The sequence below is a fragment of the Neobacillus terrisolis genome (genome assembly GCF_051233475.1).
Taxonomy (GTDB): Bacteria; Bacillota; Bacilli; order Bacillales; family Cytobacillaceae; genus Bacillus_BU.
In genome coordinates this window covers 115344-172882 of sequence record NZ_JBKFGH010000022.1, presented here as the reverse complement: position 1 = coordinate 172882, position 57539 = coordinate 115344, and the positions used below count along the sequence as shown (strand labels likewise).

At 39.6% G+C, this 57539-nt stretch carries 61 protein-coding genes and 1 riboswitch (1 of these 62 only partly in view); of the genes, 51 read left to right on the top strand and 10 right to left on the bottom strand.

Going from position 1 to position 57539, the window contains the following annotated elements; all coding sequences use genetic code 11:
- Positions 1 to 156: 156 nt before the first annotated feature.
- Positions 157 to 258: riboswitch (purine riboswitch) on the top strand.
- Positions 259 to 591: 333 nt separating this feature from the next.
- The 10 genes from ACI48O_RS15015 (at position 592) to ACI48O_RS14970 (ending at position 14040) form a co-directional block, all read left to right on the top strand.
- Positions 592 to 1185: a xanthine phosphoribosyltransferase gene (locus ACI48O_RS15015; protein ID WP_435562640.1), complete on the top strand. Its 594-nt coding sequence runs from the start codon at positions 592 to 594 to the stop codon at positions 1183 to 1185.
- Positions 1185 to 2495 carry a nucleobase:cation symporter-2 family protein gene (locus ACI48O_RS15010; RefSeq protein ID WP_435562639.1) on the top strand — a complete coding sequence of 437 codons (1311 nt, stop codon included), beginning with the start codon at positions 1185 to 1187 and terminating at the stop codon, positions 2493 to 2495. Before ACI48O_RS15015 ends, ACI48O_RS15010 begins: the two co-directional genes overlap by 1 nt.
- 740 nt (positions 2496 to 3235) lie before the next feature.
- The gene (locus ACI48O_RS15005) at positions 3236 to 4321 is read left to right on the top strand and encodes a type III polyketide synthase (RefSeq protein ID WP_435562638.1); all 1086 of its coding nucleotides are present in this window, start codon (positions 3236 to 3238) and stop codon (positions 4319 to 4321) included.
- Positions 4321 to 4863, top strand: a complete 543-nt coding sequence (locus tag ACI48O_RS15000; RefSeq protein WP_435562637.1) for an isoprenylcysteine carboxyl methyltransferase family protein — start codon at positions 4321 to 4323, stop codon at positions 4861 to 4863. Before ACI48O_RS15005 ends, ACI48O_RS15000 begins: the two co-directional genes overlap by 1 nt.
- A 341-nt stretch (positions 4864 to 5204) precedes the next feature.
- A complete protein-coding gene (locus ACI48O_RS14995; RefSeq protein ID WP_435562636.1) occupies positions 5205 to 8861 on the top strand; it encodes a dynamin family protein in 3657 nt (1218 codons plus the stop codon).
- A 44-nt stretch (positions 8862 to 8905) separates the two neighbouring features.
- Positions 8906 to 9103, top strand: coding sequence for a hypothetical protein (locus tag ACI48O_RS14990; protein ID WP_435562635.1), 198 nt, complete (start codon positions 8906 to 8908; stop codon positions 9101 to 9103).
- On the top strand, positions 9100 to 9936 hold the full coding sequence (locus ACI48O_RS14985) for a sulfurtransferase (RefSeq protein ID WP_435562634.1): 837 nt from the start codon (positions 9100 to 9102) through the stop codon (positions 9934 to 9936). Before ACI48O_RS14990 ends, ACI48O_RS14985 begins: the two co-directional genes overlap by 4 nt.
- A gap of 432 nt (positions 9937 to 10368) precedes the next feature.
- A complete protein-coding gene (locus ACI48O_RS14980; RefSeq protein ID WP_435562633.1) occupies positions 10369 to 11757 on the top strand; it encodes an aminotransferase-like domain-containing protein in 1389 nt (462 codons plus the stop codon).
- 126 nt (positions 11758 to 11883) lie between these two features.
- Positions 11884 to 13089 (top strand): aminotransferase-like domain-containing protein, encoded by a 1206-nt coding sequence (locus ACI48O_RS14975; RefSeq protein WP_435562632.1) that lies wholly within the window; start codon positions 11884 to 11886, stop codon positions 13087 to 13089.
- A 57-nt stretch (positions 13090 to 13146) separates the two neighbouring features.
- Complete coding sequence (locus tag ACI48O_RS14970) at positions 13147 to 14040, top strand: 5'-3' exonuclease (RefSeq protein WP_435562631.1); 894 nt, start codon at positions 13147 to 13149, stop codon at positions 14038 to 14040.
- A gap of 38 nt (positions 14041 to 14078) precedes the next feature.
- Here ACI48O_RS14970 and sspL read toward each other — a convergent pair whose 3' ends face one another.
- Positions 14079 to 14210 carry a small, acid-soluble spore protein L gene (gene sspL / locus ACI48O_RS14965; RefSeq protein WP_435562630.1) on the bottom strand — a complete coding sequence of 44 codons (132 nt, stop codon included), beginning with the start codon at positions 14208 to 14210 and terminating at the stop codon, positions 14079 to 14081.
- Between the two features lie 116 nt (positions 14211 to 14326).
- On the opposite strand from sspL, the gene ACI48O_RS14960 reads away from it, so the two are divergent.
- A complete protein-coding gene (locus ACI48O_RS14960; protein WP_435562629.1) occupies positions 14327 to 14818 on the top strand; it encodes a divergent PAP2 family protein in 492 nt (163 codons plus the stop codon).
- Between the two features lie 35 nt (positions 14819 to 14853).
- Positions 14854 to 15123, top strand: coding sequence for a DUF6123 family protein (locus ACI48O_RS14955; RefSeq protein WP_435562628.1), 270 nt, complete (start codon positions 14854 to 14856; stop codon positions 15121 to 15123).
- Between the two features lie 42 nt (positions 15124 to 15165).
- Here the strand turns inward: ACI48O_RS14955 and ACI48O_RS14950 are convergent, their stop codons facing one another.
- The gene (locus tag ACI48O_RS14950) at positions 15166 to 16095 is read right to left on the bottom strand and encodes a DMT family transporter (protein ID WP_435562627.1); all 930 of its coding nucleotides are present in this window, start codon (positions 16093 to 16095) and stop codon (positions 15166 to 15168) included.
- A gap of 23 nt (positions 16096 to 16118) precedes the next feature.
- A complete protein-coding gene (locus ACI48O_RS14945; protein WP_435562626.1) occupies positions 16119 to 16508 on the bottom strand; it encodes a reverse transcriptase-like protein in 390 nt (129 codons plus the stop codon).
- Positions 16509 to 16611: 103 nt separating this feature from the next.
- On the opposite strand from ACI48O_RS14945, the gene ACI48O_RS14940 reads away from it, so the two are divergent.
- Both ACI48O_RS14940 and ACI48O_RS14935 read left to right on the top strand, forming a co-directional pair.
- Positions 16612 to 17268: a reverse transcriptase-like protein gene (locus ACI48O_RS14940; RefSeq protein ID WP_435562625.1), complete on the top strand. Its 657-nt coding sequence runs from the start codon at positions 16612 to 16614 to the stop codon at positions 17266 to 17268.
- A 26-nt stretch (positions 17269 to 17294) separates the two neighbouring features.
- Complete coding sequence (locus ACI48O_RS14935) at positions 17295 to 17471, top strand: zinc-finger domain-containing protein (protein WP_435562624.1); 177 nt, start codon at positions 17295 to 17297, stop codon at positions 17469 to 17471.
- A gap of 98 nt (positions 17472 to 17569) precedes the next feature.
- On the opposite strand, the gene cspD is transcribed toward ACI48O_RS14935, so the two are convergent.
- A complete protein-coding gene (gene cspD / locus ACI48O_RS14930) occupies positions 17570 to 17770 on the bottom strand; it encodes a cold-shock protein CspD (RefSeq protein ID WP_435562623.1) in 201 nt (66 codons plus the stop codon).
- A gap of 381 nt (positions 17771 to 18151) precedes the next feature.
- Here cspD and ACI48O_RS14925 point away from each other — a divergent pair, with 381 nt between their 5' ends.
- The 6 genes from ACI48O_RS14925 to mntR all read left to right on the top strand — a co-directional run bounded on the left by ACI48O_RS14925 (position 18152) and on the right by mntR (position 24011).
- Positions 18152 to 18451: a hypothetical protein gene (locus tag ACI48O_RS14925; RefSeq protein ID WP_435562622.1), complete on the top strand. Its 300-nt coding sequence runs from the start codon at positions 18152 to 18154 to the stop codon at positions 18449 to 18451.
- 327 nt (positions 18452 to 18778) lie between these two features.
- Positions 18779 to 19033 carry a FeoA family protein gene (locus ACI48O_RS14920; protein ID WP_435562621.1) on the top strand — a complete coding sequence of 85 codons (255 nt, stop codon included), beginning with the start codon at positions 18779 to 18781 and terminating at the stop codon, positions 19031 to 19033.
- Entirely contained in the window at positions 19023 to 19739 is a 717-nt protein-coding gene (locus tag ACI48O_RS14915; protein WP_435562620.1) for a FeoB small GTPase domain-containing protein, read from the top strand. Before ACI48O_RS14920 ends, ACI48O_RS14915 begins: the two co-directional genes overlap by 11 nt.
- Positions 19720 to 21123, top strand: coding sequence for a nucleoside recognition domain-containing protein (locus ACI48O_RS14910; RefSeq protein ID WP_435562619.1), 1404 nt, complete (start codon positions 19720 to 19722; stop codon positions 21121 to 21123). Before ACI48O_RS14915 ends, ACI48O_RS14910 begins: the two co-directional genes overlap by 20 nt.
- A gap of 161 nt (positions 21124 to 21284) precedes the next feature.
- Positions 21285 to 23480, top strand: coding sequence for a DNA topoisomerase III (locus tag ACI48O_RS14905; protein WP_435562618.1), 2196 nt, complete (start codon positions 21285 to 21287; stop codon positions 23478 to 23480).
- 105 nt (positions 23481 to 23585) lie between these two features.
- Complete coding sequence (mntR, locus tag ACI48O_RS14900; RefSeq protein WP_435562617.1) at positions 23586 to 24011, top strand: transcriptional regulator MntR; 426 nt, start codon at positions 23586 to 23588, stop codon at positions 24009 to 24011.
- A 413-nt stretch (positions 24012 to 24424) separates the two neighbouring features.
- On the opposite strand, the gene ACI48O_RS14895 is transcribed toward mntR, so the two are convergent.
- Positions 24425 to 24643, bottom strand: a complete 219-nt coding sequence (locus ACI48O_RS14895; RefSeq protein WP_435562616.1) for a DUF3892 domain-containing protein — start codon at positions 24641 to 24643, stop codon at positions 24425 to 24427.
- Between the two features lie 130 nt (positions 24644 to 24773).
- On the opposite strand from ACI48O_RS14895, the gene ACI48O_RS14890 reads away from it, so the two are divergent.
- A complete protein-coding gene (locus ACI48O_RS14890) occupies positions 24774 to 25460 on the top strand; it encodes a class I SAM-dependent methyltransferase (protein WP_435562615.1) in 687 nt (228 codons plus the stop codon).
- Positions 25461 to 25501: 41 nt separating this feature from the next.
- Here ACI48O_RS14890 and metA read toward each other — a convergent pair whose 3' ends face one another.
- Positions 25502 to 26410: a homoserine O-acetyltransferase MetA gene (gene metA, locus ACI48O_RS14885; RefSeq protein WP_435562614.1), complete on the bottom strand. Its 909-nt coding sequence runs from the start codon at positions 26408 to 26410 to the stop codon at positions 25502 to 25504.
- Positions 26411 to 26585: 175 nt separating this feature from the next.
- Here metA and ACI48O_RS14880 point away from each other — a divergent pair, with 175 nt between their 5' ends.
- The 10 genes from ACI48O_RS14880 to ACI48O_RS14835 all read left to right on the top strand — a co-directional run bounded on the left by ACI48O_RS14880 (position 26586) and on the right by ACI48O_RS14835 (position 37092).
- Complete coding sequence (locus ACI48O_RS14880) at positions 26586 to 28274, top strand: formate--tetrahydrofolate ligase (RefSeq protein WP_435562613.1); 1689 nt, start codon at positions 26586 to 26588, stop codon at positions 28272 to 28274.
- A gap of 23 nt (positions 28275 to 28297) precedes the next feature.
- Positions 28298 to 28828, top strand: coding sequence for a hypothetical protein (locus tag ACI48O_RS14875; protein ID WP_435562612.1), 531 nt, complete (start codon positions 28298 to 28300; stop codon positions 28826 to 28828).
- A gap of 118 nt (positions 28829 to 28946) precedes the next feature.
- On the top strand, positions 28947 to 29594 hold the full coding sequence (locus ACI48O_RS14870; RefSeq protein WP_435562611.1) for an HD domain-containing protein: 648 nt from the start codon (positions 28947 to 28949) through the stop codon (positions 29592 to 29594).
- A complete protein-coding gene (locus ACI48O_RS14865; RefSeq protein WP_435562610.1) occupies positions 29591 to 31474 on the top strand; it encodes an ABC-F family ATP-binding cassette domain-containing protein in 1884 nt (627 codons plus the stop codon). The genes ACI48O_RS14870 and ACI48O_RS14865 overlap by 4 nt, the downstream gene beginning before the upstream one ends.
- A 165-nt stretch (positions 31475 to 31639) precedes the next feature.
- Positions 31640 to 32788 carry a conserved virulence factor C family protein gene (locus ACI48O_RS14860; protein WP_435562609.1) on the top strand — a complete coding sequence of 383 codons (1149 nt, stop codon included), beginning with the start codon at positions 31640 to 31642 and terminating at the stop codon, positions 32786 to 32788.
- A 138-nt stretch (positions 32789 to 32926) separates the two neighbouring features.
- Positions 32927 to 33361, top strand: a complete 435-nt coding sequence (locus ACI48O_RS14855; protein WP_435562608.1) for a BrxA/BrxB family bacilliredoxin — start codon at positions 32927 to 32929, stop codon at positions 33359 to 33361.
- A gap of 149 nt (positions 33362 to 33510) precedes the next feature.
- Positions 33511 to 34287 (top strand): class I SAM-dependent methyltransferase, encoded by a 777-nt coding sequence (locus tag ACI48O_RS14850; RefSeq protein ID WP_435562607.1) that lies wholly within the window; start codon positions 33511 to 33513, stop codon positions 34285 to 34287.
- A gap of 83 nt (positions 34288 to 34370) precedes the next feature.
- Entirely contained in the window at positions 34371 to 35546 is a 1176-nt protein-coding gene (locus ACI48O_RS14845) for an LL-diaminopimelate aminotransferase (protein WP_435562606.1), read from the top strand.
- Between the two features lie 17 nt (positions 35547 to 35563).
- On the top strand, positions 35564 to 36196 hold the full coding sequence (locus ACI48O_RS14840; protein ID WP_435562605.1) for a YpjP family protein: 633 nt from the start codon (positions 35564 to 35566) through the stop codon (positions 36194 to 36196).
- Between the two features lie 137 nt (positions 36197 to 36333).
- Positions 36334 to 37092 (top strand): TerC family protein, encoded by a 759-nt coding sequence (locus ACI48O_RS14835; protein WP_435562604.1) that lies wholly within the window; start codon positions 36334 to 36336, stop codon positions 37090 to 37092.
- 206 nt (positions 37093 to 37298) lie between these two features.
- Here the strand turns inward: ACI48O_RS14835 and ACI48O_RS14830 are convergent, their stop codons facing one another.
- Positions 37299 to 37541, bottom strand: a complete 243-nt coding sequence (locus tag ACI48O_RS14830) for a hypothetical protein (protein ID WP_435562603.1) — start codon at positions 37539 to 37541, stop codon at positions 37299 to 37301.
- A 147-nt stretch (positions 37542 to 37688) separates the two neighbouring features.
- Positions 37689 to 38057, bottom strand: coding sequence for a GIY-YIG nuclease family protein (locus ACI48O_RS14825; RefSeq protein ID WP_435562602.1), 369 nt, complete (start codon positions 38055 to 38057; stop codon positions 37689 to 37691).
- Between the two features lie 36 nt (positions 38058 to 38093).
- Here ACI48O_RS14825 and ACI48O_RS14820 point away from each other — a divergent pair, with 36 nt between their 5' ends.
- From ACI48O_RS14820 to ACI48O_RS14805, 4 genes are all read left to right on the top strand, one after another.
- Positions 38094 to 38795 carry an anthrax toxin lethal factor-related metalloendopeptidase gene (locus ACI48O_RS14820; protein ID WP_435562601.1) on the top strand — a complete coding sequence of 234 codons (702 nt, stop codon included), beginning with the start codon at positions 38094 to 38096 and terminating at the stop codon, positions 38793 to 38795.
- A 64-nt stretch (positions 38796 to 38859) separates the two neighbouring features.
- Positions 38860 to 39654, top strand: coding sequence for a thymidylate synthase (locus ACI48O_RS14815; protein ID WP_435562600.1), 795 nt, complete (start codon positions 38860 to 38862; stop codon positions 39652 to 39654).
- Positions 39651 to 40136: a dihydrofolate reductase gene (locus ACI48O_RS14810; RefSeq protein WP_435562599.1), complete on the top strand. Its 486-nt coding sequence runs from the start codon at positions 39651 to 39653 to the stop codon at positions 40134 to 40136. Before ACI48O_RS14815 ends, ACI48O_RS14810 begins: the two co-directional genes overlap by 4 nt.
- A 929-nt stretch (positions 40137 to 41065) precedes the next feature.
- A complete protein-coding gene (locus tag ACI48O_RS14805) occupies positions 41066 to 41797 on the top strand; it encodes a lysophospholipid acyltransferase family protein (protein WP_435562598.1) in 732 nt (243 codons plus the stop codon).
- A 95-nt stretch (positions 41798 to 41892) separates the two neighbouring features.
- Here ACI48O_RS14805 and ACI48O_RS14800 read toward each other — a convergent pair whose 3' ends face one another.
- On the bottom strand, positions 41893 to 42135 hold the full coding sequence (locus ACI48O_RS14800) for a hypothetical protein (RefSeq protein WP_435562597.1): 243 nt from the start codon (positions 42133 to 42135) through the stop codon (positions 41893 to 41895).
- A 180-nt stretch (positions 42136 to 42315) separates the two neighbouring features.
- Between ACI48O_RS14800 and ilvA the strand changes: the two genes are divergently transcribed.
- From ilvA to hypE, 14 genes are all read left to right on the top strand, one after another.
- The gene (ilvA, locus tag ACI48O_RS14795) at positions 42316 to 43584 is read left to right on the top strand and encodes a threonine ammonia-lyase IlvA (RefSeq protein WP_435562596.1); all 1269 of its coding nucleotides are present in this window, start codon (positions 42316 to 42318) and stop codon (positions 43582 to 43584) included.
- Positions 43585 to 43760: 176 nt separating this feature from the next.
- Entirely contained in the window at positions 43761 to 43955 is a 195-nt protein-coding gene (locus ACI48O_RS14790) for a twin-arginine translocase TatA/TatE family subunit (protein ID WP_435562595.1), read from the top strand.
- A 77-nt stretch (positions 43956 to 44032) separates the two neighbouring features.
- Positions 44033 to 44806, top strand: a complete 774-nt coding sequence (gene tatC / locus ACI48O_RS14785) for a twin-arginine translocase subunit TatC (RefSeq protein ID WP_435562594.1) — start codon at positions 44033 to 44035, stop codon at positions 44804 to 44806.
- Between the two features lie 256 nt (positions 44807 to 45062).
- A complete protein-coding gene (locus ACI48O_RS14780; RefSeq protein ID WP_435562646.1) occupies positions 45063 to 46136 on the top strand; it encodes a hydrogenase small subunit in 1074 nt (357 codons plus the stop codon).
- Positions 46133 to 47854, top strand: coding sequence for a nickel-dependent hydrogenase large subunit (locus tag ACI48O_RS14775; RefSeq protein ID WP_435562593.1), 1722 nt, complete (start codon positions 46133 to 46135; stop codon positions 47852 to 47854). The genes ACI48O_RS14780 and ACI48O_RS14775 overlap by 4 nt, the downstream gene beginning before the upstream one ends.
- A gap of 12 nt (positions 47855 to 47866) precedes the next feature.
- Positions 47867 to 48664 carry a Ni/Fe-hydrogenase, b-type cytochrome subunit gene (gene cybH / locus ACI48O_RS14770; protein ID WP_435562592.1) on the top strand — a complete coding sequence of 266 codons (798 nt, stop codon included), beginning with the start codon at positions 47867 to 47869 and terminating at the stop codon, positions 48662 to 48664.
- A complete protein-coding gene (locus ACI48O_RS14765) occupies positions 48654 to 49142 on the top strand; it encodes a HyaD/HybD family hydrogenase maturation endopeptidase (protein ID WP_435562591.1) in 489 nt (162 codons plus the stop codon). Before cybH ends, ACI48O_RS14765 begins: the two co-directional genes overlap by 11 nt.
- Entirely contained in the window at positions 49139 to 49573 is a 435-nt protein-coding gene (locus tag ACI48O_RS14760) for a hypothetical protein (protein ID WP_435562590.1), read from the top strand. Before ACI48O_RS14765 ends, ACI48O_RS14760 begins: the two co-directional genes overlap by 4 nt.
- Positions 49574 to 49584: 11 nt before the next feature.
- A complete protein-coding gene (locus ACI48O_RS14755; protein ID WP_435562589.1) occupies positions 49585 to 49935 on the top strand; it encodes a hydrogenase maturation nickel metallochaperone HypA/HybF in 351 nt (116 codons plus the stop codon).
- A gap of 2 nt (positions 49936 to 49937) precedes the next feature.
- Positions 49938 to 50597: a hydrogenase nickel incorporation protein HypB gene (hypB, locus tag ACI48O_RS14750; RefSeq protein ID WP_435562588.1), complete on the top strand. Its 660-nt coding sequence runs from the start codon at positions 49938 to 49940 to the stop codon at positions 50595 to 50597.
- Positions 50582 to 52873 carry a carbamoyltransferase HypF gene (gene hypF, locus ACI48O_RS14745; protein ID WP_435562587.1) on the top strand — a complete coding sequence of 764 codons (2292 nt, stop codon included), beginning with the start codon at positions 50582 to 50584 and terminating at the stop codon, positions 52871 to 52873. The genes hypB and hypF overlap by 16 nt, the downstream gene beginning before the upstream one ends.
- On the top strand, positions 52864 to 53088 hold the full coding sequence (locus ACI48O_RS14740) for a HypC/HybG/HupF family hydrogenase formation chaperone (protein WP_435562586.1): 225 nt from the start codon (positions 52864 to 52866) through the stop codon (positions 53086 to 53088). Before hypF ends, ACI48O_RS14740 begins: the two co-directional genes overlap by 10 nt.
- Positions 53072 to 54184 carry a hydrogenase formation protein HypD gene (hypD, locus tag ACI48O_RS14735; RefSeq protein WP_435562585.1) on the top strand — a complete coding sequence of 371 codons (1113 nt, stop codon included), beginning with the start codon at positions 53072 to 53074 and terminating at the stop codon, positions 54182 to 54184. Before ACI48O_RS14740 ends, hypD begins: the two co-directional genes overlap by 17 nt.
- The gene (gene hypE / locus ACI48O_RS14730; protein ID WP_435562584.1) at positions 54184 to 55185 is read left to right on the top strand and encodes a hydrogenase expression/formation protein HypE; all 1002 of its coding nucleotides are present in this window, start codon (positions 54184 to 54186) and stop codon (positions 55183 to 55185) included. Before hypD ends, hypE begins: the two co-directional genes overlap by 1 nt.
- 46 nt (positions 55186 to 55231) lie before the next feature.
- On the opposite strand, the gene ACI48O_RS14725 is transcribed toward hypE, so the two are convergent.
- A complete protein-coding gene (locus ACI48O_RS14725) occupies positions 55232 to 55792 on the bottom strand; it encodes a class D sortase (RefSeq protein WP_435562583.1) in 561 nt (186 codons plus the stop codon).
- A gap of 729 nt (positions 55793 to 56521) precedes the next feature.
- Between ACI48O_RS14725 and ACI48O_RS14720 the strand changes: the two genes are divergently transcribed.
- The gene (locus ACI48O_RS14720) at positions 56522 to 57364 is read left to right on the top strand and encodes a DegV family protein (RefSeq protein WP_435562582.1); all 843 of its coding nucleotides are present in this window, start codon (positions 56522 to 56524) and stop codon (positions 57362 to 57364) included.
- A gap of 111 nt (positions 57365 to 57475) precedes the next feature.
- Positions 57476 to 57539: the 5' portion of an SCO family protein gene (locus ACI48O_RS14715; protein WP_435562581.1), read on the top strand. It continues 518 nt past the right edge of the window; the window shows 64 of its 582 coding nt (coding positions 1-64); it begins with the start codon at positions 57476 to 57478; its stop codon lies beyond the right edge, outside the window.

Below are 57539 nucleotides of genomic sequence, written 5' to 3'. Positions count from 1 at the left end.
GAACTCAAAAGTAATTGTGAATAAGTAGAAAAGGTTTCCATTGGCTTGCCAAAGCGTTTTTGGTTGATGGGTGTAGGGTGGGTAAACTCGGAATAAGGGAATAATTTAATATATTTAAGGTTTACGAGAATAAACTATATTGATATAATAACTTTAAATTTCATACGGTAACTAACTCATATAATCGCGGGAATATGGCCCGCAAGTTTCTACCGGATTTCCGTAAAAAATCCGACTATGAGTGAGCAATATGAACAAGGACGATCATTGATGTTCGTTCTTTTCATTTCCTTTCCTTTTATTTATTAGCCTAAAGGTATTGTCTCACTCATTATTTGAGTGCAGATGCCTTTAGGCTTTTTTGTTTTTTTAAAAGAACAATGTTGATTTTGAGCACGTTGTTGATTGGAGCGGAAGGTGCGAGACTCCTGCGGGAGAAGGTGTCACTGGAGACCCCACAGGCGCAATCGCGCCGAGGAGGCTCCAGGACTCCCCCGCTGGGTCGCTGAGCACCTGGAGCGCAAATCAACAGCCAAAATTAACAGCCTATTTTTTAAAAATAACATTTACGAATAGGGAGGGGATCACATAGTGGAAGCATTGCAACGAAAAATCGTAAATGAAGGAATCATATTATCAGATACTGTTTTAAAGGTAGATTCATTTTTAAACCATCAAATTGACCCTTTATTAATGATGGAAATTGGCAAGGAATTTGCAGAACGTTTTAAAAACGAGGCAGTCACAAAAGTATTAACGATTGAATCTTCGGGTATTGCACCGGGTGTGATGGCAGCGATGATGCTTCATGTACCACTTGTTTTTGCCAGAAAAAGAATCTCATTAACGATGTCAGAGGACTTACTTACCAGTCAAGTCTACTCATTTACAAAGCAGGAGACGAATGCCATAGCGGTGGCTAATAAGTTTTTAGCAGCCAATGACCGTGTGCTCATCATTGATGATTTCTTAGCGAATGGGCAGGCAGCCCTTGGTTTGGCTGATATCGTAAAGCAAGCAAATGCAGAAGTAGTTGGTTTTGGAATTGTGATAGAGAAATCGTTCCAAAACGGAGGCATGCTGCTTCGGGAAAAAGGGTATCGAGTGGAATCATTAGCTGAAATTGAATCTTTGCAAAATGGGCAAGTGCAATTTTTAAACAGACAGGTGGAGGAGTTATTATAATGAAACAACAACCATTAAAAATTACCTCATTAGCGATTCAGCACGTATTAGCGATGTATGCGGGCGCGGTAATCGTTCCATTAATTGTGGGCGGGGCTTTAGGGCTCTCCGGCGAGCAATTAACCTACTTAGTTTCAATCGACATTTTAATGTGTGGAATCGCAACAATCCTCCAAGTTTGGCGCAACCGTTTCTTTGGAATTGGCCTTCCGGTAATGTTGGGATGTACGTTTACTGCAGTCGGGCCGATGATCGCAATTGGGGCTCAATATGGTGTTTCGGCTATTTACGGTTCAATTATCATTTCTGGACTAATTGTTGTCGTGATTGGCAAGTTTTTTGGTAAGCTTGTCCGGTTTTTCCCGCCGGTTGTTACGGGATCGGTCGTAACAATTATTGGAATCACCCTTATCCCTGTTGCAATGAATAATATGGCTGGTGGACAAGGCAGCGCCGATTTTGGATCGTTATCTAATCTATCATTAGCATTTGGAACACTTGCATTCATTTTATTACTATATAAATTTGCAAAAGGCTTTATCCGATCTATTTCTATATTATTAGGTCTTGTCGCAGGGACAGTCATTGCATCTTTAATGGGCAAGGTAAATTTATCAGCAGTTGGAGACGCTTCGTGGGCTCATCTTCCGAAAATGTTTTATTTTGGTACACCAACATTTGAAATTACTCCAATCCTAACGATGACGCTTGTTGCATTGGTTAGTTTAGTTGAATCAACAGGTGTCTACTTTGCTTTATCTGATATTTGCAAGAAAAAGCTGTCAGATGAGGATCTAGCGAACGGATACCGTGCAGAAGGATTAGCGATTATTCTTGGCGGGTTATTCAATGCCTTTCCGTACACTACCTATTCTCAAAACGTAGGCTTAGTACAACTATCTGGGGTAAAAAGCAAATCGGTCATTTACGCAGCAGGCGCATTTTTAGTTGTATTAGGACTCGTTCCGAAAATCGGTGCATTAACAACTGTTATTCCAACTCCAGTCCTTGGCGGAGCCATGGTTGCCATGTTTGGTATGGTCATCGCATATGGGATTAAAATGTTAAGCAAAGTCGAGTTCGCTTCTCAAGAAAACCTGTTAATTATTGCTTGTTCAGTCGGTATGGGCTTAGGAGTAACCGCAGTACCTGATTTATTTGCAAAGATTCCTGAAAACATCCAAATCTTAACAGACAATGGCATTGTAGCCGGTAGCTTAACAGCGATTCTTTTAAATATTGTCTTTAACGTTTTTCCTGCAAATAAAACAGCCAAGCTAAATAACTTAGCAGAGCAAGAAGTTTTATAGGTTTTTATTATCCTAAAAATCAGTCACGTTTCTGTTTTTAATGAATATGTTAAAACAAACTGTTCATTTGACAGGAAGTGACTGATACGTAATGGAAAAATATTATTGTGAACGTTGCAGACTTTTATATGACGATATAAAAAAATGTGATGTTTGTGGAGAATTAGCCGAAAAGAAGATCTTCATTGAAGTTCAAAATCAGGGGAATAAAAAGAAATAATCAAATTGGGAGTCATACAGGAAAAATTTTCATCGTGACCAAACTAGGGGCTTAGGATTATAATAAAAGAGCACAACAACTTCTTCAAAACGTTCATGCTTCCTTCAATCGAGGGAAGCTTTTTTTTGTTTTAGGCTGTGTTAAACTTGACTGTTGATTTCCACTCCAGGCGCTTGCTTTCCGCGGGGCGGGCGGTGAGCCTGTCTAGCTGCAGCGGCTAGGGGCTCGGGGTCATAAGCCAAGCCGTCAAGAAGGTCAAAGAACGACCTTCTTGACGGCTCGTCTTATGCCTGTCGCCCCTGGGCAAGCCGCTTCCGCTTTTCCTTCTCCTCGGAGCTAAAGCTCCTGTGGGGTCTCACCTGTCCCGCTGCTCCCGCAGGAGTCAAGCGCCTTCCGCTCCATTAACACTGAGCTTTAACACAGCCTTGTTTTTAATCCTCGCGGTTTCTTCTTTTCTTTTACATAACCCCCTATATTTCTGGAGAAAATAATCAAACTGATTTGGTAAGGAGAGGGTTCAATGCCATTTATTTTGTCAATTGGCGATGCTGTTCCGCAATCAGTGATTGAGCAGCAGCATGCTATGGAGTTTGCTGCAGAATTATTTTCTGAATCGTTTAAGGATATTGAACGTTTGCTGACAGCTTTTCAAAATGGCCAAATTGAGAAACGTCATTTGGTCAAACCACTCGAATGGTACAAGCAAGATCATTCCTTGGCAGAAAAGAATAATGCCTATATCGATGCCGCGATCATGTTAGGAATAGAAGCAATTGACAATTGTTTAACAAATGAGGATTTCCTTACCGAAACATTCGCTTACGAAGAGATTGAAGCCATTTTTACTGTATCTACCACAGGTTTAGCAACACCAAGTATTGAAGCGAGAATCATGAATCAATTGTCCTTTACACCACATACGAAAAGAATTCCGCTTTGGGGATTGGGCTGCGCCGGTGGAGCGTCCGGTTTATCCAGAGCATACGAATATTGTCTGGCCTATCCAAAGGCAAAGGTTCTCGTATTATCAATCGAATTGTGCAGTTTAACGTTTCAAAGAAACGATCGTTCAAAAAGCAATTTAATCGGGACATCCTTGTTTGCAGATGGTGCCGCTTGTGCATTAGTCTGCGGAGACCAATCAAATGCCAGAACGTATCAAAAAAGGAAAGCATCCCCTCAAATTCTCTCAACCCAATCTACCCTTATGCGACAATCACTTGATGTTATGGGCTGGGATGTTAGAAATGAAGGCTTATATGTAGTCTTCTCAAAGGACATACCAACCATTGTAGAAAAATGGTTAGAGCCAAATGTTTGTGAGTTTTTAACCAAAACCGGAGTGGAATGGAACAGTATTAACCATTTTATCGCCCATCCAGGAGGTAAGAAGGTATTAGAAGCGTACATAGAAGCACTTAACCTTCCTGCTTCGATGATTGACATACCTCTTGAAATTTTAAAGAACTTTGGAAATATGTCCTCAGTAACCATTCTGTTTGTTTTGAAGAAGATTATGAAAAAAGCTATCCAAGGTGATGTTGGACTGGCGACAGCTTTAGGACCAGGATTCAGCTCAGAACTGCTGTTATTAAGGTGGGAATAATGATGAATTTATTTTACGGATTTATTTCTATTATCGCCATTCAACGCTTGCTGGAGGTTGGACTGGCAAAGAATAATGAAAAATGGATGAAGGCTCAAGGTGCAGTTGAATTTGGTCAAGACCATTATCGATTGATTGTATCGATGCATGTGTTATTTTTTGTTGGATTGTTCGTTGAGGTAACCCTTTTGAATAAGTCCCTGTCTAAGCTGTGGCCGTTTTTAGTAATGTTTTTCTTAGCCGCACAAGCGGGAAGAATTTGGACGTTAACGACACTGGGAAGGTTTTGGAATACGAAAATAATCGTTCTCCCGGATGCCAATCCAATCCAACAAGGTCCTTATCGGTTTATTAAACATCCAAACTATTGTATTGTCTGCACAGAGCTCTTCGTAATTCCGTTGATGTTTAATGCATATTTTACAGCGGTTATTTTTTCCCTTTTAAATCTTGGAATGATGTCGATAAGAATCCCGATCGAAGAACGGGCGCTTGCTCAGCTAACAAACTATAAGCCTTCTTTTTGGGGACGAACCGAGTAATACTAAAATAAATTATTAAGTGTGATAAAGTTCATTGAAAATGTTTATCACTCGTGCTAATATAATAAATGAAAATCATTATCATTCACATTCACCTAAGGTGGTGTTACATATGCTATCAGTAATTATCTTATCAACTATAGTTGGCTATTCATTCATGATTAAATATGTATTAAATCATGTTGCCAAACCATCACAAATAAAATAATTTTCTTTATCTTTCGCCTAGGTCAAAAGCCTGGGTTTTTATTTTTTCAATGAAAATGCATTTATATAGGAAATGTTAGAAAAGTCTGATAAAATAATGTGATAAAGAAAATTAGGGGGCAAGGGGTATAAGTATGGTACAAATTGTCAAACAAAAAGAGCAAACTTTACTTGGAAAGGTTGCTGCTTTATACGATCTTTTTAAACAAAACGATGATGAACAAACAGCTTCAAGAGCAGAGCAGTTAGCAAAGAAATTAAAACAAAGTGAATTTTCGATTGCATTTTGTGGTCATTTTTCGGCTGGGAAATCGACGATGATTAACAGGTTAATAGGGGATAACCTGCTTCCATCAAGTCCGATTCCAACGAGTGCGAATCTTGTCAAGGTGAAAACCGGAGAAGAATATGCAAAGGTAATTTTCAAAAAAGGGAAGCCGAGAGTTTACTTAGCTCCTTATGATTATGAAAAAGTAAAAACATATTGTAAAGATGGCGACGAAATCGAAGCCGTTGAAATTAGCCATAAAAATGCAAGTCTGCCGAACAACGTTATGATCATGGATACACCGGGGATTGATTCCACTGATGATGCGCACCGGATTGCAACCGAGTCAGCACTTCATTTAGCAGATCTTATTTTTTACGTGATGGACTATAATCATGTCCAATCCGAAGTCAATTTCCTTTTTACAAAGGAATTAACCCAGGCAGGGAAACAATTATGTTTAGTCATTAATCAAATCGATAAACACCGAGATGAAGAATTAAGCTTTGCTGATTTTAAGGAAAGTGTATCGCAATCATTTGCTTCTTGGGGAGTAAGACCTGAGCAAATTTTCTACACTACTTTAAAAGACCCGGATCATCCAGAAAACCAATTTGCTGATTTACAAGGGCAGCTCCATGCAAAAATTGCGGCTCGTGAGGAAAGTCTTCCGAACACAATCTATCAGTCGCTCGTTAAATTAACAGCTGACCACTTAAAAATGATCAAAGAACGTGATGAAGAAAAAATCAGCACACTTGAAGAACAGCTTTCTGCGATGAGCGAGGAAGAACGCGACAATTTACAGAATCGGATTGCTCAAGTTGAAAATGCACTTCAAGACATGGCGAAGGCTGTTGAAGAGGCGGGCCAAGCCTTTAATGAGGAAATTGACAGCATCTTAGATAATGCTTACATTATGCCTTTTCAAACAAGGGAGTTGGCACAATCCTATATAGAAGCGAATCAGTCTGATTTCAAAGTCGGTCTCTTTTTTGCCAAAAATAAAACCGAACAAGAAAGACAACAAAGACGTGAACGTTTATTTCAAGATTTATCCGAAAGAGTGAAGTCGCAAATCGAGTGGCATTTGCGGGAATTTGCGCTTAAAACATTAAAGGAAAGCGGTACTGAACAGCCTGAATTAATTGAAGCCGCCCAATCAGTTAAAGTTAACTTAGACGATGAACTTCTTGAAAAGAATTTAAAGCCAGGGGCGAGACTTTCTGGTGAATATGTTCTTAATTATACGAATGATGTAGCGAATTCAATTAAAAGGCTTTCGAGAAATAGCATGGCCGAAATGAAGGCGCTTTACCTTCAGGAATTAACTAAGAAAAATTCTATTGCAGTGAGCAAGTTAAAGGCGGAGCTTGCCGAATTAAGTGAATTTCAAGCTGCTCTCATTCAATTAGACTCCTTTTTCTCGCATCATGAACAGATCGCTAAGACAATTGAACGAGCATTAAATGAACAAATGGATTTAACAGTATTCTCACAATTAGCCGAAGCGATTTCAAACGATTCAGAAGAGGAAGTAGAAGTGGTTCGTAATTCATTGGAAGATGCTGAAGCAAAGGAACAAAAAACAGATTCTTCTATATTAATTGAGCTACCACAATCAGACTCAACAACTGTCATTTCTAAACAGCAAGTGGAGAAAATCGTTTCACACCTGCGGTTTTCAGGACAAAGTATTCATTCCATTCCCGGATTGGATAAGATTTCAGCTGAATTAAAGGTAAGAGCGGAACGTCTGGAAAGTCAACAATTTACGGTTGCCTTGTTCGGAGCCTTCAGTGCAGGAAAGTCTTCGTTCGCTAACGCTTTGATTGGCGAAAAAATCTTGCCTGTTTCACCAAACCCTACAACAGCAGCCATTAATAGAATAAAGCCAGTCGATGAGAGTCACCCGCATGGAACGGTGTTAGTTAAACTAAAAAATCCAGAAGTGCTCCTCGATGATGTAAGACGATCATTGGAAGTTTTTGATTTTGATGCGGCCCATTTTGCAGCAGCTTTATCTGCGATTGAAAAAGTATTAGGGACAGAGGAACATTTAGATGCCTATAGCAAGGTCCATTATGCCTTTTTAAGAGCATTCTATAATGGCTACAGCAACTATGAATCTCGTCTTGGTCAAATAATAGAAACAGATTTAGCAGCATTTCGTGATTTTGTGGCTTTGGAAGAAAAGTCATGTTTAGTAGAATGGATTGATGTTTACTTTGATTGTCCGTTAACAAGAGAAGGAATCACTTTGGTAGATACTCCAGGGGCTGATTCAATCAATGCCCGCCATACCAATGTTGCTTTTGAATACATTAAAAGTTCAGATGCCATTCTCTTTGTAACGTATTACAATCATGCCTTTTCAAAGGCTGACCGTGAATTCTTAATTCAATTAGGCCGGGTAAAGGATACCTTTGAGCTCGATAAAATGTTCTTTATTATTAATGCGATTGATTTGGCCAATAGTGAGGAAGAAATGTCAACCGTTATTGAATATGTTAAAGATCAATTGGTTGGTTATGGAATAAGAAAGCCAAACATGTTTGCGATTTCGAGTTTACTGGCGATTCAGGAAAAACTAGGGCAGCTAAGCTCTAATGCTTCACGGATTGAACAGTTCGAAAATGCCTTCTACCATTTTATTTCCGGAGATTTGAAGGAAATGGTAGTCGATGCAGCTAAGGCAGAACATGCCCGTGCTGTTCAAATTTTAAACCAAATGATTTCATCTGCTCAGGAAGATAAATCAGTAAAAGAGGCAAAACGTTTAGCGGCGATTAGCGAGCATGAAGAAATGCACAAATTCATTGGCGAACAATCGGATGCCTTCTTGAAGAAGCGGTTAACCCAAGAAGCAGATGAACTTCTCTACTATATTAAGCAAAGAGTCTTTTTCCGCTTTGGTGACTTTTTTAAAGAATCGTTCAGTCCGGCCGTGTTGAAGGAAGACGGTCGCAATATGAAAAAAGCGCTGCAAATGGCATTGCAGGAATTAATCGAATCCATTGGGTTTGACTTTTCCCAAGAGATAAGAGCCACTACGTTAAGATTAGAGGCCTTCATCGGAAAAATATTAAAGGATCGCTATCAGCACCTTACTGAGGAACTACGGGAAAAGAATGAGGGTCTATCTTTTTCTCCGTTTGAGTCACAAAAAATGGACGGTCTGAAGGTTGAAACTGCCTTCCAATCTTTAGATATGAAGATGTTCCAAAAGGCACTTTCTTTCTTTAAAAATGCAAAATCCTTCTTCGAAAAGAATGAGAAAAAATTGATGCAAGAAGAGCTTGAAACGGTGCTCGGAACCCCTGCAGACGATTACTTGCAATTTGAAGGGGAGCAAGTAAAGGCTTTTTATATTAGTGCCCTTGAACAGGAAACGGCTAAAATGATTACCCATATTTCTGAGCAAATTGATGAATATTATGAAGGTGTGATTGCCTCTCTTAGCGATGAGTTTCCAATTGAAACATTATTGGAAGTGGATAAGCAAATCAGGCATTTTAACTAATCTTTGTTACTAGAATACTCTCGTGTTTTCAATTAGGGGGAGCCATGAACAATCGTTTTCATGCTTGTGCAACATGTGTTCATTTTAAAATGGAAAAAAAGCAAATAGGGATGAAGTACTTCTGCGGCAGGCTGGGCTATAGTACCCAGCCCAACTATCAATTCCAATGCTGGACACCGAAGGAACATGTTCAGAGGTTAATGGAAAAAGGGGCCAAAGATCAAGGAGGGCAAGTATCGTGAGAGCAATAGTCGATAACGAGTGGTTGAAGCAACATTTATCCGATCCTAAAGTTAGGGTTGTAGATTGCCGGTTTTATCTCGGCAAACCGGATGAAGGAAAGAAGGAATACTTAGCTGATCACATATCCGGGGCGGTTTACTTGCACCTCGAACATGATCTATCTGCTCCTGTAACAGACCATGGCGGAAGGCATCCATTGCCAGATATTAACGAGCTCAAGGGCAAACTTGAACAGGCTGGGATTGATTCAGATACGACAGTCATTGCTTATGATCAAGGAGACGGAGCCTTTGCGGCAAGGTTATACTGGCTGTTAAACTATCTTGGTCACGGGAAAGTGGCCGTATTAAATGGAGGCTATGCGGCATGGAAAGAAGCAGGATACCCAGTTGATAATGAAATACCGTCTTACCCAGCCGCTTCCTTTGACGTTCAAATTAATCAAGATATTATCGCATCCTTTCAAGATGTCAAACAAGTGGTTTCAGACAACAATGGTGAGATTGTGTTGATCGATTCACGCGATCCAAAAAGATTTCAAGGCATTGAAGAACCAATCGATAAGAAAGCAGGGCACATTCCTGGTGCGGTTAATAAGAATTGGGTCGAGGGCTTGGAAAAAGGATTTTACAAAACTGCTTCAGAACAGGAAAAGCGGTTTGAGGAATATTCCAAACAGCAGCCTTTAATCGTTTATTGCGGCTCAGGTGTAACAGCGACCCCCAATTTTATTGCGCTTAAAGAAGCCGGTTATGAAAATGTAAGGCTGTATGTCGGCAGCTTTAGTGATTGGATTTCCTATGATGAAAATGAGGTTCATACCGGAAAATAATCATGTGAATTAGAGAAAATGACGTATGTTTTTGGCATACGTCATTTTTTTACCTTGGAGTGCAGGTAAAGTGGTTTCTTTATATGAGCGGACATATAATCTGTTATTTTGATAAAAAATGTGCTTTTAGAGAGGTTAGCGGACACCAGATTCTTTATTTGTGAATAAATGCTGATTATTCACTTGTTTAGTCATAAATAAGAAACTCTGTGTCCTTTAATTGCAATAAAAAGCAGGAATGTATCAAAATAAGGTCCTCTGTGTCCGCCCGATCATCTAACTTTCTTACGGCTACCGAAGCAAAAATGATATTAATGTGGAAAATAAGATTGTGAAGAAATGCTATTAAAGTGGTTAGTACAATAAACGGTCCAAAGCATATAATTAACGATGTACATATATTAAAAAATTGTCTGAAAAAGGAAGCTTATCATGCCGATTAATTCTTTCGAAAACTATCCGATGAGCTGGAGGCCATTGATTGATAAAACTCAAAAGCCTATTTATCAAGCACTCGCACGGCAATTGGAACAGGATATCTTAAACGGAGTTCTATTACCTGGAACAAAACTTCCTCCTCAGCGAGAATTGGCCGACTATTTGGATTTAAATTTAAGTACCATATCAAAGGCTTTTAAAGTTTGTGAGTTAAAGGGCTTGCTAAGTGCAGCTGTCGGCAGTGGCACATTTGTATCGTATGATGCGTTATCGAATGTGTATTTACTTCAGGATACAAAATCGAAGCATTTAATTGAAATGGGAGCTACACTACCAGATAATGCTTCTTACGAGCCACTGCTACTCCAATTAAAAAGTATGCTTCAAGACACGGATTATCAAAAATGGTTTGGTTATGGTCGGTCTGGCGAAAACCTTTGGCAAAAGGATGCTGCAATAAAGCTAATCCGAAGAGGTAGGTTTGAAACAACCGCTGATCACATTTTATTTGCAAATGGGGGGCAAAATGCGATTGCTGCTACATTGGCAAGTCTTTGTCAGCCTGGAGACCGCATTGGTGTTGACCAGCATACGTACCCTGGCTTAAAAACGGTTGCCGCAATGCTTAGTGTGCAAATCGTACCAATAAAAGCAGAGAACGATGAAATGAGTCCAACATCCTTTGAATATGCGTGTAAAAATGAAAATATTAAAGGCATTTACTTGATCCCAGATTATCATAATCCGACAGCTTCCTTTATGTCTGTTAAGAATCGAAAAATGATTGCAGCCATTGCCAAAAAGTATAATCAGTTCATTATTGAAGATGCATCGTATCATCTTCTAAACAAACAACCACTTCCGGCAGTCGCATCATTTGCCCCGGAACAGGTCATCTATATTGCAAGTTTATCGAAAGTCTTAGCACCAGGGTTACGACTAGCCTATATAGCCGTGCCGAGTCAATTCAAGGAGAAGATTTCAAAGGCACTTTATAACTTAAATATAACAGTGTCCCCGCTATTAGCAGAACTGGCAGCACGAACGATTGTATCAAATCAACTTGAAGTCTTAATTGAGGGTCATCGGCAGCAAACCATTCTCAGAAACCAACTCGTAAATCAATATTTGGCAGACTATACGTGCCAGGGTGATGAGACAGGCATCTTTCGTTGGCTGCTATTACCAGGCAAGATTACAGGTGCTGAATTTGAAACGTTAGCTGCACAACAGGGGGTACAAGTGTATGCGGCTGAACGTTTTGTAGTTGGAAATAGTTGTCCAGAGCGTGCTGTAAGGGTTTCTGTCTGTGCACCAAAAACGATCAAAGAGCTTGAGCAAGGATTGATGATTCTTAAACGTTTGCTAAACGACCTTACCTAATATTGTTCGCCATACAATTATAATATTGTATGGCTTTTTTGTGCGTGTTATGATGATTCAAACTATTTGGGCAGGTAGCGATCAGAGTAAGGAAAATGGTAAAAAATAAAAAAGGGGTAGTTTTAAATGAAAAATAAATATGCTGAGAGAGCTCGTTTAGTAAAACCTTCTGAGACACGTGAAATATTAAAAGTAACAGAAAGACCAGAAGTTATTTCTTTTGCGGGAGGTCTGCCAGCACCAGAGTTGTTTCCAGTAGACGCTCTTAAGATTGCATGCAACGCTGTATTGAATAAAGAAGGTGCGGCTTCTCTTCAATATAGTACAACGGAAGGATATATTCCTTTAAGGGAAGCTATTAGTCAAAGAATGAAATCCATTGGGATCAACACGACTGTTGAAAATATTCTTATCACATCAGGATCCCAGCAAGCAATCGACCTCACCGGAAGATTATTTATCAATGAGGGAGATATTATTATTTGTGAAAGCCCAACCTATCTTGCAGCAATAAATGCATTCAAGTCATATAATGCCAAATTTGTTGAAGTAGCGATGGATGATGATGGAATGGTTATGGAAGAGCTGGAGAAAAAGTTGCAAGAATATCCTAACACAAAATTTATCTATACGATTCCAGATTTCCAAAACCCTACAGGTCGCACATTAAAACTCGAAAGACGAAAAAGAATGATTGAGCTTGCTAATCAATATGATGTACTGATTATAGAGGATAATCCCTATGGGGCTGTAAGATTTGCTGGAGACGCACTCCCACCTGTAAAACATTTCGACACAGAGGGTAGAGTAATTTATATGAGTACGTTCTCAAAGATTTTTACTCCTGGCCTTCGACTTGGATGGATATGTGCAGACGATTCTTTCATTGATAAGTACGTTGCTTTTAAGCAAATAGCTGACTTGCACACTGATAGCTTTGCTCAAAGAATTACAGCAAAGTATATGGAACTTTACGATATCGAAGAGCACATTAATAAAATCAAAGCTGTCTATAAAGAAAGATGTACGGTTATGTTATCTTGTATTGAAGAATTTTTTCCAAAGCATTTGTCTTACAGTAAGCCGGAAGGTGGATTATTTATTTGGATTGAGCTTCCTGATTCTGTAGATTCGGGGCAATTATTCGCTGAATGTTTGGAAAATAATGTTGCGTTTGTTCCTGGTGCCCCATTTTTTCCGAATGGAACAAAGAAAAATGCTTTACGTTTAAATTATTCGAATATGCCTAAAGACAAAATCATTGAGGGCATGAAGCGTATCGGAGAGGTATTACATCGTAAATTAGAAAAAGAAAGGAAATTTCCAGTCTAATGATTATAGCAAACATGATATAATAAACTTTGCTATTCATTAATTGGAGGTACATCCATGCAAAACAATAAACCTAATTTAATGCTTGTCGACGGTATGGCATTATTATTTCGAGCATACTTTGCAACAGCCGTTACAGGACAATTTATGATTAATTCAAAAGGTATTCCTACAAATGGTGTTAATGGGTTTGTAAAACACTTTTTAACAGCCGTTTCGAAGTTTAAGCCATCACATGTAGCGGTTTGTTGGGACATGGGCAGTAAAACCTTTCGTACCGAAATGTTTCCCGAATATAAGGCGAATCGTTCTGATGCGCCAGTGGAATTGATTCCACAATTTGACTTGGTTAAGGAAGTCGTTTCTTCATTTGATATACCGAATATTGGAATCAGTGGGTTTGAGGCAGATGATTGTATTGGCACGATTGCTCGTAGTGTAAGTGAACAAACAAACGTCCACATTTTAACAGGTGACCAGGATATCCTGCAGCTTCTAGATAACAATATTTTTGTTATTTTAATGAAAAAAGGATTCGGAAACTATTTAGTCCATTCCAAAGACACGTTTTTTGAGGAAAAAGGCATTACCCCTAAGCAAATGATTGATTTAAAGGCGCTAATGGGCGACCCAAGTGATAATTATCCAGGTGTTAAAGGAATCGGTGAGAAAACCGCGTTAAAGCTGCTTACTCAGTTTGAGGATGTCGAGGGGATTGTTGCAAATCTCCACCAAATCTCAAAATCGCAAAAAACGAAAATTGAGCAAGATCTTGACATGCTGTACTTAAGCAGACAGCTTGCCGAAATCAAATGTGATGTTCCGGTTAGCTATAATATGGAGGATGCACTGTTTAAAATAGACCAAGACAAAGTTATTTCGAAATTTGAAGAGGTCGAAATGCGGGGACTGCATCGTTTGCTCGACTTTGACCAACAATTTGCCGGATAAAAGAAATTAAACTGCCGAGGCTTTCGGCAGTTTTTTCTTTATTTTTTGTTAGTCTTCTTTGCGGCATTTTCCAACTTGCTCTTTGGCTCTTCAGAAAACTCAGCATCCTGACCATAGCCCTGCGGGTTAACACCAGGTGCTTTTGTACCACGGTTTTTATGGCGACTCAACCGTTCCACCTCCTTCGTAATACCAAATCATTGGCAATAATCCACTTCACATTTATCGTTCCCTTTCGGAATAATTCAACTCATATTTCTTCACAATATGAAAGAGGTGAGTAGAAATGAATAAAGGTGTATCGATCGCCCTAACGAGCATCACTCTAGCTCAAGCTTTAAAAATTCCAATCCATTTCATGAAGACAGGCCAATGGAACCCAAAAGTATTCTTTCAAACTGGCGGCATGCCAAGTTCACATTCTGCGGGTGTAACTTCATTAACGACCTATATAGCCTTAAAAAGAGGATTTCCTACCGTTGATTTTGCTTTGTCACTTGTATATGGATTAATCGTAATGTACGACGCCCAGGGGGTCCGCAAGCAAGCTGGCGAACTGACTTTAAGAGTAAACGATCTTGATGAATTAGTTGAAAAAATAAAAAAAGATGAAAGTGTTCAGTTCGAGGAAAAGCCACCAAAAAAATTAAAAGAAATGCTTGGCCATGAGCCGGAGGAAGTAATTGGTGGAGCTTTATTTGGGGTAGCAACCGGAACAATTGGATACTTGCTTGAAAAAAATCGTAGAAAAACGTCGAAATTTAAGATAAAATTATAAAGATGTTAGTTGTTAGGAGAGGAAGGATAAAGTCAGTGCAGACAGTAGATGAATACATAAGCTTCTTGCTGGGGAAGGGCTTTCAATTTCAAGAAGATGCAGTAGGCTTTATATATTTTGGTAAACATTATACCAATGCTTCAGATGAACTGGTCATTGCCGCAATTGAACTTACGTTAAAAGCGCAAAGACAGTTTGAGGGAAGCTTTTATATTTCTTTATTAGAAACATTAATGAAAAACGAAGTCAAGTCACGTAAAGATGCGATTAATTTTGTTAAAAAAAATGAACTGATTTCCATATAAAAGCGGCTGACCCAATTTAATTGGGTCAGCCGTTTATTATTTTTAAGAAATATTTTTAGCTGCCTGATTATCTTTACTGATGGAAAATAATTTTTTAATTGGCAACTCTGATAAAATCATTCCGGCAAAAATAAGCGCACACCCTATAATGGCACTTCCTGATAGTCGTTCACCACCCCAAAAATAAGCAGTTAACGCTGCAAACACAGGTTCAAGGGCGAAAATGAGCGCGACCCTTGTCGCTGTAGTATATTTTTGAAAGGTAGTCTGGGCGAAAAAGGCTAAAGCAGTCGCAAAAATGGAAGTTACTAACAGAGCGGCAATCACGTTAGGATTGAATAAGATCTCCGCTTGAAATGCTCTCTGCCAATCTTCAAAAAGAAACGCAGAAATGCTAGACAACACCGCAACCGTTGAAATTTGCACCACCGTTAATAATAAAGATGGGTGGGAACTGCTATACTTTCCAGTGACAATGATTTGCAAAGCAAAGCTAATCGCACACAATAGGACGAGGAAATCCCCGATGTTTAAGGCCATTGAATTGGTCATCGTTAACAAATACAGTCCCCAAGTCGCAAGGACAACGCCGCCAATCGCATTTACTCCAGGCCGCTGCTTTAACAAAAATAATGAAAACAACGGAACTAAAACAACCGATAAGCCCGTAATAAAACCCGCATTTGAGGAGGTTGTATACAATAAGCCCATGGTTTGAGTAGCATAGCCAAGAAACAGCCAAAAACCCATTAAAAAACCAGAAAACAGTAATCTTTTGTTCCAATATTTTAATTGATCCTTTTTAAAAAGGAAAAGCCAGCTGCCAAGCAATATAGCAGCAAATAGAAAACGAACCCCATTAAAGGATAAAGGGGGAAGGAGTGAGATGGCATTTTGGACTAAAACAAATGTAGCTCCCCACACAAGAGCAACGAGCATTAAACAAAAATCCGCATATAATGATTTTTTCAAATTTCGCACCTCTCGTCTTAGGCCTAATTGTTTTTTCTGATAGCTTCCCTTGCCAGTTCATCCGCTTGACGGTTTTCCCGGGAAGGAATCCATTTCATAAAAAACAACTGAAAATGCTTCGATAATGTTAGTGCTTTTTCAAGTAAAGGAGCATAATGCTTATTTTTTACATATTCCTTTTCAACTGCACGGTTCACCAACTCGGAATCTGTTCGAAAAGAAACAATCTCATAGCCGTTTTTTATACAAATTTCTAACGCTTTGATAAAAGCATGGTATTCTGCTTCATGATTGCTCATATTCCCAAGCGGAATTGAATATTTTTCAACAACGCCATTTCCTTTTATAAAGATTCCCGCGCCGCTAGGACCAGGATTACCGGCACTCGCCCCATCAATATAAACCTCAATCAATGTAATATTCCTCCAGAAAAGAGTAAACTAAAGGTAGTGTATCATAAAACGGTCCGATACAAGAAGAGGAATGATTATTTTAAAATAAAGAGGTTGATGACTAATGAAATATAAAATTGAATGGAAATATAAAGGGAAAGGGCTTGACCCCGTACAATTTGATTCGGGACTGGTAAGCGGGGAAGTAGCTTTACAAATAGGTGAAGAGCTCGAAAAGACGGGGAAAGCCTTGGAACTTACTTTTTATGATGAATTGGGGACGGACTGGAATCTTAAACAACTTCGCAAATTATTGGCAGAAACAGAGGAAGAAGCATTTGATATTGTTGTTTACTTTGACGGTGGGTTTCAAAAAGAAACGAATAAAGCAGGATTAGGCGTCGTAATCTATTATCACCAAGGTAAAAAGAAATACAGGGTTCGAGTGAATGAACTATTCGAAGAAATGGAAACCAATAATGAGGCTGAATATGCTGCGTTTTTCTTTGCTTTAAATATCCTTGAAGAATTAGGAGTCCATCATATGCCATGTGAATTTAAAGGGGATTCACAGGTTGTCCTGAAGCAGCTTGAAGGGGAGTGGCCTTGCTATGAGGAACAGCTTAATCGCTGGCTTGATCGGATTGAACAAAGATTAGAAAAACTTGCGATTAAACCGAAATATACTCCAATACCAAGAAATGAAAATAAGGAAGCGGATAAATTGGCCACCCAGGCAATAGCGGGGAAAATGGTCCAAAGTAAAATGCAAATTCTTTAAACAGCTATAAAGGGTGTGAACGGTTTTTGACAAGAAAGCAATTATTTTCAGAAGTTGAACAGCTGATGAATCGTTATTGTTCCGGCTGTTTTCTGTATGAGCATCTTAAAAATGAAAAAGGAAGAAGAGGGGCTCATCGGTTTTGTATCTCACAATGTACGGTTGGTGAAAAAATAAAAAGCTATGGAAAAAAGTTATCATAACCATTCTTCATGTGTTGTTATTTTGGTGAACCTTTTTATCAACAAAAAAGGCTGGCATTTTCGCCAGCCTGTCACCATCTATTTGATCGTGCCAAAAATTATAGTTTTACCACATTTGCTGCTTGTGGCCCACGGTTTCCTTCAACAATTTCAAATGAAACTTCTTGGCCTTCTTCTAAAGATTTATAGCCTTCAGTTTGGATTGCGGAAAAGTGAACGAATACATCTTCTCCACCTTCAACTTCGATGAACCCAAAGCCTTTTTCGTTATTAAACCATTTTACTTTACCATTTTGCATGTGCGATTTCCTCCTAAGCCTTTCAAGACACCCTAGTGTGAAAGATAAGTATTCTCATTGAACAGACATATCTTCGGCTCATTTTAACAAAACCAGAAATATATTCTGCTAAATGATGATTTTAATATACATGAACAAATGGCTTCAGTCAATGGATGTAAACGCTTTTATGAGTTCGTGAGAATAGAAGTTTGTAAGAAATATCATCTAAAAAATAGAATAATTATATTTACTTATTTAAAGTTAATTTAATGTTTATCGGAAACTGGTTTTTTCATAAATATAAGTTTGCCTCATATGTTTATATAAATAGAAATAAATACAGGAATTGCTATTGGAACAGCGGACTTTTTAGTGGAGAAAAACATATGAGGTGAGATTATGTACCGCATTTCGATTGAAGAGGAAAAATGGATCATTCGCTTTTCGCCACATCTTTCCATTGAAAAGGATGAAAGGGATGCGATTGTTGCGCCCTTGCTACAAATTGGCTGTGAACTTGATAAATTTAGCCACGGAGATTCGTTTGTGATTATCAATGAAAATATCGGTATGATTGTTTGTAGAGTGGAGAAAATCCCTTCGCTTATCTTAATAATTTCTGCCGTTGTCTCAAAGGAAAACTGGTTTGTTCAAAAGAATGATCAAATAAATAAATTCCCACCTCGAAAATTTCTATAGCTCGTCCACACACAAAACCGGCATCGCCGGTTTTTTTATTTTTGCTTTGTTAAAGAAAAAATTGATTATAACCTACTGTTGATTGGAGCGGAAGGTGCGAGACTCCTGCGGGAGAAGGTGTCACGGGAGACCCCACAGGCGCTTGCGCCGAGGAGGCTCTCGGACTCCCCCGCTGGGTCGCTGAGCACCTGGAGCGGAAATCAACAGCCTAATTTTACATAAACATTTTTATAAAAAAATAGATAATTATTGACGAAATGAGAATATAAATCATAATATAAATAAAAAGTTGCTCTAGGTAAAAATTATAGACCGGAGGAAATAGTTGTGGACAAAGTGAAAAAAATTAATTTATTCGATGGCCAAAAAGGTGATTTGATTAAAATTGAACATATGTCAATCCAAGGTGTTATGAGGAGAAGATTATTAGACCTGGGGTTTGTACCGGGAGCGATCGTGGAGGTTGGCCGGAAAAGTCCGCTTGGGGATCCTACCGCATTTCGAGTAAGTAATACAACGATTGCATTAAGGATGGAAGAAAGCCAAAAAATTTTCGGGGAGCTGATAGAAGATGCAGAATGAATACCGAATTGCTCTTGCAGGGAATCCGAATACAGGGAAAAGCACATTGTTTAATCTATTGACTGGATTAAAGCAGCATACTGGAAATTGGGCCGGGAAAACAGTCGATATGAAGGTGGGGAACTTTTCTCATAAAAATATCCAGTATAGTCTCATTGATTTGCCAGGAACGTATTCATTGTTTTCGAACTCCGTCGATGAGGAGGTTGCTCGGAATTTTATCATATTTGAAAAGCCGGAAATTACTCTTGTTGTCGTAGATGCAACCTCGATTGAACGAAATTTAAATCTTGTTTTACAAGTGTTAGAGATAACCGACAAGGTCATTGTTTGTATGAATCTCATTGATGAAGCAGAAAAACGCGGTATTACCATTAATGAACATTTACTAATGAATAAATTAGGAGTTCCTGTAATAAAAATGTCAGCCCGAAATCGGGTAGGAATTGCTCAACTTCTTGATACCATTGATCGGCTTATCTCAGGTGACATTTCCTGCAGTCCTGCGGTACTAACCTATGATGAAGAGACTGAGATTAAGATAAGCCAATTAGAAAAAGAAATTAAAGCGGTTTTTGCGGAAACTTTTCCAGCAAGGTGGCTTGCACTAAGGTTATTAGACGGAGATATGAGGTTAATTGATGAGGTAAAAAAACGAAGTGCAGTACCTATAGGAGGTAATGGTGATGAGCTATCAGAATACTGATCTACTAAATGACAGACTTTCTAGACTCTTGCAACAGGCTAATGACCTATCCTCCACCGATATGCGCGATAAAATGGTTGAGCAAATTTATCAAAAGAGCAAACAAATTACGGCTGACATTGTAACGTACAAAGGCAACAAAGTGGACCGTCACTCTGAAAAGCTTGATGCGATTTTTACATCAAAAATATGGGGCTTTCCGATCATGTTAACGATGCTATCGATCTTATTCTATTTAACGATTGCCGGGGCAAACATCCCCTCTTCATTATTAGCGCAGTTTTTCGGCTGGGTTGAGGGGTATTTAACTCAATTCTTTACAGTGTTGGGGACTCCTGATTGGGTTCATGGACTTCTTATATTAGGACTTTACCGAGGTACGACTTGGGTTATTAGTGTAATGCTCCCACCAATGGCGATATTTTTTCCCGCCTTTGCCTTGCTGGAGAATTACGGATATCTCCCGCGAGTAGCTTTTAATATGGATCGCTTGTTCAAACGCGTTGGGGCTCATGGTAAACAATCCTTGACGATGGCGATGGGATTCGGCTGTAATGCAGCCGCAGTTATGTCTACGCGAATTATTGAATCACCAAGAGAAAGAATGTTAGCCATTTTAACGAATAACTTTGTACCATGTAATGGTCGTTGGGGGACATTAATTGTATTGTCTTCGCTATTTATGGCAGCTGGTTTTTCGGGAGGAATGAAGTCGCTGGTTTCGACGGGAGTTATCGTGGGAATCGTCATGTTTGGGATTATCGTTACCTTTGCCGTTTCTTGGCTTTTATCGAAAACGGCATTAAAGGGGGTTCCTACCCATTACACGCTTGAGCTCCCTCCGTATCGAAAACCTAAATTTTTTGATACGGTTATCCGAGCTTCGTTAAATCGGTCATTGTCCGTGTTAATTCGCGCAGTAAAAGTAGCTGCTCCGGCAGGAATTTTAACATGGGTTTTAGCCAATATTGATGTAGGAAACCAAAGCCTGCTTTTATATATTGTTAACTTCTTAGATCCTTTTGGGCAGTCGCTCGGATTAGATGGCTATATTTTAATGGCGTTTATTATTGGTTTGCCTGCCAATGAAATTGTTCTTCCCATCCTCCTGATGGGGTATTTATCGACAGGAGCTTTAATTGAAGTAGATGAAATAAAAGATTTGAAACAAATCTTTATTGAGCATGGCTGGACATGGCTGACTGCTTTAAATATGATGTTGTTTTCACTATTGCACTTTCCGTGTGGGACGACATTAGTGAATGTGTACAAAGAAACGAAAAATAAAAAATGGACGTTCCTTGCTTTTCTAATTCCTACGTCGATCGCAATCCTTGTCACCTTTGTTATTGCACAAACAGCAAGATTGTTGGGATGGGTCTAAACGGAATTAAAACTATTCCCCCGATTATACCTGTCAATGGTAAATTGGGGGATTTTTTTGAACCTTTTGGAAACTCCGCCCTGTTCAAATTTGTTTTGCTTCGTTTGGAAATTATCCTTACAATGAAAGTATGAATCTAGAAGTTGAGGAGTAAAACGGGAATGAAACTCATAATTGCAGAAAAGCCTGATCAAGGATCGACGCTGGCTTCCGTTTTTAAAATGAAAAAGCAGCAAGGGTTTATCGAAATACTGCCAAATGAAATTTTTCCAAATGGCGCTTTTGTTACTTGGGCAGTGGGGCATGTATGCCAGCTCATTGCACCGGAACAATATAATCCAGTATGGAAAAAATGGGCACTAGATACGCTGCCAATCATTCCAACTCAGTTCCAATACGAAGTGACAAAGGATAAGCTAAAACAATTTTCGATTATCAAGAAACTATTAAATGACCCAAGAATTACGGGAATTATTCACGCGGGAGATGCAGGGCGCGAGGGTGAATTAATCATCCGTAATATTCTTCGGCTGACAAAATGCACTAAACCTATGCAACGGTTATGGATCTCTTCGCTGACACCTAAAGCGATTAAGGAAGGCTTTCAATCGCTCCTTTCTGAGTCTGATACTCGTAATCTGTTTTTTGAAGCTTATACAAGAGCCTGCGCTGACTGGGTAGTAGGAATGAATGCTTCTCGCTTGTATAGTTTGCTTTTACAAAAAAGAGGATTTTCTGATGTGTTTTCGGTAGGCAGGGTTCAAACTCCGACCCTGGCTTTGATTGTAAAACGGGAGCATGAAATTGAAAACTTCGTCTCTGAACCTTTTTGGGAGGTACTTGGACATTTTCAGGTTGCCGACAAAAAATATACTGGGAAATGGGAAAAGGATGGAGAATCTCGAATAAAGTCAAAAGAAATGGCTGAGAAAATCGCTGCTTTTTGCACAAAAAAACCAACAGAAATTGCTGACGTAAAGGCTGAGAAAAAAGAATATTTACCCCCGCTTTTATACAATCTTTCTGCCCTTCAAGCTGATGCAAATCGAAAGTTTAAATTCCCTCCAAAAAAGACTTTAGACGTATTACAAAAGCTGTATCAAAAAGGGATTGTTTCTTATCCCCGTTCAGATTCAAGACATGTAACGAAAGGTGAAGCGGAAACGTTTCCGGAGACCTTGAAAAAAATTTCAGCCATTCCTGAGTATGGAGCGCTATTTCCACTCCCTTTTCAATCAATCCTCGAAAATAAGCGCTATGTAAATGATAAAAAGGTAACCGATCACTATGCGATTATTCCGACAGAACAAGTACCTAATCTCGGGAAACTGTCGCCTGATGAGAAACAATTATACGACATGATTGTTAGAAGTTTGATTGCAGCACATTATGGGAAGTCTGTCAGTGAATACACAACTGTAACAACTTTAGTAGATGGTCGTGCCGAATTTGTTTCAAAAGGGAAGGTGGAGCTTGAAGAAGGCTGGCGTAAGGTATTACCACCACAAAAGGAAAAGGATGGCGAACCTGAGCTGCCTCGTTTGGAGCAAGGTGAACAAGGAACAGTTAAAAAAGTGAATGTTAAGGAAAGTGCAACTCAACCGCCAAAGCGTTATACGGAAGGACAGTTAATTACGCTGATGAAAACGGCAGGGAAGCACATAGACGATAAAGAGTTAGAAAAGGTTTTGATGAAAACCGAGGGGTTAGGTACAGAAGCAACCCGTGCTGGAATTATTACGATGTTAAAAGACCGTAAATATATTGAAGTTAAGAAGAATCTTGTCTATGCAACAGCAAAGGCAAAGATCCTTGTTGCCGCGGTCGGAGATCAAATATTGGCCTCTCCGGAAATGACGGCAAAATGGGAGCAGCGTCTGAAAGAAATTTCTGAAGGATCAGCCTCACCGAAGCAATTTATGGAGCAAACGAATAAAATGGTTGCTCATTTAATAAATACCACATCAAGTGAAGCTTCTCAGTGGCATTTTAAAGATGCCGACCAGGAGGGATTTGTTCCGCGTCAATCGAAGTCGAAAAGAGCAACAAAGCTTGGACCTTGCAAAAAATGCGATGGAGATATTGTGGATAAAGGTTCGTTTTATGGCTGCTCTAATTACAACAAAACAAAATGTAATTTTACCATTTCAAAAATGGTTCTTGGAAAAGCAATCATCCAGCAACAAATTAAAAAGCTTTTAAAAGACGGGATTACAGATGTGATTGAAGGATTTAATGGGAAAGAAAAGACATTTAATGCGAAAATTACTTTCGACGGAAACGATCATCGCTTAAAATTTATCTTTGATGACGCTAAAGAAAGTGAAGCAGATAAAACCCCCGTAAAGGGACAGTAAAAAGTTAAATAAGTTAAGTTGACTTGGATGTGACCAAATTGCCTTGTCAGTCTTTTACACTTATAGTAAACTTTTCAATGATTAGTGATTTTGGGAGGGTATCGGATGCCGACACCAAGTATGGAAGACTATATTGAACAAATTTATAAACTAATTGAAGAGAAAGGCTACGCTCGTGTTTCTGATATTGCGGAAGCGCTTTCTGTCCATCCCTCTTCCGTTACAAAAATGGTACAGAAACTTGATAAAGATGAATATCTCGTCTATGAAAAATACAGAGGTTTAGTCCTAACAAAAAAAGGGAAAAAGACCGGGAAACGCCTTTTATATCGCCATGAATTGCTGGAGCAGTTTTTAAGAATTATTGGCGTTAAAGAAGAAAACATTTATCATGATGTCGAAGGGATTGAACATCATTTAAGCTGGGATGCCATTGATCGGATCGGTGACTTAGTCCAATTTTTCGAAGATGATGATCAAAGGAGCAAGGCATTAGAATTAGTCCAAAAACATAATGATACCGAACATTAGAAAGGAGGCGACTCGAATGAGTCCCCTCCTTTTTTACGGGTTCGGTTACCTATGGAAAAAAATGCAACCAAATGATTTGGTTTTGGTGTTGCGGTTTAGGTTGCTGTTGGGTTTAGGTTGCAGTTGCGGACATCAGATCCGTTATTTTCACAAAAAGTGTTGTTTTGGCAGGCTAAGCGGACATCAGTTCCGTTATTTGATAAAAAACGGGCAATATTCAGTGGTTTTTATATAAATAGCGGATCCTGTGTCCGCTTATGCTCATAAAAAGGGTGATTTCATCAAAATAAGGTCCTCCATGTCCGCTTAAAGATCTGGCATTGAAAATAAGGTCCTCCATGTCCGCTTAATTATTGAGCATTGAAAATAAGGTCCTCCATGTCCGCACAATAACCTGGCTTATAAATATTTCTTTAATAAATAATGGGATATTGCTCAAAAGGAACATCGTCAATAGGGGTTAATTGGCCTAAACCTTGCGGGACTTCAACGACGTTAACACCATGAATTTTTCCTTCCTCGACCTCGAAGACCGCTTTGCGATAAGAAATAATTCTTCCCGTTGATGTTTGGAAACTCAATATTTCTCCGATATGATTGCGATGAACGGCAATTAGTGTTTCTTCTGACATTTCTCTCTCCTCCTTTTTTTTCTAGTGTTTCACGTTCTTAAATGTTATAAACCAAACAGGAAAAAAATTGGTTTTGGCGAATTATTTATAGAATAATCAAAATATTTCAATTTCTTAAGCGAGGGATAAAATGAGTAAGTTTTTTTGGGTTGAGGAAGCAGAAAGGCAATGGAATATTCGCGCAAACAACTGGCATTCAAAAAGCCGTGAAATGTGGGAGACAGGAAGCAGGAAAGATATCGTCTCATTTTTTCAGCAATATGTCCCAAAAGGTGCACTTGTTTGCGACCTTGGCTGTGGGGATGGCTACGGCTCGTATAAACTGGCTAGCTCTGGTTATAGTGTTACAGGTATTGATGTTTCAGAGGAGATGGTCGAAAAGGCGAGAGCCTTGGAGCACTCACCGTCCTTGCAATTTGTGAAAGGAGATATTGCCCAGCTCAAAGTTCCGGACCACCATTTTGATTCTTTTATAGCCATAAATTCGCTGGAGTGGACAGAAAGTCCGCTTACTGTCTTGCAACAAATAAAACAGAAGGTTAAAAAAGGCGGTTTTGCTTGTGTAGGAATACTTGGCCCAACAGCAAAACCAAGGGAATCAAGTTTCCGTAGATTATATGATGAACAGGTAATTTGTAATACGATGATGCCATGGGAGTTTGACAATCTTGCAAAAGAAAATGGGTTCCTTAAAATGGCGGAATTTGGAGTCTACAAACGGGAAGCGGAACAATTATCACTTGATTTGTTATCGCCCGATCTTAAGCAAGCATTATCCTTCTTGTGGGTGTTTATGTTTAAAATTGAAAATGGATGAACAAAAATAAGAGGCTAACCATTTGGTAGCCTCTTAAACTATTAATCCCACAAATATGGGGTTTCTTGATAAACGTAATAATTTAACCAGTTCGAGAAAAATAAATGTGCGTGAGAGCGCCATAAATTGGCCGGTTGATTTTCTGGATTGTCTCCTGGAAAATAATTTTCAGGGACATGAATGTCTAAGCCTTTGTTTATGTCACGGTTATACTCTTCAGCAAGAGTATCCGCATCATATTCTAAATGGCCTGTGACCATAATTTGTTTGCCATCAACGGATGAAATGATGAATGCACCAGCTTCGTCAGACATTGATAATAGCTTAAGCTGCTTACATTCCTTGATTGCTTCCGCAGAAACATCAGTATAGCGGGAATGTGGGGCAAGAAACACATCATCAAACCCTCGCAATAGTTTTTCATTTTTGTCATATATTCTGTGGGAGAATAACCCATAACATTTCCTAGGCAATTCAAATTTTCCGATTCCATAATGGTAAAACAGTGCTGCTTGTGCTGCCCAACAAATATGAAGGGTCGAAGTTACATTGGTTTTTGTCCATTCCATGATTTCGGAAAGTTCTTCCCAATAATTAACCTCTTCAAACGAATACAGTTCAACAGGTGCCCCGGTTATAATCATCCCATCATATTTACGGTTCCGGATCTCGGAAAAGGTTGTATAAAACTGATCCAAGTGGTATTTACTCGTATTCTTAGATTCATGGGTAGCCGTTTTTAAAAACGTAACATTCACTTGTAAAGAGGTGTTACCGAGCAAACGAAGCAGCTGTGCTTCTGTGCGTTCTTTCTCGGGCATTAAATTTAAAATTAATATATTGAGTGGGCGAATATCCTGGTGTTTAGCCCGTTCATCATCCATAACAAAAATATTTTCAGATTCGAGAATTTCTCTCGCAGGTAGGAGTTTAGGTATTTTTATTGGCAAGTCATCATCCCCTAGTTCGAATTTTCAATTATTTCTATTATATAGACATTACTAATCAATTTTCAATCTTTTCCTATTAAAAGTGAACCTTATATAAATTTTCAATTAGAAACCCAAAATTAATGGTAAAATAAAATAGCAATTTAACATGATAACTCCATGGGGGAATTGAAAAATGACATTACAAATAAGACAAAAATCAGATATTGAAATTGCCCAGCAGTCAAAAATGAAACCAATTGTTGAAATTGCGAAGAACATTGGGCTCACCGAAGATGACCTCGAACTGTTCGGTAAATATAAAGCAAAGCTTTCCAACGAGGCATTGGCAAAATTACATACGAAAAAAAGTGGGAAAATCATTTTAGTTACATCGATTAATCCAACTCCAGCCGGTGAAGGAAAATCCACTGTAACAGTTGGACTTGGCGATGCCCTTCATGCATTAGGGAAAAAAGTGGTTATTGCGATGCGCGAGCCATCATTAGGTCCGACGATGGGGATTAAAGGCGGAGCCACCGGTGGAGGATATGCTCAAGTTCTTCCAATGGAGGATATTAATCTTCATTTTACAGGAGATATTCATGCGATTACAACGGCCAATAATGCCCTTGCAGCACTAATTGATAACCATCTCCAGCAAGGCAATGAATTAAGAATTGATCAACGCAGAATTGTCTGGAAACGAGCTTTAGATTTAAATGATCGTGCGCTAAGGAAGGTTGTTATTGGGCTCGGTGGACCAGCACAGGGGGTCCCGCGTGAGGATGGTTTCGATATTACTGTTGCTTCGGAAATCATGGCTGTTCTTTGTTTATCAACAGATATTGAGGATTTAAAGAGACGTCTTTCAAATATGGTTATTGCTTATAATTACGACCAACAACCAGTGACAGTAGGAGAGCTCGGGGTCGAGGGAGTATTAGCTTTATTATTAAAAGATGCTATTAAACCTAATTTAGTTCAAACGATTGAACACACTCCTGCATTTATTCATGGCGGTCCATTTGCCAATATTGCTCATGGCTGCAATAGTATCATCGCGACAACAGCAGCCGCTAAATTGGCGGATTACGTTGTCACCGAAGCTGGGTTTGGTGCTGATCTTGGCGCAGAGAAATTTTTACATATTAAATCAAGAAGCGCTGGTTTTGAACCTGAGGCTGTCGTAATCGTAGCGACGATCCGTGCTTTAAAAATGCATGGCGGGATGAAAAAATCAGAACTCCATCTCGAGGATATTCAAGCATTAACGAGAGGACTAGCTAATTTAAAAAAGCATGTTGAAACGATTCAGAGCTTCGGATTACCGTTTGTCGTGGCGATTAACCGGTTTGTCAGTGATAGTGAAGCTGAAATTGAAGAATTACTGGCTTATTGTGGGCAGCATAACTTCCCGGTGGCCTTAACAGAAGTTTGGGAAAAAGGTGGCAGTGGCGGCGTAGAACTAGCGAACACACTGCTAGAGGTTTTAGATAAAGAAGAATCACGATTCCGGCCTTTATATCTTTTATCCGATCCAATCGACGTTAAAATTCGAACAATTGTTCAAAAGGTGTACGGTGGTGCGGATGTTGAGTTTTCCGCAAAGGCACAAAAGCAAATTCAGGAATTTACAGCGCGCGGCTGGGGAAATATACCGATTTGTATGGCGAAAACCCAGTACTCACTGTCGGATAATCCTGGAAAATTAGGGAGGCCTTCAGATTTTGTTGTCCATGTTCGTGAGCTAAAGCCGTCAATAGGTGCTGGTTTTATTGTCGCGTTAACAGGTGATGTTATGACGATGCCAGGTTTGCCTAAACAACCTGCCGCATTAAATATGGATGTAGATCAAAACGGGAATGCAATCGGATTGTTTTAATAAATAGTGGGAGGAATTTGGTAATGTTTGATCCAACTGCTTTCGAAAATCTTAAAGTGGTGATCGAAGGGGCTGTCTATGATAAAGATTTATCAGGCGAGATTCTTGTTATCGACCGAAACGATACCATAAACTTAGCAAAGCTTGAGCGAAAGTTCGATATATCATTTGTCGACCGTAATAATAGAGGTAAGAAAATTACTGCTATCTGGGTTCTTGAAGCTGGACTTGAAAACCTTGCCGCTGAACTCCTCCCAGCGGCACTATCAGAAAAACGTGCGGGCTGTCATGTTACAGTAAAATTTGTTTGTGGACATCCTAATGAAATATCGTATTTTAAAAATATCGAAAGTGTCTTATATAGTATTTGGGGTGTTGGTCGAACCATTGAACAATGCGTCCACGCGAATCCATTAAGTAAACAAAGTGATATAAAGAATGAAATTACGATTAAGTTTAATCGCTTAATTTATGAAAGTCATATGGAGGATTTGACTGAAATGGTCGATTTCATGATAACCTCCATTAAGGAATTAAATAAAATCTTTCAGTAATGGATCAGTGCTGACCATTAAGCTCGGAAATATTCAAAAGTTTAGTGTGCTCTTTAAAGGGCACTTTTTTTTATCGTTCATGGTAAAATAGATTTCGGAATAACAATTGGAGGTATGAATGAAAAACGAAATTATTAACAAAACGGAGCTGTTTGTAAAAAAAGTGCTTGGACAAGATTCAACTGGACATGATTGGTACCATGTTGACCGTGTTCGTAAAAATGCTTTACATATAGCGGACTATGAAAAAGCAGGAGATCGTTTTGTAATAGAAATGGCCGCATTGCTTCATGATGTTCCGGATGAGAAATTGAATGAAAGTGAAGAAGTGGGTTTTAACAAACTGTATCATTTTCTTGACCAGCTTCCTTTGAATCAACAGGAAAAAGATCAGATCATCAATATTATTTCCACTATTTCCTATAAAGGTGGACAAACAACAGAGTTATCTTCACTTGAGGCAAAAATTGTTCAAGATGCGGATCGATTGGACGCAATCGGCGCAATAGGAATTGCCCGTACATTTGCCTACGGGGGGAAAAAGGGCCAACCTTTATATGATCCAGCTTTACAGGTCAGATCCACTATGACCCTCGAAGAATACCGGAACGGTAAGTCTTCATCTATTCACCATTTTTATGAAAAATTACTAAAATTAAAAGATAAATTAAATACAGAATCAGCCAAACAAATGGCAGAAAAACGCCATCAGACGATGGAACACTATTTAGAACTATTTTTTAGCGAATGGAATGGTCAACAATGAAAATGATTTCAATTGAAAATGTAACGAAAACGTACGGGGATAAACAGCTGTTCACTGACCTTTCTTTCACAATCACCGAAAAAGAACGGGTTGGTTTAATCGGCGTAAACGGAACCGGAAAATCATCCTTATTAAAAATTGTTGCAGGAATTGATTTACCTGATACAGGGGATTTGGTAAAGGCAAAAGATTATCGAATCTCCTATTTATCACAACAGCCAGAGTTTACGGGAGAGCTAACGGTGTTAGAGCAGGTGTTTGAGGGAGATGCTCAAGTCCTTAAGCTGTTGCGCGAGTATGAGCAGGCCTTGCTTGACCTAAATGAAAATCCGGAAAGTTCGGCCATTCAACAGCGGCTGTTTGATTTTCAAAAACGAATGGATGCAGAAAATGCATGGGATGCCAGTGCAAATGCAAAATCGATTTTAACTAAGCTGGGTATAGATGATTTTCAAAAGAAAATCGGAGAATTGTCGGGTGGACAAAAGAAACGAGTAGCGCTGGCTCAAGTATTAATCCAGGCTCCAGACCTGCTGATTTTGGATGAACCAACCAACCATCTTGACTATGAGTCTGTCAAATGGCTTGAGGACTATTTAAGCCGCTACCAAGGGGCCCTTTTGCTGGTAACTCATGACCGTTATTTTCTCGATCGAGTCACCAACCGCATTTTTGAATTAGATAAAGGATCTCTTTATAGTTATAAAGGAAACTATGCTGCATTTCTGGAAGCTAAAGCAGTCCGCGAAGAAAATGAAGCAGCCACTTTAGAAAAACAAAGAAACCTGTACCGTCGTGAACTGGAATGGATCAGACGGGGGGCAAAGGCGAGAAGTACGAAGCAAAAAGCGCGGATACAACGCTTTGATAAGCTGGATGAACAGCTCTCGGCTGTTAAAGGCGCTGAAAAACTCGATATTTCTTTAAATGGCAGCCGGCTCGGTAAGCAGGTGTTTGAATTAACATCTGCATCAAAGCAATACAGCAGTCTTACAATCTTGAAGGATTTCGATTGGTTAATTAAGCCTGGCGATCGCATTGGGATTATTGGCCGAAACGGAACCGGTAAATCAACCGTGTTAAATATTTTGGCAGGCAAAATCCCGCTAGACTCGGGCGAAATGATTGTCGGACAAACGGTAAAACTTGCCTATTATACCCAAGAGAATGAAGATATGGACGAAAATATGCGGATGATCGAATACGTGAAAGAAACGGCTGAAATCATCCAGACGTCAGATGGCAAGACTATTTCCGCTGCTCAAATGCTGGAACGATTTTTATTCCCGCTAAATACACATGGTACTCCGATCAGAAAACTATCTGGCGGAGAAAAGCGCCGTCTGTATTTGTTAAAGCTATTATTAACTGCACCAAACGTGCTTTTGCTCGATGAGCCGACAAATGACTTAGATACCCAAACTTTAACCGTTTTAGAGGACTATCTTGAAGATTTTCCTGGTGTCGTCATTACGGTTTCCCATGATCGTTATTTCTTAGACAAGGTTGCTGACCAACTTTTAGTTTTAAAAGGAGCCGGCGAGATCGAAACTTATCTTGGCGCTTACACTGAATACTTAGAAAAGGAATCAGCGAAGCTGCCGGAAAAAACCGCGCCTACTATAGAGAAACAACCCCAAGTTGAAAAGCAAAAAAAGAAAAAGATGACCTATATGGAAAAAAAAGAGTGGGCAGAAATTGATGCGAATGTGGCGAAAGTAGAAGCCCGCTTAGAGGAAATAGCTGAGGAAATCGGAAAAACCGGAAGCGACTTTGAAAAGGCTCAGCGCCTAATGGAAGAAGAAACGAGTTTAAATGAGGAATTAGAGAGATTAATTGAGCGCTGGAGCTACTTATCAGAACTGGCTGAAAACGAGTAGTTTTCCAATGGGAAGATTGATTCAATAAAGATTGTAGGGTCCGGGCTATACCGGGCTCTTTTTTTGTTAAACCTTTATCAAGCTTTCAAAAATGAAATCACCTGTACTGCTATGGTAGAATAAGATTAATTATCACTACGATGATAGTGTGAAAGGTGAAAGAAAATGAAAATAAAAGCGATCGAACCAACGCCAAGTCCAAATACGATGAAAATTATTTTGGACGAAGAGCTGCCAATGGGGAAAAGCAATAATTATAAACAAGAAACAAGCCAAGATGCTCCACCGATTATCAAAACAATCCTAAATATAAACGGCATTAAAGGTGTCTACCATGTCGCCGACTTCCTTGCGGTCGAAAGAAATGCGAAATTTGACTGGAAGGAAATTTTGCCACAGGTTCGCAAAGCTTTTGGTGAAAGTGCCGAACTAAGTGGAACGAACGGCCCTGCTCATAACGATCACTTCGGAGAAATCAATGTGCAGATTCAAATATTCAAAGGGATCCCGATGCAAATTAAGCTTAATGACGGTACTGAGGAAAAGCGCTTTGGGTTACCTGATTGGTTTACCGAAGCAATAGCAAAAGTGCAAAAGCCGGATGATAATATTGTTATGATGCGAAGGTGGAAGGAATTCGGAGTCCGCTACGGCGATATCGCTCAGGTTGGTCATGAAGTTCTTGAAGAACTCCTCGCTGCATATCCACAAGACAGGCTCAACGCATTAGTAGAAAGTGAAAACAACGCAGCCCAAAATTCTGCTGGTCCTAATCAATTTCATCAACTGAAGCGAACGAAAGTTTCTCTGAAGGACCTTGATGATCCGGATTGGCGAAACCGCTACCGCCGATTAGAGCAAATGGAAGACCCGGATCTTAGTCATCTCCCGCTCTTGGAAAAAGCATTAGCCGATGAAAAACCATCGATTCGCAGACTTGCAACCGTATATTTGGGAATGGTTAAGGATGTAAGGGTGTTGCCTTTATTATATCGGGCTTTACGAGATAAAACGGTTACCGTAAGAAGAACGGCTGGAGACTGTCTGTCCGACTTAGGTTTTGCTGAAGCCACCGAAGAAATGATGAAGGCATTAAAAGATGAAAGTAAGCTCGTCCGGTGGCGGGCGGCCATGTTTCTTTATGAAGTAGGCGATGAACGGGCACTTCCAGCCTTAAAACAGGCAGAAAATGACCCTGAATTTGAAGTGAGCCTCCAGATTAAGATGGCAATCGAACGAATTGAGGGAGGAACTGAAGCGCAAGGCTCAGTGTGGAAACAAATGACCGAAGCAAGAAACAAAGACGTGGAATAAATCGTAGCTATCGATACGATGGTTATCAACCTATTTAATAAACTTTACATGCTCATAACGTTGTTTGTATTAAATATAATATGATAAACTGCAATAGACTATAATGGAAACATTGCTGTAGGAGAAAGGGGAATTTATATGTCAATGGCTTATGAAGAATACATGAAACAAATGCTTAAACCAATGCGAGAGGAACTGGTTCGTGCCGGTTTTAAAGAATTGTTAACGGAAGAGGACGTTGAACAATTTATCGATAATGTTGAAGGTACTACATTAGTGGTCGTTAATTCTGTATGCGGTTGTGCTGCTGGTCTAGCTCGTCCTGCCGTGACTCAAGCGATCATGCAATCTGAAAAGAAACCAGACCACTTAGTGACTGTGTTTGCCGGACAAGAAAAAGAAGCAACGGCTAAAATGCGCGAGTACTTTACAGGCTATGAACCTTCTTCACCATCGATGGCTCTATTAAAAGGGAAGGAAGTCGTTCACTTTATTCCTCGCCACGAAATAGAAGGACATTCAATGGAAGCAATTATGGAAAACCTGCTTGCTGCTTTTGAACAGAATTGCTAAAGAATGTAACGAAAAGGATGCCCGCAGCATCCTTTTTTTCTTAGTTTAAGAATCACTAGAAACCCGAAACCCGATAAAATATGTTGAAAATTCTATACAGTCATTCATTCAGAAATAAGGTAAAATAAATCAAAAATCCAGGTGAAAACATGTTTATTACAACTGCAGGCAGAACAAACGAAGCAATGATCGAGAAAGCAAAAGAAATCGCCGATGAACTTAAGCTGACTTATTTTCCAAGAAAGAAGCAATCGGTTAAAGCTCTCCAAGAGGCGATTCAAGATGATTGCCTTGTCGTTGGGAAAAATCGACTTGAGCTCTATCCTATTGGGGAGGAAGAACCATTTTTCTTTCATCCAAATTCGGCCATGTTTAGAATTAAGCGTTTGCTTAAGGGGGACCGTGATCCTTTCCTTGAAGCTACGAGACTTGAAGCAGGAATGTCATTTTTGGACAGCACGCTTGGTCTTGCTGCCGATAGTATCGTTGCCAGCTTTGCTGTAGGTGAAGCGGGAAAGGTTATTGGAACAGAAGCGAATCCGTTCTTATCTTATATGGTTCAAGAAGGCTTGCAAAAATGGGATTCCGGATTAACGAAAATGAATGAGGCGATGAACCAAATTCATGTCTACCACACCAACTGTTATGATTTTTTAACAGCACAAAAAGATAGTAGCATTGATTGTGTGTATTTTGATCCGATGTTTGAGGAACCTGTCATCGAATCGGATGGAATAAAAGCCTTGAGCCGTTTTGCCCTCCATGATGATTTAAACAAACAGATCATTGAGGAAGCCTTACGGGTGGCAAAGTTTAGAATTGTTCTTAAGGATCATTTTAGAAGTGAGCGTTTTGAAAAATACGGATTTCATGTGATTCGAAGAAAAACCGCTAAATTCCATTTTGGAATAATTGAAAAATTATGAACCACAATTCCTTTTTCTTTATCTTTTATAGGAGTATAATATATCGTATTAAGCAAGTGTAATAGACTATTGGAGGAACCGAAATGAAGTTTAATGCCGCAGCACGAATGGATGCATTTTCACAAAGTGTTTTTGCTGAGTTAACTCAATTAAAGAAGGGAAAGCTTTCCAAAGGTGAGCGTGTCATCGATTTAAGCATTGGCAGTCCAGATCTTCCGCCGCCTGATTTTGTTCGACAAAAGCTTACCGATTCAATAGATCAAGAGGATGCATTTGCCTACTCATTGACGGGGACTTCTTCATTTAATGAGGCCGTGGCGGACTATTATAATAGAAGCTTTTCCGTAGCGGTTAATCCAGACCAGGAAGTGTTACTCCTAATGGGCTCACAGGATGGGCTTGTTCATCTACCACTGGTTTTATGTAACCCGGGGGACTACATACTTGTACCAGATCCAGGATACCCGGCCTATATAACCAGTGCAATGATGGCGGGGGCTAATTTATATCCAATGCCTCTATTAGCAGAGAATAACTTTCTGCCTAATTTGGCTGACATCCCAGCTGAAATCATTGCGAAAGCAAAATTGATGATCTTAAATTTTCCGGGAAATCCTGTTCCGGCTTTGGCAACCCCAAGTTTTTTTGAACAGGTGGTGGCATTTGCCAAAAAGAACGGGATAGTTGTTCTCCATGATTTTGCCTATTCAGAGCTTTATTTTGAAGAAAAGCCAATTAGCTTTTTGTCTATCAGCGGGGCTCGAGAAGTTGGGATTGAAATGAATTCCCTTTCGAAAAGCTTTAGCATGGCAGGGTGTAGAGTAGCCTATGCAGCTGGTAATGCTGAAATATTAAAATTACTGGGGCAGTTAAAATCAAATCTTGATTATGGAGTGTTTTTACCAGTGCAAGCAGCAGCAGCACAAGCACTCACCGATGCTTCAAATTACTTAGAAAATAATAGATTAATATATAAACGCCGTAGAGATTTATTGGTAAATGGTTTAAAGGAGCTCGGTTGGGAAATCGATAGCCCGCCGGCATCGATGTTTATCTGGGCGAAAATTCCCGAAGGATACTCCTCGACTGAATTTACCTTGCAATTAATTGAAAAAGCAAATGTGGTCGTTACTCCAGGTAACGCATTTGGGCAATATGGTGAAGGATATGTACGGATTGCTCTTGTTCAGCCTGAGGAGCAAATTATGCTAGCTTTAGATCAAATCAAACAGAGTGGAATTCTTAATTCACTAGAATAGTAAGGAGTTATTCTTCCATGCCAAAATGGCTTAAAAAATCCTTAGTTGTTATGATTTCCGTTTTATCGTTTGGGCTTATTTCTCCCCCGCAAACGCTGTTAATTGATAAAATCTCAAGTGATAAAACATTAGAACGAGAAACATTTGATCGTGAAATATTTGAAACAGCAGTTGTAGAACCGACGCTAACTGAACAGCTTAAAGAGGATTCGAGCGACGAGTTTGAAAAGGATCAGCCGTCAAATGTACATGGGATGGTTCAATCATTGATGAAGGGTGCCGAAGAACAATCCTTCATGAAATTTGGACAAAAAATCACTCCGAAAATTGAAACCGAGTTTCGAGGGATGATTTTGCCAAATATTGAGAAGGCCATTGCCAATGTTGCAGAGCAATATCCTGACGAGGCTTTAATTCATTTAGCTATAACTGAGGTTCCTGGTAAAGGAAGGTCAGAGAAAATTTTTAATATAATGGACCAGACAACAGGAACGGATGTGATTCGTTTCCATGTTCGATTGGATCATCCGCCGCAGCAGGGACATTGGTTTAATTTTCACTATCATACTTATCATGATCAATTTCAAGCTCATCATGATTTAGGATCCATTTATTGGGCCAAGAATACCCCGCCTAAATGGATGAGTTAACGTTGAAATGTAGTAAATGCTGAATTACACAATATATATGGTAATACGAGAATAAAAAGGGGTATTAGCTAAAGAAGACTCGGCCTTGCCGGGTTTTTCTATAGCTATTTTTTGAAACACTAGGGGGATATGTAAAAATGTTTCAAGGCTTTATAGAAACTTACGCTCAGTTCTTTGATTTAGAAATGTGGGTTCAAGTTTTAACAGATCCTGTTAGCTGGGGGTTAGTGGGGACGCTCGTTATTTTAGAGGGGCTCCTTTCTGCAGATAACGCCCTAGTTCTAGCAGTAATGGTAAAGCACTTGCCGGAAAATAAAAGAAAGAAAGCATTATTTTATGGGTTATTGGGTGCTTACACCTTCCGGTTTATTGCGATTGGAATTGGTTTGTTTTTAATCAAGCTTTGGTGGGTGAAAGTTCTCGGGGCAGGATATTTGTCATGGTTATCCATTAAATATTTTCTCGATCGAAAAAAGGAAGTTCAAGTTGAAGAAGAGCCAGAGGGATTAAATCAGAATGGGATTTTGTTTAGAATCTTTGGGACTTTTTGGGGTACCGTTATTTCTGTCGAATTAATGGATGTAGCTTTTTCGGTCGACAGCGTCTTGGCAGCGTTCGGAATCAGCCAAGAAGTATGGGTTTTGTTAATGGGAGGAATCATCGGGATCCTCATGATGAGGGGAGTTGCCGGTGTTTTCCTTAAGCTTATTGACCGTGTTCCGGAGCTTGAGGCAACAGCTTATATCCTGATTTTTATCATTGCAGCCAAAATGTTTGTCGGTGTATTCGGTATTCATATCGATCACATTTATTTCTTTATCGTATTGCTGATTACGTTTGGAACAACATTCGTCGTTCATTTTATGAAAAAAAAGAAGGAAAGCAGTCAACAGTAAGCTCATGTTAACCTGATTTTCCCTTACACCATTTTCTTATTAAAAGGCTGTGTTAAAGCTCAGTGTTGATTTTTTACACAATGTTGATTGGAGCGGAAGGCGCTTGACTCCTGCGGGAGCAGCGGGACAGTTGAGACCCCACAGGAGCTTTAGCTCCGAGGAGGCTCAACGCCCGCCCCGCGGAAAGCAAGCGCCTGAAGCGGAAATCAACAGTCACGTTTAACACAGCCTATTAAAAAGAATAAACCAACGTGAAAAATATACGAAGCAATAAAAAATAAAATCGAAAACCCAATCGTTTTTAGCATGGGTAAAAGAAGTATTGTTAAAAGTAAAGAAATAACCAATATATCAAGTAAAACAAATAGCTTAGAACTCATCACATCTTGTACCGCTTCAAGCTCCTTCGTTAAGTGTTGGGGATTGGCTCGATTGAATAAAAGTCTCATTTTTTCACCTTCTAACAACTTGTATTCAAATATATGCAATTTCGTTTAAGAAGGTGAGGGCATAGCTGATAAAGTTATTTGCACATAAAATAAATGCTCGCAAAAACGCTGGTTAATGTTAACCAGCGTTTTTGCGCAGCCTGAATATTAATAAAAAACCAAATGGGACGGGCATTTACAATCAGAAGCCCCGAATCCTTTAATTGGAAAGGTTCCCCGTTTGCTTTTCCTTAAATTCTCAGCAAGACTGCACTCTCCGTACGTATCCTCGTATGTTATAATTTTAGTAATCTCACAATGTGCTCTGAGATAATCAATATGCCATCTGTTTACTTTCTCGGGTTTTTTATGCCTGTTTAATCTAGACAGAATGGCTCTTTTTGCGCTTCCTATATAAATATAATTCCCTTTTTGAAATTGAAAGGTTCCTAGTTTTCCAATTTCGATAACCCGATCCTCTTCAAGTCGAAGCTCGATCGCATATAAAGTATGCTTTTCATTTATTTTTTCTATCATTTAACATCCTCACATTCACTTTGAAAGGAGAAGGCTATGCGCAAATTAATGTTATTCATCATGATCATTTTCTTCTCCCTGCCATTGTTTGGTAATACACAAGCTGACGTAGACGGGATTGCTTTGAACGAATTCACTGAGCCATCTAGCTTAGCTCAGTCCCTTAAACTCCAATCCGAACTCCAGCTGGGGCAAATAGTTTATTTGCCTGAAGACACATTCGATCAACAAGAGGCGGCTGCGATTATTTCCCGTTTAGACATGCTGCCTCCTTCTATATTAGCAAAAATTAATGAAGAACGGATACAGGTAAAGCTGTTTGAGGGGAAATTAACCGATAATCCAACCGCCCAACATCTAAAGGGGGTTATCCCAAGAGGATACACAAGCAATAAAACATGGGATGACGTTCCTGGAATAGGTGGCTCCAAAACAGTACTCGTCAAAATTGGGGCGAGTGCGAAAGGAAATGGCCATGGTTCTGTTAATTTGGAACTTCACGAATTGGCCCATTCAGTCGATCGGTACGTTTACGATGAAATTCGCTCAACTCCGGAATTTCAGGAGATATGGGAGCAAGAAAGAAATGAATTATTTCCGGGACAATCTTACTTTATTAACTATCCTGAAGAATATTTTGCAGAGACATTTGCGATGTATTTTCTTGGCGGAGAAACAAAGGAATTGCTAAAAAACAAAGCCCCGAAAACTTTCTCTTTTTTTAGTTCGTTAGATTAGTTAGAATAAGATAATATATATTACTAATTTCAAACTACGATTGGTCAGAGAAGGTGTGTTTTTGATGGAACAATATTTACAGCTATGTACGGAAATTTTAAATAACGGTGTTAAAAAAGAAGACCGAACCGGTACTGGAACGATTAGTATATTTGGTCATCAAATGAGATTTGACCTGCAAAAGGGCTTTCCGCTTTTAACAACAAAAAAGCTGCACTTGAAATCAATTGTTCATGAGCTAATTTGGTTTTTAAACGGGGACACGAACGTTAAGTATTTGCAGGATAACGGGGTAAGAATTTGGAACGAGTGGGCTGACGAAAATGGTGAATTAGGCCCGGTTTACGGTCATCAATGGCGTTCTTGGACAGGAGCAGATGGAACAACCATTGACCAAATTAGTGAGTTAATTACTCAGTTGAAAAATAACCCAGACTCAAGAAGATTGATTGTAAACGCATGGAATGTAGCGGAAGTCTCTAAAATGGCTTTGCCGCCATGTCATTGCATGTTCCAGTTCTATGTTGCCGACGGAAAACTTTCCTGTCAGCTTTATCAACGTTCTGCAGACGTGTTCCTCGGCGTGCCGTTTAATATTGCATCCTATGCGCTGCTCACGCTCATGGTCGCTCAAGTTTGTGATTTAGAACCGGGCGAATTTATCCATACATTTGGCGACGCCCATATTTATTTAAATCACCTTGAACAGGTTGAACTTCAATTATCAAGAGAGCGGCGTGCTCTACCGACAATGAAGCTCAATCCTGAGGTAAAGGACATTTTCAGCTTTAAGTTTGAAGATTTCACTCTAGAAGGGTATGACCCTCATCCGCACATTAAGGGGGCTGTCAGCGTATGATTTCGTTGATTTGGGCTATGGATGAAAATCGGGTCATCGGTCAAAATAATCAACTGCCTTGGCATCTGCCGGGAGACCTGAAATTTTTTAAACAGACCACGATGGGAAAGCCGATTGCCATGGGGCGTAAAACCTTTGATTCGATCGGAAGGCTTTTACCTGGAAGAGAGAATATTATCATCACGAGAAATCTTGACTATTCTTATCAAGGTTGTACCGTGCTTCATTCTGTCCAAGAGCTGACTCAATACGCAAAACAACTTGATCAAGAAGTATTTATTATTGGTGGGGCCGAAATTTTCAAACAGTCTTTGCCATTTGCTGACCGCCTTTATATTACTAAGATTTATCATTCATTTGAGGGCGACACCTATTTTCCTGAAATCAATTTGGACGAGTGGACGATGGAGTTTAGAGAACCTGGTGTAAAAGACGAAAAAAACCCATATGATTATGAATTTTTCATTTACAGTCGAAAGTAAAGTGGAAAAAACTCAAGCAGTTGCTTGGGTTTTTTGTTTTGCGGGGGAATTTGTTCGGTAACAAGTGAAGGGATTGGAAAAAATTGGTCAATAATACTGTCCTATTGGCCAAACCGTGGGAAAGAAACCAAAAAATTGGCCAATAGAACGGTCCTATGGGCCAAAAACCGGGGGAGAAACTAAAAAAGTGGCCAATAGAACGGTTCTATGGGCCAAACCGAGGGGAAGAAACCGAAAAAGTGGCCAATAGAACGCTCCTATGAGCCAAAACCTGGGGGAGAAACCAAAAAATTGGCCAATAGAACGGTCCTATGAGCCAAAACCCGAGAGAGAAACTAAAAAATTGGCCAATAGAACGGTCCTATGAGCCAAAACCTGGGGGAGAAACCAAAAAATTGGCCAATAGAACGGTCCTATGGGCCAAAACCCGGGGGAGAAACCAAAAAATTGGCCAATAGAACGGTCCTATGGGCCAAAAACTGGGGGAGAAACCAAAAAAGTGGCCAATAGAACGGTCCTATGGGACAAAACGTAGTGAAGAACCTGTAAAAATGTCCAATAGAAAGTTCCTAAGGGACAAAACGCAGTGAAGAACCTGTAAAAATGTCCAATAGAGCGTTCCTAAGGGACAAAACCCAGTGAAGAATCCGAAAAAATGTCCAATAGAGCGGTTCTAAGGGACAAAACGCAGTGAAGAAAATAGAAGGTCCTATGAGCCAAAACGCAGTGAAGAAACCAAAAAAATGTCCAATAGAACGGTCCAATAGACCAACACCCAAAGAATCACATGAATACAATACGATAGTAATACCATCTATCATTAATATCCCGAAATTTAACGTTTTCAAAAAACTTTCCCAGTTTTATTATCGGTAAATCTATAGATTGATTTATAATGAAGGATGCAGATTGAGGAGGTTGGGTTGGTTATGTTGAGGTTAATTGCGTTTTTTAGTTATTTTGTTGGGTTCTTGATATGCAGTATTCCAACTTTATTAAAAATGAAGAAGTTAGATCCGGCTTTAACCATTGCCGAGAGGGATGCGATTATTCACACCATTCCGCAAAAATGGTCACAAACGATTATGAAAATTACCGGTTCCAAAGTGTTCATAGAAGGACAGGAAAACATTCCGGAAGGCCCTGTTGTGATCGTCTGTAATCATGAAGGGGATTTCGATATTCCGCTCTTATTAGCTTTTGTAAATAAACCATTTGGCTTTATTTCAAAAATTGAAGTAAGCAAGGTTCCTATTCTGTCCTCATGGATGAAAGTCATGAATTGTGTGTTTTTAGACCGGTCCGATCGGAGACAAGCGATTAAAACAATTAAAGAGGCCTCTCAATTAGTGAAGGAGGGACATTCCATTGTCCTATTTCCGGAGGGAACAAGAAGTAAAGGCGGTGCAGTAGGCGAATTTAAATCGGGTGGTTTTCGGATTGCTGCCGATGCTCAAGTACCTATTGTTCCAATTGCGATAAACGGAACAGCCGATGTTTTTGAAAAAAATAATCGCTTAATCCGTCCGGCTAAAATCACATTAAAAATCGGTCGTCCGATTGTTTCGCATCTAGATTCCAATCATTCGGTAAAGGAAGTCGCTGAAGAAACGAGACAAATCATCTTAACCCATTTGTCAGACCAAACGATTGCTTCGTAAAAAAACAATCGAAAAGCCTCCATAAATAATGGAGGCTTTTCGGTTAATGTTGGATGTAAGTGCTTACAAATAAAGGGAGCAGGAAGGCATAAATTTCATCCAAACAGCGTTGAATTGGATTCGTATGTTTCAAGAATATTCATCATTCCATTGAATTCACGGCTATCACAGAACTCTTCCTCTCGAAAGTTCGTTTTAACCCATTCAATCAGCTCCCTCGGGCTATTAAACACCTCACCACTCGTATCACTCTTTCTAATCATAAATCTACCATTGTCTTCATCTAACGTAATCTCAACAGGTAAGGCTCCGTCAAGGCTGCATAATGAAAATTCCAATATTTTTTCACCCCAATTCAGTTGTTATTTAGTATATGTAGCTATCCTTCTTTTTTATCCAACATTTCTAGCTGAAAAAAACTTGCAAATTTAAAATTTTTAAAAAATAGCATTGAAAACAAAATCCAAAGTGGTATAATTTACGAATATTAATAATGGTAAAAGGAAGAAGGGTAAGATATGGAACAAAAGGTGATTAAGAAAAAATGGGTGCAAGTAGAAGACATTCTAATTGCAAACCAACAGCTTAAGGATATCGTTGCCCATACTCCATTACAAAAAAATGAACGTTTATCCGAAAAATATAATTGTAATGTTTATTTAAAGCGAGAAGATCTTCAGCATGTTCGCTCTTTCAAATTAAGAGGCGCGTTCTATATGATGAAAACCTTAACTGAAGAGGAACTAGCGAACGGTGTAGTATGTGCAAGTGCGGGTAATCATGCGCAAGGTGTCGCATATGCCTGCCGACAATTAGGCGTGCTCGGGAAGATTTTTATGCCAACTACAACACCACGACAAAAAATCAGCCAAGTCGAAATGTTTGGCCGAGAATTTGTGGAAATTATTTTAGTAGGAGACACTTTTGATGATTCCTATAATGAAGCGTGGGCATGTGCTCAACGGGAAAATCGTCAATTTGTTCATCCTTTCGATGATGAAAGAGTCATTTCTGGCCAAGGTACAGTAGCTGTAGAAATTTTACATGATTGTGAAGACCCGATTGACTTTATGTTCGCCAGCATCGGCGGTGGTGGTTTGATGGCTGGGTTAAGTACTTACACAAAAAGTATTTCTCCAAACACAAAAATGATCGGGGTTGAGCCGGAAGGTGCGGCTTCAATGAAATATTCCTTTTCAAAAAATCAGGTCACTGCGCTTGATGAAATTGACAAATTTGTTGATGGAGCAGCTGTAAAATGCGTTGGGGAAAAAACATTCGAGATTTGCCAAAGCCTTGTTGATGATATTATTCCCGTTCCAGAGGGAAAGGTTTGTACGACCATTCTTGAATTATATAATGAGCATGCCATTGTTGCGGAGCCTGCAGGAGCAATGCCAATTGCTGCCTTAGATTTGTACCGCGAAGAAATTAAAGGGAAAACAGTCGTATGTGTGGTAAGCGGAGGCAATAACGATTTTGATCGGATGCAGGAAATCAAAGAACGCTCTTTATTATATGAAGGATTGTTACATTATTTTATTGTCAATTTCCCACAACGTGCCGGTGCGCTAAGAGAATTTCTTGATGAAGTATTAGGCCCTACTGACGATATTACCCGCTTTGAATTTACTAAGAAAAATAATAAAGAAAATGGTCCTGCTTTAGTAGGGATTGAATTAAAATATCCATATGATTATGATGCGTTAATTTCTCGAATGAAAAAGAAAGGCTTTCCATACACTGAAATCAATAAAAACGTTAATTTATTCCATCTTCTTGTTTAGTCTTTTTTTAAAACTTTTTTTGTTAACAATATAAATGTAAAATATCACACATATATAATTTTCACGATTGTATTTGAACATATTGTGACAAATTAATGTCTTTTAATACAAAACACTGTTTAAATACTATAATCATGGTAGCATTATATTAAGTCAATTGATAAGGGGATGTACTCATGCTTTCAAATATTGGTGTTCCTGGTCTTATCTTGATCCTTGTATTAGCATTAATTATTTTTGGACCTAAAAAATTACCAGAAATCGGGCGTGCTTTCGGTCAAACGCTTCGTGAATTTAAGAAATCCACTCGTGAACTAACTAGCGACGTGATGGAAGAATTTGAAGAAGATAAGAAAAATGCCACAAAATAAGGTGTAAGATTTATCTTACACCCTTTTTTATCCAAAAATTTTTACATCGTCTAGATTTAATTGTCAGGGGTTTAATTATGGAAGATAAAGAATTAAATATAATAGACCATTTAGATGAATTGCGAAAAAGATTAATCATAACGGTTGTTTCATTTCTCACATTTTTTATCGTTGGATTTATTTATGTTGAAGAAATATATAATTGGTTGGTTCGTGATTTAGCTGTTAAGCTAATTGTACTTGGTCCAAGTGATATCATTTGGGTTTATTTTATGTTAGCAACTGTCATTGCCATTGCGGCTACGATTCCCATCTTTGCGCTGCAATTATGGTTGTTCGTAAAACCGGCTCTTAAACCGTTTGAACTGAAAATTTCCTTATCGTATATTCCTGCTCTGTTCATCTTATTTGTTGTAGGGATAAGTTTTGGATACTTTGTTATTTTTCCAATGGTGATGAAATTTTTAGTGAACTTAGGCGGAGATATGTTTGTAACCAATTTCACTGCCGAAAAATATTTCCGATTCGTGCTAAATATGACCCTTCCTTTTGGGGTGCTTTTTGAACTACCTGTTGTCGTTATGTTTTTAACGTCACTCGGGATCATCAATCCTTTTGTACTGCAAAAACTAAGAAAATATGCGTATTTTATTCTCATTATCATTGCTGTTACGATTACTCCACCAGATTTTATGTCAGATTTTCTTGTGACACTACCTTTATTACTTTTATATGAAATCAGCATCAATCTATCCAAGGTTGTTTATAAGAGAAAACTGAAACGAGAAAAAGAGTGGGAAGAGAATTACGAAGAGGAAACAGGGGATAAAAATTCTTCTGAAATAATATAATAAAAAAACAAACAAGCTGTCGGAGAAATCCGGCAGCTTGTTTGTTTTTTTCGATGACCCGATAAATAAAAAATATAATAGTTAGAATCGAGTGATAAATGTAATTGATTCTGATTATTCAATAAAAATACTGTGCGTATGTGGTTAAGGACAATCTGTGTCAATTGTGAAAACTTTGGGACTTTTTAATATTTTATATGCTATATTTACGCTGAAATCATTATTATTCAAGCATATTAAGGGAGGGAAGTAGATGATGAAAAAGAAAACGATTTATGAATCAGCTTTAGAACATGGCTTTTCAAGACGTGATTTCTTAAAAATGTGCACTGCTTTATCAGCAGCAATGGGTTTAGATTTTGCTCAGTCTGATACAGTAGTAAAAGCTATGGAAATAAAGACACGTGTCCCTGTTATTTGGCTGCAATTTCAAGATTGCACCGGTTGTTCAGAATCATTTATCAGAAGTACCCATCCAAAGACCGAAAGCGTTTTACTTGAATTGATTTCCCTAGAATATTCAGAAGTTTTATCAGCAGCAGCGGGACATCAAGTAGATGCGGCCATGGAACAAGTGTTAAAGGATTACGATGGCCAATATATACTTGCTGTAGAAGGCAGTATACCAGATGATGACGCATACTTAACTGTTGCAGGACACTCTGCAAAGGAAACATTCCAGAAGGTTGCAAAGGGTGCACTTGCCATCATATCTTACGGTAGCTGTGCATCTTGGGGCGGGATTGCCGCTGCAAAACCGAACCCTACTGGCGCGAAGCCGGTCACAGATTTTGTAAATGGGAAGCCGGTCATGTTAGTTCCAGGCTGTCCTCCAATTGCGGAGGTCATGACAGGGGTTATTGCCCACTATATTACGTTTGGCGCTCTTCCGGAATTAGACCATTTAGGTCGTCCAAAGGCGTTTTACCGTCACCGAATTCATGATAAATGTAACCGCAGAGCTTATTTCGATGCGGGTCTTTTTGTGGAGTCGTTTGATGATGAAGGGGCTAAACAAGGCTATTGTTTATATAAAGTAGGTTGTAAAGGTCCAACTACATATAATTCATGCGCGGAAATGCGCTGGAATGGAGGCGTCAGTTATCCAATTCAATCCGGAAACCCATGTATAGGTTGTTCCGAAGATGGATTCTGGGATAACGGCCCACTATTTGTTCGCCGAGCAAAAATACCAGGAACACAAACCACGATTAACCCTGATCAGGTTGGCGCAGCAGCAGTAGGATTGACAGCTGCAGGAGTTGCTGTTCATGCAGGACTCACTGTAATGAAGAAGAAACATGATGAAAAACGGGGGGAAGATGAATGAGCGAGCGATTAGTCGTAGATCCAATAACTAGAATAGAAGGACATCTGCGAATTGAAGCAGATATAGATGATGCAGGTGTAATCAAAAATGCCTATAGTTCAGGAACGGCTGTCCGTGGATTAGAGTTAATCGTTCGCGATCGCGATCCACGGGATGTTTGGGCATATATCCAGCGTATTTGTGGAGTATGTACAACCGTTCATGCGTTAGCTTCCATTCGTTCTGTCGAGGATGCTTTAAAAATAAACATCCCTCGAAATGCTCATTTAATTCGTGACATTATGAATGAGGCCTTGTTTTTACACGACCATATTGTTCATTTTTACCATCTGCATGCACTGGACTGGGTCGATGTAGTAAGTGCCTTAAGCGCAGATCCGAACCAAACTTCAACCATCGCCCAATCGATTTCGAGTTGGCCGAAGTCTTCACCTGGTTATTTTAAAGATGTACAAAACAAGGTGAAGAAAATTGTTGAAAGTGGCCAGCTTGGTATTTTTGCAAATGGATATTGGGGCCATCCAGCATACAAGCTTCCTCCGGAAGTGAATTTATTAGCGGTAGCTCATTATCTGGAAGCTCTGGACTGGCAAAAAGAGATCGTTCAAATCCATACCATTTTCGGCGGTAAAAACCCGCATCCACATTATGTGGTAGGGGGAATGGCTACACCGCTGGATATTAATAGCGATAATGGAATTCATGCCGAGCGTTTAATGCGAGTTTCGCAATTAATCAATCAAGCTAGAGAATTTGTTAACCAAGTTTATATTCCAGACCTGCTTGCAATTGGTTCGTTCTATAAAGATTGGACACATGGCGGCGGCTTAAATAACTATTTGTGTTACGGTGATTTCTCAACCGGAAGCATTAATGATCCGAAGCTTTATCGTATGCCGCGCGGCGTAATCCTGAACGGAAACCTTAATGAAGTGTTAGATGTTGATTTAACCGATCCAGATCATGTTCAGGAATTCATTGATCATTCTTGGTATACGTACGACGGAAAAGGTACTGGAGCTGGTAAACATCCTTGGGATGGAGAAACCACGTTAAAATACACTGGTCCAAAAGCGCCATTTAAACAATTAAATACAGATGAAAAGTACAGCTGGTTAAAGGCTCCTCGTTGGAAAGGACATGCGATGGAAACTGGACCGCTTGCTCGGTTAATGGTAGGATATGCATCCGGCAAGGAGGATGTGGTTAATATCGTTGACAGCACGCTAAACAAGCTTGGTCTGCCAATGAGTGCTCTTCAATCTGCCTTAGGACGGACAGTTGCTCGTGGATTAGAATCCGTTTTAATTGCTGATTGGATGAGAAACGATATGGATGAATTGTTGAAAAATATAAAAAATGGAAATCAAGTCACATTTGACCGCACAAAATGGGATCCTGAAACATGGCCGAAAAATGCAAAAGGTGTTGGCTGGATGGAAGCTCCACGCGGCGGACTTGGTCATTGGATTGAAATTGAAGACGGCAAAACAAAAAATTACCAAGCTGTTGTTCCAACAACATGGAATGCGTCACCTAAGGACAACGATGGTAAAATCGGTGCTTATGAAGCAGCTCTTAAAGATACACCTTTATTAGACAAAGAAAAGCCACTCGAAATTTTGCGGATCGTTCATTCATTTGACCCTTGCCTTGCTTGTGCCGTTCATTTAATCGATTTGGAAAATAAAGAAACAACTGAAATTCGAATCGGATAGGAGGAGTGCGAAATGCCAACGCCAAAGATTTTGCACCGGAAAAAGGATTCGATACCGCTTGCACCAGGCGAAAACAGCGAAACCAGTTTTAGACGTCACCGTCCTCCAATTATTAAGCCAATTGGCAAGGATGTCGTGAAAGTCTATGTATGGGAGTTACCGGTACGGATTTGGCACTGGGTAAATGCAATTGCCATTCTGGTGTTAATGGTTACGGGAATTTACATTGGAAAACCTTTCTCAGGCGCTACTATTCCAGAGGAAGCCTATTATTCTAATTTCATGGGCTGGATGCGATATGTTCATTTCTTCGCAGCCTTTGTTTTTACGGCTAACTCGATTTATCGATTTTATTGGATATTCGCAGGGAATAAGTATTCATCTCAGAACATTTTTCGACTTATCTACTGGAAAGAAATGTTTGAGACTGTCAAGTTCTATCTGTTTATGAAGCATAAAAAGCCTCATTATGTTGGTCATAATCCTTTAGCAATTATGAGTTATATTGTGTTTATTGGGATTGGCTCAATTGCGATTATTATGACAGGTTTTTATTTATATTTTGAACCACAGCCGGGATCTATTTTTGCTACGATGTTTGCTTGGGTTCCATATTTGTTCGGTGGGGACAGCTATACGATTCGATCTTGGCATCATTTAGTTGCTTGGGCATTTATGGTATTTACTGTTATCCACGTTTACTTAGCATGGCGTGATGACTACTTAGAAAGAAACGGAACTTTATCATCCATTGGTACAGGCTATAAAGTGGAGCCAAAAAAGGCGGTCGGGATAAAAGATGCAGAATAACACCAAAGAAAATAAGATAACGATTTTAGGGATTGGTAACTCAATCTTCACTGATGAAGGTGTCGGTATTCATATTTTACCTTTGCTTGAGGAAAGGTTTGCGGGCGATCCTGAAATTGAAATTATCGAAGGGTCGACCGATGGGATGAAGCTTCTAGGTCCTGTTGAAGATACCGATCACTTAATTGTTATCGATGCGATCAATGCTGGTAAGCCTGGTGGGACGATTATTTCGTTGATAGGAAATGAAATCCCAGCTTATTTTGGCATTAAAATGTCGATTCATCAATTAGGTTTTCAGGAAGTTCTCTTTGCTGCGAAATTACGAGAAAAATATCCAAAAAACATTGCTATGTTAGGGATGCAGCCCTCCAGTTTGGAACTGGGCGTCCAACTAACGGAAGTGAATCAAGCAATGTTACCTGATTTAGCTGAGGCTGTTGTACGTCAGGTTCAGCTTTGGAGACAAGCATCGTGAAAAGAGAGGATTTCTTTAAAGAAATGAAAAAGGGATTTTTTAACACGTTAAAATCGGTCTATGAGCCCTTTATTGAAGAGGATTTAGAGAAGCTGGAAAAAACGACGGACCGGATATTAGGCGTGAATTGGTCTTTTGTATGCAGCGAATATTATCAATTCAATAACATAAACCAGTTTTATATCAGTGGGAGTCCGATCTTAATCACTAAAGAAGAGGGGAACGTGAAGGCTTTTAGTGGAATATGTCCTTCATGTTCCAATCTTCTTCACTTATCAGTCCTATACTCAACTTGTAAATGTTTGAATTGCGGGAATGATTACAATTTTCAAAATAAAATTGGGGATTTAACTCTAGTAGAAATGCCGTTAGCATTAAAAACGGACGGGTATTATGTAGGGCAGGCAAATAACCCAAAACATAATCGATAAGGGATGATCTTATGCACGAAATGTCATTAATGGGTGAGGTTTTAAACATTATCCAAGAGGATGCATTAGCAAAGGGAATAAAAACCCTAGAACGGGTCGAGTTAGTCGTTGGAGAAGTTAGTAATGTCTTACCTGATGCTCTTGTGATGGCATTTGAGATTTTTAAAGAACAAAATCCGCATTTCATTACTCGTGAGGCAATTCTTAAGATTCATTTGGAAGAAGCCCGGGCGGAGTGTGTACTTTGCGGTAAAGTATATCAACCTGAGCAAAAAATTGCGCAATGTCCTGACTGTCGCATGCCATCGGGGAAAGTGACTTCAGGCGAAACGTTCCAAGTCTTATCATACGAGGGGAGATAACCATGAAAGTAACGTTACGTACAGATGTGTTAACGAATAATAATAAGGCAGCAGAGTTTAATCGGGGATTATTTTCGGAGACCAATACCTTTGTCATAAACATGATGAGTTCACCAGGAGCAGGGAAAACGACGTTGCTTGAGGAAACGGTCCGATCATTATCACACCGTTTGCGAATAGGTGTGATAGAAGGAGACCTCGCTACAGAAAGAGATGCAGATCGTATTCGTGCCCTAGGTGCTAAAGCGGTACAGATTAACACTCATGGCGGTTGCCACCTCGATGCAAGGATGGTTGCGGCAGCTTTGGCAGAGTTGGATTTAGATGAAATCGATTTATTATTTATCGAAAATGTCGGGAATTTAGTCTGTCCCTCTGGATATGATTTGGGACAGCAACATAAAATTGCTGTTTTGAGCGTACCGGAAGGAAATGATAAGATTCCTAAATATCCAACGATGTTTATGAGAACCGAGCTTGTTCTTGTAAACAAGATTGACCTGCTTCCATATTTAAATTTCAATGTTGATGAGGCAAGAGCTGATTTAGAGGGGATAAATCCGGAATCAAAGTTAATCCCGCTTTCGGCAACGACCAAAGAGGGGTTTGAGGATTGGCTTTCTTGGATTGAAGGTGCTCATTCAGCATGGCTTCAGCGCTAAAAGTATCTGTCAGAGGAAGAGTGCAAGGAGTCGGGTTTCGACCATTTGTGTTTGGACTTGCTGATAAATACCAGGTTACCGGAACCGTTCAAAATAATATGGATGGTGTAAAAATTAACATTGAAGGGGAAGAGGACAAGCTTCAAGCCTTTTTATATGATCTTGAGAATAGCCCGCCCCGACTCTCAAAAATTAATGAAATCATTGTCGAAAAAGTTGAGCTGAGTCACTACTCGACTTTTTCCATTATTCAAAGTGAACGGACTGGAACTTCTTTGCTGGTCATTCCAATTGATTCAGCCGTATGTGACGAGTGCTTGGGAGAGATGAGAGACCCGGATGATTTTCGATATCGTTATCCGTTTATCAACTGTACCCAATGTGGTCCTCGCTATACGATTATTAGTGAACTTCCTTATGATCGACCTTATACAACCATGGCGCCTTTTGAAATGTGCCCTGAGTGCCGAGAAGAGTACGAGAACCCATTGAATCGAAGACATCATGCCCAGCCAATCGCATGTCCAACATGTGGACCAAAGGTTTCATTGTATGATTCAAGTGGTAAAGAAATAGATTGTGAGCCACTTTCTGAGGCGGTTACGTTACTTGAAAAAGGGAAAATAATTGCTATTAAGGGAATAGGCGGCTACCACTTGTGTTGCGATGCTACTAATGAAGAAGCGGTGGCAGAACTTCGCCGACGAAAAAATAGAAGAGTTCGGCCGCTAGCAGTGATGGCAGCTTCGCTTGAAGAGATTCAAACGTTTGCATTGGTTGAAAATGCCGAAAGTAAGTTATTGCAAAGTCCTGAATCACCTATTGTTGTATTGCGGAAGAAAAGCACTTCAGAATTGGCAGAGGGAATAGCCCCGGGGATGAGTACGGTAGGGGTGATGCTTCCGTATACTCCGCTTCACCATTTGTTATTTGAAAATAAAAATTTGAGATGCATTGTCATGACAAGCGCCAATCCATCTGGGCTTCCAATGATCTACAATGAAAATCAAGTTTTTCAATATTTAAACGGGATTGCAGACTATTATCTTATTCATAATCGAGAAATCTTACATCCTGTTGATGATTCTGTAATCCAATGGAACAATCAAAATCAAGATTTCCTTCGTCGTTCAAGAGGCTATGTTCCTGACCCATTATCGATTAAAGCGGATGTAACAGGGGTCATTGCCTTTGGCGGACAACAAAAAACAACCTTTTCCATAGGGCGAAACCAGCAGATTTTTATCGGCCCCCATATTGGGGATTTAGATAATATTGAAACGGTTAATCATTTTAAGCAAGAGTTAGACCATTTATTGAAGTGGATTGACATCCCAAAACGGACAGCGGTCATTGATGCCCATCCAGGCTACTTAAATAGGGTCTTTCTTAAAGATTATCAATTTGATGAAACAATCGAAGTACAGCATCACCACGCTCACATGGCTGCCTGCATGGGGGAGAATGAACTTAACGGGGAAGCTTACGGAATTATCTTGGATGGAACTGGGTATGGATCCGATGGTCATATTTGGGGTTTTGAGATTCTCTATGGCGGTTATTCCAATATGGAACGTCTAGGTCATCTTTGTTACACCCCTCTTCCTGGAAACGAGAAGGCCATTAAGGAGCCGTGGCGAAATGCGGCGGGAATGCTCATCTCCCTATTAGGGAAACAGGGCGAAGAATATGCCAGAACACTTTTTAATGACAAAGAAGCAGAACTTAACGTGATTAAAATGATGCTTTCAAACAACATCAATATCGTACAAGCTGGGACATGCGGAAGGTTATTTGATGCCGTGAGCGCGATGGCTGGGCTTTGTCAAAAGTCAACTTATGATGGGGAAGCCGCGATTAAACTCGGTGAATTGGCAAAGAGCAATCACGAACTGGCTCCATATTCATTCGAACTTTTAGATAAAGACAGTCTATTAATCTTTGATTTTTCAAAAATGCTACAGGAAATTGCCAAGGATATTTTGAACAAAACCGCTGTGGAAACGATAAGTACCAGATTTCATGAATCGATTGTCAAAGCACTGGTTGAAGCGATGCAAATCATGAAAAATCAAAACCCTGACCGTTCAAATCAAGTCGTCCTATCCGGAGGTAGCTTTCATAATCGTTACTTACGTGAAAAGCTTACGAGGTCATTAAATGCTTTAGGGTTTTCCGTTTATAATCATCAAAAGGTTCCGTGTAATGATGGAGGCCTATCTTACGGACAGTTATTGGTCGCAACAGCGAAAAGGGAGGCATTAACATGTGTGTAGGGGTTCCTGCAAAAGTAATCGAAAAACATGAATATACGGCAGTAGTCGATGTCATGGGTTCACAAACGACTGTCGGGATCATTTTCATTCCTGAGGTGGAGATTGGCGACTATGTAATTGTTCATGCCGGCCAAGCGATGTCAATTGTGGATGAGGAGTATGCCAAAGTCAGTGTTGAAGAGTGGAGGAAACTAGTCGATGCTAGAAATTCTTAAACAGTCCGCTAACCCTGATATTTGTAAACCTCTACTAGATGCCGTAATCGAAAAAGCACAGGAATTCCATACAGTATTCGGAAGAAAACCTGCTTTTATGGAAGTGTGTGGTTCACATACAATGGCACTTGCTAAATCTGGAGTGAAGCAATGTTTAATAAACGATGTTCAGCTTGTTTCAGGTCCTGGCTGCCCAGTCTGTGTAACCGATCAAAAATCGATCGATGCCATGATTGCCCTATCCGAGGGGGAAGGCCGCATCATTTGCACATTCGGTGATATGGTAAGAGTCCCGGGGTCTACGAGAACGTTATTAGATGCAAAAACAACAGGCAAAGATATTCGCGTTTTGTATTCACCTGTTGATGCCATCCGTTTAGCCCAAGAAAACCCTGATAAAGAAGTCATTTTTCTTGGAATCGGCTTTGAAACAACGATCCCGATATTGGCCTTACTGGTTGGACAAGCTCACTCCCTTCAATTACCTAACTTTTCAGTATGGATGACAACGAAGCTTGTTGAGCCTATTCTCCGTTCCTTATTAGATGCAGGTGAGGTTCGGCTTGATGGATTTTTACTTCCGGGCCACGTTTCGATTGTTTTAGGAGAAGATTCCTATCAGTTCCTTGCAGAAGAGTATCATGTTTCTGGGGTCATATCTGGTTTCGAACCTGCCGAGCTGCTAAGTGGAATCTATAAGCTGATCGATCTTGCCCTGAAAAATGAAGCAAAAATCATTAATGATCATCGGGCCATTGTTACTAAGGAAGGGAATCGAGTCGCTCAGCAGTGGATGGAAACTTACTTTGAAGTTTGTGATGAAGCATGGCGGGGAATTGGGATTATTCCTAACAGTGGACTCGATATAAAACCTGCTTTCGATCAGTTTAATGCCAAAAAGCGATATCAAATTAAGCAAGAAGAACCAAAGAAAACGAAATGTCGATGCGGGGAAGTCATCAGGGGGTTAATTTCCCCAAATGAATGCTCATTATTTGGCAAGGCATGCCGACCAACGAACCCGATTGGTCCATGTATGGTTTCGGCGGAAGGAAGCTGCGCAGCATACTACCATTACATGAGGGAGAGTTACTAATGGAAAAAATAATCACCTTAGCCCATGGTGATGGAGGAGAACTTAGCCATCGATTAATTCAAGAAATTTTTGTTGAAGCATTTGGACATCAGAAGGAAGCGATGTTTGATGCCTCGCAATTGGTATTACCTTCAAACGAAATTGCCGTTACTACTGATTCCTTTGTGATTAAACCGATTTTCTTTCCAGGTGGTTCAATCGGCAAGTTAGCAGTCGCAGGCACGGTAAATGACCTTGCTGTAAGCGGAGCAAAGCCTCTTTATCTGACATGCGGATTTGTTATTGAAGAAGGCTTCAAGGTCTCTGACTTAAAGAAAATCGTCTTGGATATGGCGAGTGAAGCTAGTAAGACGGGCGTATCAATCATTGCCGGTGATACGAAAGTAGTAGAAAAAGGAAGTGCCGATGGAGTCTATATCAATACAACAGGGATTGGAATCATTGAAAAGAAATTGAATCCAGAACTGTTGTTTGAAGAAGGGGATTCGATTATTATCTCTGGTACGATTGGCGACCATGGGATGGCCGTTTTGACAGCAAGAGAAAATCTCGGTATTTCGGTCCCAATTGACAGTGATTGTGCTTCTTTAAATCACATGCTAAATCGTCTACACGAGAGCTGCGATACGGTCAGAATAATGAGGGACCCAACTAGAGGAGGATTAGCGACAACACTAGTTGAAATTGCTGAGGATTTCTCGCTAACCTTAATGATTGAGGAGGATAAACTTCCAATTAAGGGAGAGGTTCATGGTGCTTGTGACCTATTAGGCTTTGATCCGCTCTATTTGGCCAATGAAGGCAAGGCGATTATCATCGTATCTGAAGCTGAGACTGACAAGGTTATTGATATCCTTAAGGAGTTTACGATTGGTGTAGATGCTTGTGTAATCGGTAAGGTATCAGGCAAAGGGAAGGGACAACTCCTTCTGCAAACTCCGTTAGGCTCCAAGCGTTTATTAACTCGGTTATCCGGGATGATGCTTCCGAGAATATGTTAATATTGATTAAATAAGCAAGAGGCGGACTTCTGTATCCGCCTCTTGCTTATTTAATCGGTTTTGCCGTGATGATATACCGCTGTGGTGCATTTCCGACGTACCGGAATGGATAGCAGGTTGTCACAACTAGAACCTCATCAGGAGCAGTGGATTTGATTATTGTACGATCATCTGCTTCCACTACTCTAGTTTCCTCAATTTTATACGTGAATTCACCATAAGGGACCTTGATGGTCAGTTCATCACCAATTTTCAATTCTCCCATTCTCCGAAAAACGGTATCCCGATGCCCGGACAAAACAATTTGGTCATTTCCTGAAGGCCAAGCCGATCCCTTAAAATGCCCGACTCCTTTTTCCAAATCGTCTTCATCCGTTCCTTCAACGATTGGGAGGTCCGCGTCGATTCGAGGAATCGTAAGAATCCCGGCTACATCTCCGGTAAATGGGGAAAAGTCCTCTTTCTTCGTTGGTTGCTTTTCTATTATTTTATGTGCTTTTACTAGATTATCTTTTTGGACCGAATCGGTTTTAACCATTTGATAAACACTATATCCAATAATGATGAGTCCAACCGTAATTAACAGCAGGGAAAATTTACGCCCCATAGTACCCCTCCGTCTCTATAACTATTATTTTATTTGATTTTAATGGTCGTAACAACTCTGCTACTTGAAATAAATTTCGTTGTGAAGGATTATGGGGAAAATTTGTTATCTGATGATGCTTGCTTTTATTGGTTACAAAAACGGAAAGGGAAAGTACCGAAAGTGTAATCAATAGCCCTTATTGGTTACAAAAACAGTAAGGGAAAACAACGAAAGTATACCCAATAGCCCTTATTGGTTGCAAAAACAGCAAGGGAAAACAACGAAAGTGTACCCAATAGCCCTTATTGGTAGCAAAAACGGTAAGAGGAAACATCGAAAATATAACCAATAACCTTTATTGGTTACAAAAACAGTAAGGGAAAGCAACGAAAGTATACCCAATAGCCCTTATTGGTTGCAAAAACAGTAAGGGAAAGCAACGAAAGTATACCCAATAGCCCTTATTGGTTACAAAAACGGAAAGAGAAACAAACGAAAATGTAACCAATAACCTTCGCTGGAAAAAATAGTAAAAAATCAAAAAAACGCCCACAATGATTTCCTTAATCTAGAAATTTTAACCCCCAGTTCATTATCACCGGAAAAACACAAAAATATTTTTTTATCTAACCTTATTATACGTTCTCAAAATGTGTCGAATTAAAGCGAAAAGTTATGGGATTTTGTTTCTTTGAGCAAAATGAACATGTATAATACAATTAAGTGTTGAAATAGGGAAGTGAAAAATTGAGTAAAATTAAAATCGTAACCGATTCCACTGCGGATTTAACTCATGAAGAAATCAGTAAATATAATCTAGAAGTAGTGCCGTTATCGATCCATATAAATGGAGAAACATTTATTGATCGAGTTGACATTACCCCTGTTGAGTTTATTAAAAAAATGAAAGAATCTCCGGAACTACCGAAAAGCTCTCAGCCATCTGCTGGAACATTTGTAGAAGTGTACGACCGGTTGGCAGATGAAGGATATGAAGTCATCTCCATTCATATGACTGGAGGAATGAGCGGGACGGTTCAGTCAGCTGCAAGTGCCGCGCAAATGACGAAAGCAAAGGTAACCGTTGTTGATTCTCGGTTCATTTCCCGGGCATTGACATTTCAGGTTATTGAAGCAGCTAAGATGGCCCAAAGTGGAAAATCTTCTGCTGAAATTATTGAGCACATCAATAAAATTCGTGAACAAACACGGTTATTTGTGGTTGTAGATACACTAGAGAATTTAGTAAAGGGTGGTAGAATCGGAAAAGGTAGAGCGATGATCGGGTCTCTCTTGAATATTAAACCGATTGCAAGCCTCGAGGGAGGCGTCTATACTCCTGTTGCCAAGGTGCGAAGCCACTCGCAAGTAGCAAAATATCTCGCCAAACAATTTGCTGAAGATGTTAAGGACAAGACCGTCAAGGGTGCGGGAATTGTTCATGTTGAGGGACTAGAATTAGCGAACAAAGTGAAGGACGCCATGATTGAATTGACAGGCTTTTCGGAAACGACTATTTCCTATACCACACCTGTAATTGGAACACATACTGGTGTAGGGGCTATCGGGTTTATGTATTATTTTGAATAAGTTCAAAAGGAAAAGGATGATATAAATCACACCTTTTCCTTTTTTCTTTTGAAAAGGTTTGTTAGAATAAAATTCAGATAATATTGATAAAATGATTAAGCAGGTGACAAAATGTTTAGAAAAGGGAATGTAGTAGCCATTATTCTGATCCTACTGGTTACACTGTCTGCATGTG

What these genes read in the sequence shown, in the direction of transcription:
- ACI48O_RS15010 (WP_435562639.1), top strand. Translation starts at nt 1,185, where the DNA reads ATGAAACAACAACCATTAAAAATTACCTCATTAGCGATTCAGCACGTA.
- ACI48O_RS15005 (WP_435562638.1), top strand. Translation starts at nt 3,236, where the DNA reads ATGCCATTTATTTTGTCAATTGGCGATGCTGTTCCGCAATCAGTGATT.
- ACI48O_RS15000 (WP_435562637.1), top strand. Translation starts at nt 4,321, where the DNA reads ATGATGAATTTATTTTACGGATTTATTTCTATTATCGCCATTCAACGC.
- ACI48O_RS14995 (WP_435562636.1), top strand. Translation starts at nt 5,205, where the DNA reads ATGGTACAAATTGTCAAACAAAAAGAGCAAACTTTACTTGGAAAGGTT.
- ACI48O_RS14990 (WP_435562635.1), top strand. Translation starts at nt 8,906, where the DNA reads ATGAACAATCGTTTTCATGCTTGTGCAACATGTGTTCATTTTAAAATG.
- ACI48O_RS14980 (WP_435562633.1), top strand. Translation starts at nt 10,369, where the DNA reads ATGCCGATTAATTCTTTCGAAAACTATCCGATGAGCTGGAGGCCATTG.
- ACI48O_RS14975 (WP_435562632.1), top strand. Translation starts at nt 11,884, where the DNA reads ATGAAAAATAAATATGCTGAGAGAGCTCGTTTAGTAAAACCTTCTGAG.
- ACI48O_RS14970 (WP_435562631.1), top strand. Translation starts at nt 13,147, where the DNA reads ATGCAAAACAATAAACCTAATTTAATGCTTGTCGACGGTATGGCATTA.
- ACI48O_RS14960 (WP_435562629.1), top strand. Translation starts at nt 14,327, where the DNA reads ATGAATAAAGGTGTATCGATCGCCCTAACGAGCATCACTCTAGCTCAA.
- ACI48O_RS14940 (WP_435562625.1), top strand. Translation starts at nt 16,612, where the DNA reads ATGAAATATAAAATTGAATGGAAATATAAAGGGAAAGGGCTTGACCCC.
- cspD (WP_435562623.1), bottom strand. Translation starts at nt 17,770, where the DNA reads ATGCAAAATGGTAAAGTAAAATGGTTTAATAACGAAAAAGGCTTTGGG.
- ACI48O_RS14925 (WP_435562622.1), top strand. Translation starts at nt 18,152, where the DNA reads ATGTACCGCATTTCGATTGAAGAGGAAAAATGGATCATTCGCTTTTCG.
- ACI48O_RS14915 (WP_435562620.1), top strand. Translation starts at nt 19,023, where the DNA reads ATGCAGAATGAATACCGAATTGCTCTTGCAGGGAATCCGAATACAGGG.
- ACI48O_RS14910 (WP_435562619.1), top strand. Translation starts at nt 19,720, where the DNA reads ATGAGCTATCAGAATACTGATCTACTAAATGACAGACTTTCTAGACTC.
- ACI48O_RS14905 (WP_435562618.1), top strand. Translation starts at nt 21,285, where the DNA reads ATGAAACTCATAATTGCAGAAAAGCCTGATCAAGGATCGACGCTGGCT.
- mntR (WP_435562617.1), top strand. Translation starts at nt 23,586, where the DNA reads ATGCCGACACCAAGTATGGAAGACTATATTGAACAAATTTATAAACTA.
- ACI48O_RS14895 (WP_435562616.1), bottom strand. Translation starts at nt 24,643, where the DNA reads ATGTCAGAAGAAACACTAATTGCCGTTCATCGCAATCATATCGGAGAA.
- ACI48O_RS14890 (WP_435562615.1), top strand. Translation starts at nt 24,774, where the DNA reads ATGAGTAAGTTTTTTTGGGTTGAGGAAGCAGAAAGGCAATGGAATATT.
- ACI48O_RS14880 (WP_435562613.1), top strand. Translation starts at nt 26,586, where the DNA reads ATGACATTACAAATAAGACAAAAATCAGATATTGAAATTGCCCAGCAG.
- ACI48O_RS14875 (WP_435562612.1), top strand. Translation starts at nt 28,298, where the DNA reads ATGTTTGATCCAACTGCTTTCGAAAATCTTAAAGTGGTGATCGAAGGG.
- ACI48O_RS14870 (WP_435562611.1), top strand. Translation starts at nt 28,947, where the DNA reads ATGAAAAACGAAATTATTAACAAAACGGAGCTGTTTGTAAAAAAAGTG.
- ACI48O_RS14865 (WP_435562610.1), top strand. Translation starts at nt 29,591, where the DNA reads ATGAAAATGATTTCAATTGAAAATGTAACGAAAACGTACGGGGATAAA.
- ACI48O_RS14860 (WP_435562609.1), top strand. Translation starts at nt 31,640, where the DNA reads ATGAAAATAAAAGCGATCGAACCAACGCCAAGTCCAAATACGATGAAA.
- ACI48O_RS14855 (WP_435562608.1), top strand. Translation starts at nt 32,927, where the DNA reads ATGTCAATGGCTTATGAAGAATACATGAAACAAATGCTTAAACCAATG.
- ACI48O_RS14850 (WP_435562607.1), top strand. Translation starts at nt 33,511, where the DNA reads ATGTTTATTACAACTGCAGGCAGAACAAACGAAGCAATGATCGAGAAA.
- ACI48O_RS14845 (WP_435562606.1), top strand. Translation starts at nt 34,371, where the DNA reads ATGAAGTTTAATGCCGCAGCACGAATGGATGCATTTTCACAAAGTGTT.
- ACI48O_RS14840 (WP_435562605.1), top strand. Translation starts at nt 35,564, where the DNA reads ATGCCAAAATGGCTTAAAAAATCCTTAGTTGTTATGATTTCCGTTTTA.
- ACI48O_RS14835 (WP_435562604.1), top strand. Translation starts at nt 36,334, where the DNA reads ATGTTTCAAGGCTTTATAGAAACTTACGCTCAGTTCTTTGATTTAGAA.
- ACI48O_RS14830 (WP_435562603.1), bottom strand. Translation starts at nt 37,541, where the DNA reads ATGAGACTTTTATTCAATCGAGCCAATCCCCAACACTTAACGAAGGAG.
- ACI48O_RS14825 (WP_435562602.1), bottom strand. Translation starts at nt 38,057, where the DNA reads ATGATAGAAAAAATAAATGAAAAGCATACTTTATATGCGATCGAGCTT.
- ACI48O_RS14820 (WP_435562601.1), top strand. Translation starts at nt 38,094, where the DNA reads ATGCGCAAATTAATGTTATTCATCATGATCATTTTCTTCTCCCTGCCA.
- ACI48O_RS14815 (WP_435562600.1), top strand. Translation starts at nt 38,860, where the DNA reads ATGGAACAATATTTACAGCTATGTACGGAAATTTTAAATAACGGTGTT.
- ACI48O_RS14810 (WP_435562599.1), top strand. Translation starts at nt 39,651, where the DNA reads ATGATTTCGTTGATTTGGGCTATGGATGAAAATCGGGTCATCGGTCAA.
- ACI48O_RS14805 (WP_435562598.1), top strand. Translation starts at nt 41,066, where the DNA reads ATGTTGAGGTTAATTGCGTTTTTTAGTTATTTTGTTGGGTTCTTGATA.
- ilvA (WP_435562596.1), top strand. Translation starts at nt 42,316, where the DNA reads ATGGAACAAAAGGTGATTAAGAAAAAATGGGTGCAAGTAGAAGACATT.
- ACI48O_RS14790 (WP_435562595.1), top strand. Translation starts at nt 43,761, where the DNA reads ATGCTTTCAAATATTGGTGTTCCTGGTCTTATCTTGATCCTTGTATTA.
- tatC (WP_435562594.1), top strand. Translation starts at nt 44,033, where the DNA reads ATGGAAGATAAAGAATTAAATATAATAGACCATTTAGATGAATTGCGA.
- ACI48O_RS14780 (WP_435562646.1), top strand. Translation starts at nt 45,063, where the DNA reads ATGAAAAAGAAAACGATTTATGAATCAGCTTTAGAACATGGCTTTTCA.
- ACI48O_RS14775 (WP_435562593.1), top strand. Translation starts at nt 46,133, where the DNA reads ATGAGCGAGCGATTAGTCGTAGATCCAATAACTAGAATAGAAGGACAT.
- cybH (WP_435562592.1), top strand. Translation starts at nt 47,867, where the DNA reads ATGCCAACGCCAAAGATTTTGCACCGGAAAAAGGATTCGATACCGCTT.
- ACI48O_RS14765 (WP_435562591.1), top strand. Translation starts at nt 48,654, where the DNA reads ATGCAGAATAACACCAAAGAAAATAAGATAACGATTTTAGGGATTGGT.
- ACI48O_RS14755 (WP_435562589.1), top strand. Translation starts at nt 49,585, where the DNA reads ATGCACGAAATGTCATTAATGGGTGAGGTTTTAAACATTATCCAAGAG.
- hypB (WP_435562588.1), top strand. Translation starts at nt 49,938, where the DNA reads ATGAAAGTAACGTTACGTACAGATGTGTTAACGAATAATAATAAGGCA.
- hypF (WP_435562587.1), top strand. Translation starts at nt 50,582, where the DNA reads ATGGCTTCAGCGCTAAAAGTATCTGTCAGAGGAAGAGTGCAAGGAGTC.
- ACI48O_RS14740 (WP_435562586.1), top strand. Translation starts at nt 52,864, where the DNA reads ATGTGTGTAGGGGTTCCTGCAAAAGTAATCGAAAAACATGAATATACG.
- hypD (WP_435562585.1), top strand. Translation starts at nt 53,072, where the DNA reads ATGCTAGAAATTCTTAAACAGTCCGCTAACCCTGATATTTGTAAACCT.
- hypE (WP_435562584.1), top strand. Translation starts at nt 54,184, where the DNA reads ATGGAAAAAATAATCACCTTAGCCCATGGTGATGGAGGAGAACTTAGC.
- ACI48O_RS14725 (WP_435562583.1), bottom strand. Translation starts at nt 55,792, where the DNA reads ATGGGGCGTAAATTTTCCCTGCTGTTAATTACGGTTGGACTCATCATT.